50 protein-coding genes (1 of these 50 only partly in view) are annotated in these 57,247 nt (G+C 60.1%); 23 read left to right on the top strand and 27 right to left on the bottom strand.

All coding sequences use genetic code 11. The annotated features are described in order from the left end of the window. Positions 1-76: 76 nt before the first annotated feature. The 3 genes from I6L49_RS11735 to I6L49_RS11725 all read right to left on the bottom strand — a co-directional run bounded on the left by I6L49_RS11735 (position 77) and on the right by I6L49_RS11725 (position 2,199). A complete protein-coding gene (locus I6L49_RS11735; protein WP_033114101.1) occupies positions 77-265 on the bottom strand; it encodes a hypothetical protein in 189 nt (62 codons plus the stop codon). A gap of 204 nt (positions 266-469) precedes the next feature. Next, the gene (locus I6L49_RS11730; protein WP_216949599.1) at positions 470-1,075 is read right to left on the bottom strand and encodes a DUF2076 domain-containing protein; all 606 of its coding nucleotides are present in this window, start codon (positions 1,073-1,075) and stop codon (positions 470-472) included. Between the two features lie 110 nt (positions 1,076-1,185). Continuing rightward, positions 1,186-2,199 (bottom strand): NAD-dependent epimerase, encoded by a 1,014-nt coding sequence (locus tag I6L49_RS11725; RefSeq protein WP_216949598.1) that lies wholly within the window; start codon positions 2,197-2,199, stop codon positions 1,186-1,188. Positions 2,200-2,508: 309 nt separating this feature from the next. Here I6L49_RS11725 and I6L49_RS11720 point away from each other — a divergent pair, with 309 nt between their 5' ends. Next, the gene (locus tag I6L49_RS11720) at positions 2,509-3,120 is read left to right on the top strand and encodes a YitT family protein (protein WP_005349421.1); all 612 of its coding nucleotides are present in this window, start codon (positions 2,509-2,511) and stop codon (positions 3,118-3,120) included. Between the two features lie 101 nt (positions 3,121-3,221). Here I6L49_RS11720 and I6L49_RS11715 read toward each other — a convergent pair whose 3' ends face one another. From I6L49_RS11715 to I6L49_RS11695, 5 genes are all read right to left on the bottom strand, one after another. Next, the gene (locus I6L49_RS11715) at positions 3,222-4,268 is read right to left on the bottom strand and encodes an ABC transporter ATP-binding protein (protein ID WP_216949597.1); all 1,047 of its coding nucleotides are present in this window, start codon (positions 4,266-4,268) and stop codon (positions 3,222-3,224) included. After that, a complete protein-coding gene (locus tag I6L49_RS11710; RefSeq protein WP_204481123.1) occupies positions 4,265-5,323 on the bottom strand; it encodes an ABC transporter ATP-binding protein in 1,059 nt (352 codons plus the stop codon). Before I6L49_RS11710 ends, I6L49_RS11715 begins: the two co-directional genes overlap by 4 nt. Positions 5,324-5,354: 31 nt before the next feature. Then, positions 5,355-7,172 (bottom strand): extracellular solute-binding protein, encoded by a 1,818-nt coding sequence (locus I6L49_RS11705; RefSeq protein WP_164536165.1) that lies wholly within the window; start codon positions 7,170-7,172, stop codon positions 5,355-5,357. A gap of 149 nt (positions 7,173-7,321) precedes the next feature. Beyond that, the gene (locus tag I6L49_RS11700; RefSeq protein ID WP_216949596.1) at positions 7,322-8,365 is read right to left on the bottom strand and encodes an ABC transporter permease; all 1,044 of its coding nucleotides are present in this window, start codon (positions 8,363-8,365) and stop codon (positions 7,322-7,324) included. A 109-nt stretch (positions 8,366-8,474) separates the two neighbouring features. Beyond that, entirely contained in the window at positions 8,475-9,500 is a 1,026-nt protein-coding gene (locus I6L49_RS11695) for an ABC transporter permease subunit (RefSeq protein WP_031227629.1), read from the bottom strand. A 739-nt stretch (positions 9,501-10,239) separates the two neighbouring features. Here I6L49_RS11695 and I6L49_RS11690 point away from each other — a divergent pair. From I6L49_RS11690 to I6L49_RS11655, 8 genes are all read left to right on the top strand, one after another. Continuing rightward, positions 10,240-12,795 (top strand): TonB-dependent receptor, encoded by a 2,556-nt coding sequence (locus tag I6L49_RS11690; protein WP_100646683.1) that lies wholly within the window; start codon positions 10,240-10,242, stop codon positions 12,793-12,795. Between the two features lie 108 nt (positions 12,796-12,903). Beyond that, a complete protein-coding gene (locus I6L49_RS11685; RefSeq protein WP_139434845.1) occupies positions 12,904-13,668 on the top strand; it encodes a DUF3450 domain-containing protein in 765 nt (254 codons plus the stop codon). Beyond that, positions 13,665-15,038 carry a MotA/TolQ/ExbB proton channel family protein gene (locus tag I6L49_RS11680; protein WP_216949595.1) on the top strand — a complete coding sequence of 458 codons (1,374 nt, stop codon included), beginning with the start codon at positions 13,665-13,667 and terminating at the stop codon, positions 15,036-15,038. The genes I6L49_RS11685 and I6L49_RS11680 overlap by 4 nt, the downstream gene beginning before the upstream one ends. A gap of 10 nt (positions 15,039-15,048) precedes the next feature. Continuing rightward, positions 15,049-15,576 carry a MotA/TolQ/ExbB proton channel family protein gene (locus I6L49_RS11675; protein WP_005338936.1) on the top strand — a complete coding sequence of 176 codons (528 nt, stop codon included), beginning with the start codon at positions 15,049-15,051 and terminating at the stop codon, positions 15,574-15,576. A 67-nt stretch (positions 15,577-15,643) separates the two neighbouring features. Further along, entirely contained in the window at positions 15,644-16,051 is a 408-nt protein-coding gene (locus tag I6L49_RS11670) for a biopolymer transporter ExbD (protein WP_005338933.1), read from the top strand. Positions 16,052-16,067: 16 nt separating this feature from the next. Further along, on the top strand, positions 16,068-16,703 hold the full coding sequence (locus tag I6L49_RS11665) for an energy transducer TonB (protein WP_064337222.1): 636 nt from the start codon (positions 16,068-16,070) through the stop codon (positions 16,701-16,703). 11 nt (positions 16,704-16,714) lie between these two features. After that, on the top strand, positions 16,715-17,956 hold the full coding sequence (locus I6L49_RS11660) for a lipopolysaccharide assembly protein LapB (protein ID WP_216949594.1): 1,242 nt from the start codon (positions 16,715-16,717) through the stop codon (positions 17,954-17,956). Positions 17,957-18,467: 511 nt separating this feature from the next. Then, positions 18,468-19,388 (top strand): L,D-transpeptidase family protein, encoded by a 921-nt coding sequence (locus tag I6L49_RS11655; RefSeq protein WP_005338927.1) that lies wholly within the window; start codon positions 18,468-18,470, stop codon positions 19,386-19,388. 92 nt (positions 19,389-19,480) lie between these two features. On the opposite strand, the gene sppA is transcribed toward I6L49_RS11655, so the two are convergent. Next, positions 19,481-21,325, bottom strand: coding sequence for a signal peptide peptidase SppA (gene sppA / locus I6L49_RS11650; protein WP_216949593.1), 1,845 nt, complete (start codon positions 21,323-21,325; stop codon positions 19,481-19,483). A 208-nt stretch (positions 21,326-21,533) separates the two neighbouring features. Between sppA and I6L49_RS11645 the strand changes: the two genes are divergently transcribed. Further along, the gene (locus tag I6L49_RS11645) at positions 21,534-23,573 is read left to right on the top strand and encodes an NADPH-dependent 2,4-dienoyl-CoA reductase (protein WP_216949592.1); all 2,040 of its coding nucleotides are present in this window, start codon (positions 21,534-21,536) and stop codon (positions 23,571-23,573) included. Positions 23,574-23,687: 114 nt separating this feature from the next. Beyond that, positions 23,688-24,236, top strand: coding sequence for an NAD(P)H nitroreductase (locus I6L49_RS11640; protein ID WP_005338924.1), 549 nt, complete (start codon positions 23,688-23,690; stop codon positions 24,234-24,236). A 382-nt stretch (positions 24,237-24,618) separates the two neighbouring features. Here the strand turns inward: I6L49_RS11640 and I6L49_RS11635 are convergent, their stop codons facing one another. From I6L49_RS11635 to I6L49_RS11625, 3 genes are all read right to left on the bottom strand, one after another. Beyond that, positions 24,619-25,173 (bottom strand): sugar O-acetyltransferase, encoded by a 555-nt coding sequence (locus tag I6L49_RS11635; protein ID WP_216949591.1) that lies wholly within the window; start codon positions 25,171-25,173, stop codon positions 24,619-24,621. Between the two features lie 163 nt (positions 25,174-25,336). After that, positions 25,337-26,215, bottom strand: coding sequence for a 50S ribosomal protein L11 methyltransferase (gene prmA, locus I6L49_RS11630; RefSeq protein ID WP_005338919.1), 879 nt, complete (start codon positions 26,213-26,215; stop codon positions 25,337-25,339). A gap of 537 nt (positions 26,216-26,752) precedes the next feature. After that, a complete protein-coding gene (locus tag I6L49_RS11625; protein WP_216949590.1) occupies positions 26,753-27,769 on the bottom strand; it encodes a zinc-binding alcohol dehydrogenase family protein in 1,017 nt (338 codons plus the stop codon). 100 nt (positions 27,770-27,869) lie between these two features. On the opposite strand from I6L49_RS11625, the gene I6L49_RS11620 reads away from it, so the two are divergent. Next, positions 27,870-28,742 carry a LysR family transcriptional regulator gene (locus I6L49_RS11620; protein ID WP_184234344.1) on the top strand — a complete coding sequence of 291 codons (873 nt, stop codon included), beginning with the start codon at positions 27,870-27,872 and terminating at the stop codon, positions 28,740-28,742. A gap of 1 nt (position 28,743) precedes the next feature. Here I6L49_RS11620 and I6L49_RS11615 read toward each other — a convergent pair whose 3' ends face one another. The 7 genes from I6L49_RS11615 to acs all read right to left on the bottom strand — a co-directional run bounded on the left by I6L49_RS11615 (position 28,744) and on the right by acs (position 36,670). After that, a complete protein-coding gene (locus tag I6L49_RS11615) occupies positions 28,744-30,171 on the bottom strand; it encodes a PTS transporter subunit EIIC (protein WP_042080616.1) in 1,428 nt (475 codons plus the stop codon). Positions 30,172-30,260: 89 nt separating this feature from the next. Then, on the bottom strand, positions 30,261-31,718 hold the full coding sequence (panF, locus tag I6L49_RS11610) for a sodium/pantothenate symporter (RefSeq protein WP_216949589.1): 1,458 nt from the start codon (positions 31,716-31,718) through the stop codon (positions 30,261-30,263). Next, positions 31,708-31,971, bottom strand: a complete 264-nt coding sequence (locus I6L49_RS11605) for a YhdT family protein (RefSeq protein ID WP_216949588.1) — start codon at positions 31,969-31,971, stop codon at positions 31,708-31,710. Before I6L49_RS11605 ends, panF begins: the two co-directional genes overlap by 11 nt. Positions 31,972-32,134: 163 nt before the next feature. Continuing rightward, positions 32,135-33,475 carry an acetyl-CoA carboxylase biotin carboxylase subunit gene (accC, locus tag I6L49_RS11600; protein ID WP_005338910.1) on the bottom strand — a complete coding sequence of 447 codons (1,341 nt, stop codon included), beginning with the start codon at positions 33,473-33,475 and terminating at the stop codon, positions 32,135-32,137. 15 nt (positions 33,476-33,490) lie between these two features. Continuing rightward, positions 33,491-33,949: an acetyl-CoA carboxylase biotin carboxyl carrier protein gene (accB, locus tag I6L49_RS11595; protein ID WP_216949587.1), complete on the bottom strand. Its 459-nt coding sequence runs from the start codon at positions 33,947-33,949 to the stop codon at positions 33,491-33,493. A gap of 36 nt (positions 33,950-33,985) precedes the next feature. Beyond that, on the bottom strand, positions 33,986-34,435 hold the full coding sequence (gene aroQ / locus I6L49_RS11590; protein WP_005338907.1) for a type II 3-dehydroquinate dehydratase: 450 nt from the start codon (positions 34,433-34,435) through the stop codon (positions 33,986-33,988). 288 nt (positions 34,436-34,723) lie between these two features. After that, positions 34,724-36,670 carry an acetate--CoA ligase gene (acs, locus tag I6L49_RS11585; RefSeq protein ID WP_139405692.1) on the bottom strand — a complete coding sequence of 649 codons (1,947 nt, stop codon included), beginning with the start codon at positions 36,668-36,670 and terminating at the stop codon, positions 34,724-34,726. A gap of 169 nt (positions 36,671-36,839) precedes the next feature. Here acs and I6L49_RS11580 point away from each other — a divergent pair, with 169 nt between their 5' ends. Beyond that, a complete protein-coding gene (locus tag I6L49_RS11580) occupies positions 36,840-37,118 on the top strand; it encodes a hypothetical protein (protein ID WP_031227628.1) in 279 nt (92 codons plus the stop codon). A 30-nt stretch (positions 37,119-37,148) separates the two neighbouring features. Here the strand turns inward: I6L49_RS11580 and I6L49_RS11575 are convergent, their stop codons facing one another. The 5 genes from I6L49_RS11575 to torC all read right to left on the bottom strand — a co-directional run bounded on the left by I6L49_RS11575 (position 37,149) and on the right by torC (position 44,580). Beyond that, positions 37,149-39,560, bottom strand: coding sequence for an EAL domain-containing protein (locus I6L49_RS11575; RefSeq protein WP_254127610.1), 2,412 nt, complete (start codon positions 39,558-39,560; stop codon positions 37,149-37,151). Between the two features lie 189 nt (positions 39,561-39,749). After that, positions 39,750-40,118: a hypothetical protein gene (locus tag I6L49_RS11570; RefSeq protein ID WP_042080620.1), complete on the bottom strand. Its 369-nt coding sequence runs from the start codon at positions 40,116-40,118 to the stop codon at positions 39,750-39,752. A gap of 7 nt (positions 40,119-40,125) precedes the next feature. Beyond that, positions 40,126-40,794, bottom strand: a complete 669-nt coding sequence (torD, locus tag I6L49_RS11565; protein WP_139405696.1) for a molecular chaperone TorD — start codon at positions 40,792-40,794, stop codon at positions 40,126-40,128. 99 nt (positions 40,795-40,893) lie between these two features. After that, positions 40,894-43,386, bottom strand: coding sequence for a trimethylamine-N-oxide reductase TorA (gene torA, locus I6L49_RS11560; RefSeq protein ID WP_216949586.1), 2,493 nt, complete (start codon positions 43,384-43,386; stop codon positions 40,894-40,896). A gap of 27 nt (positions 43,387-43,413) precedes the next feature. Next, complete coding sequence (gene torC / locus I6L49_RS11555) at positions 43,414-44,580, bottom strand: pentaheme c-type cytochrome TorC (RefSeq protein ID WP_216949585.1); 1,167 nt, start codon at positions 44,578-44,580, stop codon at positions 43,414-43,416. A 145-nt stretch (positions 44,581-44,725) separates the two neighbouring features. Here torC and torR point away from each other — a divergent pair, with 145 nt between their 5' ends. Then, positions 44,726-45,439: a two-component system response regulator TorR gene (torR, locus tag I6L49_RS11550; protein WP_042080622.1), complete on the top strand. Its 714-nt coding sequence runs from the start codon at positions 44,726-44,728 to the stop codon at positions 45,437-45,439. A gap of 36 nt (positions 45,440-45,475) precedes the next feature. Here the strand turns inward: torR and I6L49_RS11545 are convergent, their stop codons facing one another. Continuing rightward, complete coding sequence (locus I6L49_RS11545) at positions 45,476-45,880, bottom strand: GFA family protein (protein ID WP_139472017.1); 405 nt, start codon at positions 45,878-45,880, stop codon at positions 45,476-45,478. Positions 45,881-45,917: 37 nt separating this feature from the next. Beyond that, positions 45,918-46,964, bottom strand: coding sequence for a TMAO reductase system periplasmic protein TorT (gene torT / locus I6L49_RS11540; RefSeq protein WP_216949584.1), 1,047 nt, complete (start codon positions 46,962-46,964; stop codon positions 45,918-45,920). Positions 46,965-47,034: 70 nt separating this feature from the next. Between torT and torS the strand changes: the two genes are divergently transcribed. Next, positions 47,035-49,860, top strand: a complete 2,826-nt coding sequence (torS, locus tag I6L49_RS11535) for a TMAO reductase system sensor histidine kinase/response regulator TorS (RefSeq protein WP_216949583.1) — start codon at positions 47,035-47,037, stop codon at positions 49,858-49,860. A 48-nt stretch (positions 49,861-49,908) separates the two neighbouring features. Here torS and I6L49_RS11530 read toward each other — a convergent pair whose 3' ends face one another. Then, positions 49,909-50,193, bottom strand: a complete 285-nt coding sequence (locus I6L49_RS11530; protein WP_043822853.1) for a hypothetical protein — start codon at positions 50,191-50,193, stop codon at positions 49,909-49,911. A 324-nt stretch (positions 50,194-50,517) separates the two neighbouring features. Here I6L49_RS11530 and glyA point away from each other — a divergent pair, with 324 nt between their 5' ends. From glyA to thiL, 8 genes are all read left to right on the top strand, one after another. After that, entirely contained in the window at positions 50,518-51,771 is a 1,254-nt protein-coding gene (glyA, locus tag I6L49_RS11525) for a serine hydroxymethyltransferase (RefSeq protein ID WP_005338884.1), read from the top strand. 150 nt (positions 51,772-51,921) lie between these two features. Beyond that, a complete protein-coding gene (gene nrdR, locus I6L49_RS11520) occupies positions 51,922-52,371 on the top strand; it encodes a transcriptional regulator NrdR (protein ID WP_005338880.1) in 450 nt (149 codons plus the stop codon). A gap of 97 nt (positions 52,372-52,468) precedes the next feature. Continuing rightward, positions 52,469-53,578 carry a bifunctional diaminohydroxyphosphoribosylaminopyrimidine deaminase/5-amino-6-(5-phosphoribosylamino)uracil reductase RibD gene (gene ribD / locus I6L49_RS11515; protein ID WP_216949582.1) on the top strand — a complete coding sequence of 370 codons (1,110 nt, stop codon included), beginning with the start codon at positions 52,469-52,471 and terminating at the stop codon, positions 53,576-53,578. Between the two features lie 56 nt (positions 53,579-53,634). Continuing rightward, entirely contained in the window at positions 53,635-54,288 is a 654-nt protein-coding gene (locus tag I6L49_RS11510) for a riboflavin synthase (RefSeq protein WP_216949581.1), read from the top strand. 149 nt (positions 54,289-54,437) lie between these two features. After that, positions 54,438-55,547: a bifunctional 3,4-dihydroxy-2-butanone-4-phosphate synthase/GTP cyclohydrolase II gene (gene ribBA / locus I6L49_RS11505; protein WP_201902227.1), complete on the top strand. Its 1,110-nt coding sequence runs from the start codon at positions 54,438-54,440 to the stop codon at positions 55,545-55,547. 281 nt (positions 55,548-55,828) lie between these two features. Further along, positions 55,829-56,299, top strand: coding sequence for a 6,7-dimethyl-8-ribityllumazine synthase (ribE, locus tag I6L49_RS11500; RefSeq protein ID WP_019445931.1), 471 nt, complete (start codon positions 55,829-55,831; stop codon positions 56,297-56,299). A 14-nt stretch (positions 56,300-56,313) separates the two neighbouring features. Further along, positions 56,314-56,727 carry a transcription antitermination factor NusB gene (nusB, locus tag I6L49_RS11495; RefSeq protein ID WP_005343514.1) on the top strand — a complete coding sequence of 138 codons (414 nt, stop codon included), beginning with the start codon at positions 56,314-56,316 and terminating at the stop codon, positions 56,725-56,727. A gap of 57 nt (positions 56,728-56,784) precedes the next feature. After that, positions 56,785-57,247, top strand: partial view of a thiamine-phosphate kinase gene (thiL, locus tag I6L49_RS11490; protein ID WP_216949580.1) — the 5' end (the start) only. The gene runs 497 nt beyond the window's last position; only the first 463 of its 960 coding nucleotides appear in the window; its start codon is at positions 56,785-56,787; its stop codon lies beyond the right edge, outside the window.

Genomic DNA, 57,247 nt, shown 5'->3' with positions numbered 1-57,247 from the left:
TAGCGGGGGGATTTCAGAGAGCAAAATGGTATGGAACTAACGGCATTGCGAGAGCTTCATACCATTTTTCATCGGGTTAGAAGTCGTGGTGATACTCATGCTCATCCAGGTCGGCGGGAGGAAGCGCGCGATAGAAGCTGCCAATTTCGCTGACAACCCAGAGCGAAAGCAGGATCAACATGCTGATAAGGGGAAGCAGGGTGTGGTTCTGGGTCAGGGCATAGGCCGCGATGGCGGCGCCAATCAGGAGAAGGGTTCGGATCATGAGGTGGCTCCTTGTCGTCATGGGGGTGTTGCGTGGCCACGGACAGAGCGCCTGGGGTCGGGAGTTGTTCCCGGGTGGCACGAAGCGAAGTGATTATATCGCGTCATGCCGCTGCCGATCCGTGGTGTCATCACACTTTCCATAGTCATGGGTTTCGTATCGAGTTGGGCCCCGCCAGATACGGGGCCAGTAATGGTTTGACGGTCAGAAGAAACCGCCGTTGTTATCGTCACTGTCGGCCCAGCCGCCACTCAGGTTATCGTCGTCGAGAAAACTGCTGCCAACATCGGGAGGTGAATCCCAGCCGTCCCAGCGTACCGGTTCCGCATCGACCGGATTGGCGATGGGCGCTGGCTCTATGATGTCGATGATCTCCTCGGGCCGGTTGCTGTGAAACAGTCCGCCGATCATGTCGGCCAGCATCACGCCACCGGCAACCCCGGCTGCGGTTTGCAGGGCGCCCCCTAAAAAGGAGCTGGCACGGGACGCGGGCTGGGCAGGCGCGGTTGCCGGTGGCGGCGTAAAGCGCGGGGGCATGCTGCTCTCGCTACCAAACAGGCCGGAGAGAAAACTGCCGCCGCTCGAACTGTTCTGGCTGGCCTCCAGCTCCTTGACTCGATCGTTGAGGCGGGTAAGGGCTGCCTGCTGGATCAGCAGCGCCTGGGCCATGTAGTAGGGGGCATCGGGCTGCTCTGCCAGATGCTGGCGGATCAGCTGATCCGCTTGTGGGTCTCGTTTGCTATCCCTGGCTTGCGCTTGCTTGAGGCGGTCGAACAGTCCATCGATCAGACCCTGTTCCTGTGATTGCATCTCAAATCCTCGCTATGGTGCGCAGACAGTGCGTTCAGCCATCCTAAAACCCGCGGGGCATCAGTGGTATCTGATTAACTCATCAATGACCGAGAGGCTGCCCGTGCTCGTCAGCGGACGGGCCGGTAGTAGTTGAGATACCAGCGGACAAACTCGGCAACACCTTGCTTGAGGGGCGTGGCGGGGCGCAGGCCGGTGAGGGTGTGCAGCGGCTCGCTGTCGGCCCAGGTGGCGTGCATGTCGCCTGCCTGCATCGGCTGCATCCGCTTGATGGCGGGCTTGCCGATGGCCTCTTCCAGCGCCTCGATAAAATCGAGCAGCCGCACCGGCTGGCCGTTGCCGATATTGAGGATGCGGTAGGGGGCGGCGCTCTCGGCCGCGCTCTGCTCGCTGGCATGCCAATCGGGATTGGGGCGGGGCGGCTGGTCGGCCACGGTGAGGATCCCCGCGACGATGTCGTCTATGTAGGTGAAGTCGCGGCTGAGATCGCCGTGGTTGTATACGTCGATAGGCTCGCCCGCGAGGATGGCGCGGGTGAACTTGATGATGGCCATGTCAGGCCGGCCCCAGGGGCCGTAGACGGTAAAGAAGCGCAGCCCTGTGGTGGGCAGGCCATAGAGCGCCGAATAGGCGTGGGCCATCAGCTCGCCGCTCTTTTTGGTCGCAGCGTAGAGGGAGACCGGGTGATCCACCTGCTGCGCGGTGGAGTAGGGCATCTGATCCCCCATGCCATAGACCGAGCTGGAGGAGGCGTAGATGAGGTGCTGAATCCCGTGGTGACGACACCCCTCCAGCACCGTCAGCATGCCGGTGAGGTTGCTGTCGGCGTAGGCAAACGGATTCTCCAGCGAGTAGCGTACCCCCGCCTGAGCCCCCAGATGGATCACGCGCTCGAAACCATGACGGGAAAAGAGAGTAGCCATCGCTTCGCGATCCGCCAGATCGACCCGTTCGAAGTGGAAATGGGGATAACTGGCCAATTGTGCCAGCCGCGCCTCTTTCAGACTCACCTCGTAGTAGTCGTTAAGGTTGTCGATGCCCACCACCTGATGACCCGCCGCGCAGAGCCGGCTGGCCACATGAAAACCGATAAAGCCGGCAACACCGGTGACCAGATAGGTCATGGTTGGGGTCCTGTGCAGATCATGGGGCTCCTGACAGTGATGAGAAAAGGGGGTTGCGCGCTTTGTAGCAGAGCCGGCGCGTTTGCGCCATGGCAAACCGCCTCTGTCGGCGCGGCATGCTGCATCTTGGTGCAGCGGGTGTCAATGCCAGATGACAGGCACCAGAATGGGGCGTTCAAGCCGACTGTTGTGATCCTTTTCACAAAAAATAGACTGGACTCCATAACGAAGCCCTGTGGACAGGGCTCGCAGCCCGCCCGCAACGGCAGGCGACAGACACTCTCTCTTTACTTCGCTTGGATACAGGTTATGGACAACACCTCGATTCGCACTGCCCATCCTATTTATGAGGATGTGCTGGCCCTGCTGACGGCGGCCGGCTTTGTTTCCCTCGGCATCTTTCTGTTTCATCAGGTTGGCCTGCTCACTGGCGGTACTGCTGGGCTGGCGCTGCTGCTGCAAAAGGTGACCGGTATCAGCTTCGGCCTGCTGTTTTTCGGCATCAACCTGCCCTTCTATGCGCTGGCATGGCTGCGGATGGGGCCACGTTTTACCTTCAACACCTTTGTCTCGGTGGCGGCGGTCTCCTACATGACCGATCACCTCAACGGGGTGTTGCAGATCGGCAAGATAGAGCCTCTCTATGCGGCGCTGATCGGCGGTACCCTGATTGGCATGGGTCTGCTCATCATGTTCCGTCACAAGTCGAGTCTGGGGGGCTTCAACATTCTGGCGCTCTTTATTCAGGATCGCTTTGGCATCCGGGCGGGCAAGCTGCAGATGGGGCTCGATTGCGCCATTGTTGTTGCCTCGTTTTTCGTGGTGCAGCCCTGGATCCTGGCGCTATCCATCGTGGCGGCGGTTATCTGTAATCTGGTGTTGACACTCAACCACAAGCCCGGCCGTTACCAGATTGCCTGACAAGCTGCGGCAGTGGCTCGATAAGACAAGCGTGACCCGATAGCACGAGGCGGCTTGATGGCCGCCTCGTCTGTTTCTACCCTGGCGTTTGTTCGCTGCGCCTAGCTCGCCTGTTCCAGCCTGCTGTCGCTGCTCATGGCGTTACCACTAATGGCGCTGCCGTCGATGGCGTGACCACCGACGGCGAGCGGGGTGTGACAGGCCACCTGATGATGGGCCTCATCACACGCCTCAAGCCTTGGCGCCTTGCTTTTGCACAACTCGGTCGCATGGGGGCAGCGCTGGTGGAAGTGGCAGCCGCTTGGCGGCGAGATGGGGGAGGGCACATCGCCGGTCAGCAGAATGCGCTGGCTGCGCCTGCGCGGGTCCGGTACCGGAATGGCGGAGATCAGCGCCTGGGTATAGGGATGGCGCGGCGCCAGATAGAGCGACTGGGCATCCGCCAGTTCGACGATCCGTCCCAGATACATCACTGCAATCCGATCCGAGATGTGTTTGACCACCGACAGATCGTGGGCGATGAAAATGATGGAGAGGTTCATCTCCCGCTGCAGGCTGAGCAGCAGGTTGACGATCTGTGACTGCACCGAGACATCGAGGGCCGAGACCGCCTCGTCGCACACCAGCAGCTTGGGCTTGAGGGCGATGGCGCGGGCGATGCCGATCCGCTGGCGCTGACCGCCGGAAAACTCGTGGGGGTAGCGATCCACCGCGCTGCCCGGCAGGCCCACTTTTGCCAGCAACTCCTGCACCCAGGCGCGGCGCTGCTCAGTGTTGCCTTTACCGTGGATGATAAAGGGCTCCTCCAGGATCTGACCCACGGTGTGGCGGCTGTTGAGGGATTCTGCAGGATCCTGAAACACCATCTGCATCTCCTGACGCAGGGAGCGCATCTCCTTCGGGCTGAGGGCGGTGATATCGCGCCCCTCGAAGGTGATGGTGCCCGCGGTCGGCTCGAACAGCTTGAGCAGGCTGCGCCCGAGGGTGGACTTGCCGCAGCCCGACTCACCCACCAGCCCCAGCGTTTCCCCCTGTTTCAGGTCGAAGCTGATGCCATCCACCGCGTGAACCGTATATTGCTTGCGCAGGAAACCGCCTCCCAGCCGGAAATGCTGTTTTAGATCCCTGACCGATAACAGAGTGCTCATACGGTCAACTCCTTCCAGTAGTGACAGGCGACATGGTGGCGCGGATTGAGTTGCTCCACCGCCGGAATGGCGCTGATGCAGAGATCGGTCGCGTGGGGACAGCGGTTGGAGAAACGGCAGCCAGCGGGCATCTCGTGCAGGGCCGGTACCTGTCCCTTGATGGTCTTGAGCAGGCTCTTGGGCTCATCCTCCAGGCGCGGGATCGAGCTCATCAGGCCGTGGGTATAGGGGTGACGGGGATGGTCAAACAGCTCGAACACGTCGGCCTGCTCTACCGCCCGCCCGGCATACATCACCACCACTTCGTCGCACAGCTCCGCCACCACCCCCAGATCGTGGGTAATAAAGATGATGGCCATGCCGGTCTGGGCCTGCAGCTCTTTCATCAGTTCGAGGATCTGGGCCTGAATGGTGACATCCAGCGCCGTGGTCGGCTCGTCGCAGATAAGCAGGTCTGGCTCGCAGGAGAGCGCCATGGCGATCATCACCCGTTGGCGCATACCGCCGGAGAGGTTGTGGGGATAGACCGCAAAGCGCTGGGCCGGTTCCGGGATCCCCACCTTCTGCAGCATGGCGATGGCCGCGGCTTTGCGCTGGGCCTTGTCATACTCCGGGCGGTGGAGGCGAAACACCTCCATCAGCTGCTCCCCCACCGTCTGCACCGGGTTGAGGGCCGTCATCGGCTCCTGAAAGATCATCGAGATGCGGTTGCCACGCACCTTGTACATCTGATCCGGCGCAAGTGACAGCAGCTCCTCCCCCTGAAAGCGGATGGAACCGGCGACTACCTGACCGTGGGGTTTGGGCAAGAGCCCCATGATGGCGAGCGAGGTAACGCTCTTGCCACAGCCAGACTCGCCGACGATCCCAAGGGTCTGACCCGGGGCCACCTTGAAGCTGACCCCGTCGAGTACCTTGATCTTGCCGTCATCGACGGCGAACTCCACCTCGAGATCGCGTACTTCGAGGATTGGGGCCAGGTGCTGGCCGTTATCAACGGCGAACTCCCCCCCGTTATCCGGTACGTCAAGAATGGGGGCCTGAGTGTTGGGCATAACGGCTGCTCCCTTCGCAATGGCCTGAATATCAATGACGTGCATAGGTCTTGTCGAGCAGGTTGATGGGCGCCAGCGCCTCCCCTGCCTCCTTGGCGTTGCGGGTCTCTTCCTTCACCTTGGGATCAAGCCAGAGCAGACCGCCACTACTGTGAGGATAACCGTCCATCGGCCAGTAGAGCAGATCCGGCGTGTTCTTGGTGGCAGGCACTTCCGGCAGCATCACATAACGCCAGCTGCTGGCCCGCACATAGTTGAGCTGCACCCCGGGCACGAAGATGGCGAGATCATAGATGCGCTGCTGGATCTGCTGGGAGAGCTTGGCCCGCTTGGCCATGTCGAATTCGACGTTGTAGGCATCGATCAGCGCGTCCAGATCCTTGTCCGCTACGTTGAACAGGTTGTTGGTCTGCGGCTTGTTGGCGTTGGCGGAGTGGAAAAACTCCCAATATTGCGGATAGAGACCGCCGCCGCCCCAACCGAGCCAGGCCGCCTCGTGTTTCTTCTCCAGCATCACCTTGAAGCCGGTGGCGCCATCCACCAGATTGAGCTCCAGATCCAGACCCGCCTTCTTGGCCTCCTCTTTCAGCACGGTCAGGCGCTTGGAGTGCTCCTGACTGGTGTAGGTGAGCGCCAGCGTCAGCCGCTCACCCTTCTCATTTTGCAGGATGCCGTCCGGCCCCGGCTTGTTGTAGCCGCCCTTGGCAAAGTACTCCCGCGCCTTGCCAATGTCATAAGCCCGCTCCGGCAGCGTGATGTCAGTGAACTCGCCAAAGCCCGAGTCGAAGGTGGTGGCTCTGTCGTAATCGCCGCGCAGCACGGTCTCGATCATCTTGTCTATGTTGAAGGCGTGCTGGATGCCGAGGCGCACGTTTACGTCCGCCAGCTTGGGGTTGGCCACATTGAGGTGAACCCCCTGACCGCCCTGTTTGGTATCGGTCATGGCCATTACCTTTTGCACGTAGCCTTTTTTGTACTCCGGGGTGACCGCTTTTTCATGCCACCAGTTGGGCAGGATCATCTCGAAGGTATCGATCTCCCCTTTCAGGAAGTGGCGGAAGGCGATGTTGTGGTCGCGGATCACCTGCACCTTGATAGTGTCGATGTTGAATCTGTGCTGGTTGTAGCGATCGTCTTTTGCCCACCAATCCTTCTGCTTGCTGAAGGTGACCGACTTGCCCTTCTTGACGTCGCTGATCACGTAGGGGCCTGTGGTGGGCACCACGGCCCAGTTGTACTGCTTCACCCAGTTGGGGGTCAGCTTGTAGTAGTGCTTGGGCTGGGGCCACAGCTCGGTGGTGTTGAGCAGGTCCATCTTGGCCTTGCGGTTGCCCGCTTTGACCATAATGGTGTGGTCGTCGATCTTCTCTACCGCGACCACTTCAGTGGTGTAGTAGTTGTTGAACCAGGGCCCCTTGATGTGTTTGGAGCGCATCATCTCGTAGCCGAAGGTGTAGTCATCGGCATTGACCGGCTTGCCATCCGACCATTTGGCGCGCGGATCCAGCTTGAAGTAGACGGTCTGGCTGTCTGGCGCGATGGCCCAGTGGGTCGCCAGCGAGGGGATGGGGTTGCCGGTATTGGGGTGGAAGCTGATGAGTCGCAACTGGTTATCGAGAATAAAGGAACGGAACGATCCGTTGGAGTCAGGCCCCACGGTGCGGAACGTCAGCGGAAAGCTCTCCACAAACATATTGAGGCTGCCGCCCGACAGCGCCTTGGGGGAGGCGAACACAGGATCCGTGTCGTTGGTCTCCCATTTGAGATCCGCGGGCAGGCTGGCCGCCCAGACCCAGGATCCGTTTACCAGCACAAAGAGAGCACCTATCCATTTGATTTTATTTTTCATGTTTGACTTCCAGGTCTGGCCCCTGCACTGGGGGTCTTGATTGATAACGGGATTATCCCTTGCTCCCGGGACCGCCGATGGCGGCGGCCCGTCCTTCATTAATCACTGTTCGTTACCCTGCGCCTGCCGATGCGCTGGCATCGGCTGGCTTATTGGTAACGGGTAAATTTGCGCGGATCGAACGCCTCGCGGATCGCCTCACCAATAAAGGAGACCATGATCAGCACCAGACTCACCGCTGCCACCACCGAGCTGACGATCCAGATGGCATCCAGATTGTTGATGCCCTGGGAGAGCAGCTCCCCCCAGCTCGGGGTCGGCGGCGCAAGGCCAAAGCCCAGATAGTCGAGCGCCGTAAGGGTCGAGATATTGCCCACCACGGCGAATGGCGCCAGGGTGACGATCATCATCAGGGTGTTGGGCAGGATATGGTTGAAGATGATCCGCCCGGTGGTCGCCCCTTGCGCTCGCGCCGCCATCACATAGTCCCGCGCCCGCTCCTTGTAGGTGAGGGTGCGCATATACCAGGTGATCCCCATCCAGCCGAACAGCACGTTGATGGCGACAAACAGGCCGAAGTTGGGCTTGGCCAGCGACACCAGGATCATGATGACGTAGAGAAATGGCACCTGGGACCAGATCTCGATAAAGCGTTGCAGGATGAGGTCAAAGCGGCCGCCGAGAAAGCCCATCAGACAGCCGATGGTGACCCCGATGGCGTAACTGGCAGCCAGTGCGATAAAGGCAAAGCCGATGGCGATGCGAAAGCCGTAAACCAGCCGTGCCAGCACATCGCGACCGCTGGTGTCGGTGCCGAGGAAGTGGCGCTCGGCCGCGCTGGGGGCGTAAGGCGGGTAGGCATCCTCCTTGAAATCCTGCTCGTAGGGATTCCAGGGGACTAGCGGCAGCAGCACCCAGTCGCCCTGGCCCTCTGCGGCAAACTTGGCCTTGAGCTGGCGGTAGTTGGTTTCGTACTCGTAATCGAGCCCGAACTGCTGACCGGGGATCACATCGCCATAGGTGGGGAAGTGCAGCTGGCCCTGATAGCTCACCATCAGTGCCCGGCTGTTGACCAGCAGCTCCGCCAGCATGGAGAGCAGCACCAGGGTGGTGAAGATGATGAAGGAGTAGTAACCGCGCTTGATCGACTTGAAGCGCTTGAGTTTTTTCAAGGTAACCGGATTGAGCTTCATGGTCAGTCTCCAAACCGCACGCGGGGGTCAACAGAAGGTGCAACGCAGATATCGGAGACGATATGGCGTGATATCAGCATCGGCATGGCAATAGAGGTCTGGTTCATGGTCAATCTCCAAACCGCACGCGGGGATCAACGAGGGCAACGCAGATATCGGAGACGATATTGCCAATCAGCATCAGCATGGAGGTGATGGCCAGAATGCCCATGACGGTGGGGTAATCCCGCTCGACGATAGCCTCGTAACCGAGCAGGCCGATGCCGTCGATGTTGAAGATGGTCTCGATGAGGAAGGAGCCGCCAAAGAAAACGGTGAGCACAGACCCCAGGTGACTGGCGATGGGGATCAGGCTGTTGCGCATGGCGTGGTCGGTGACCGCCTTGCGAAACGGCAGTCCCTTGGCCACGGCGGTACGCACATAATCGGCCGACAGGTTCTCCATCAGGCTGTTTTTCATGGTCATGGTGAGGATGGCGAAATCGCCGATGGCGTAGGCGATAAGCGGCAGCAGGGCGTGGGCAAAGACAGTGCGGATCTGATCCCAGCTGCTCTCCATGTATTCAAAGTCGTCTCCCGGAAAACCGCCCATCGGCAGCCACTCCAGATGGAAGGCGAAGACGGTGATGAGGAAGATCCCCACCACGTAGGCGGGCAGGGCATAGGCCATGTAGATAAGCATGGAGCTTAACGAGTCGAAGCGGCTGTTGTGCCTGAGCGCCTTGGCCACTCCGAGCGGAATGGAGACCGCATAGCTCAGCAGAAAGGTTGCCAGTCCGAAGAAGGCGGTAACGGGGAGCCGCTCCTTGATGAGATCCCACACCGGCTCGTAGTAGCGGGTCGATTCGCCCAGATCCAGCACCGCCAGCTTCTGCAGCCACTCCCAGTAGGCGACCAGCATGGGCTTGTCGAGCCCATAGAAGGCCTTGAGCTCCTCGATCTGTTCATCGGAGAGGGCCTGCGCCCCCTTGCTGCCACTGGAGCGGCCGGATTCATTCTGGGAAACCTGGGCTTGCAGCAGCATGCGTTCGACCGGACCGCCCGGCACGAAACGGGTGATGGTGAAGACGAGCAGGGTGATACCGAGAAACGTCGGGATGATCAAAAGCATCCGGCGTAGGAAATACGACAGCATGGTGGAACCTCGTCCTTGTTGTTCTTTTTTGCGGCCAGTCAAATCCGGTGACGGGCCTGTCCTTCCTGGCATTACGCGCTGGATTGGTTGCCAAACAGCAGACAATCCGCTTGGCCACTGTAAAAGCTCTGCAACAAAAATCAAGTACAAGGAAATGGAAAACTGGGACAAATGACCCGCTGAGACCAAAAGCACCGAAAAATGACGTTTTTTATCTGAAAAGTGAAAATCAAAACAAAACGCTACTGCTCAACATTATTTTAAAAAATATAAACAGCTGTTTGTTTGAGTTTTTAGTGTTTTTAAGTTGTTGATTTTCAATGTTTTTGTTTGGGTGGTGAAATTGAAGGAAAACGATATCATCTCGACGATTTTAACTGTTATCCCCATGGGAGCGGTCAGGTTCAACCCTCATGAAGTTAGTGTTTTATTCTTATTAAGGCCGATAAATCAAAATAAGATATAAACGGACAGCATGTTAACTAATAAGTTCATCAAATTTTAATTCAGCGCCATTTACGCCATTTAACAATGTTTTTACATTGTGCGGGTTGTTTTTGGCAGAATTATTCACTAATTATGTCGGTCAAAATTAATACACTCCGCTTATTCTACGCCTGACCTCGCCACACCCCTGCGCCATTGACGTCGCTAGTCAAAGATTGATAAGCCTTACACATCGCTCCAAAGAGGGCGGTATCAGGAAGCAAACAATAAACAACCAGGAAGGATATAAGCGATGCTTAGGAAGAGCAGAATCTCTGCTGCGATTGCGTTCGCCTTGGCGAGCCTTGCGGCGGCCCCATCCGTATCTGCCGAAGAAGGGCAGAACGTCGAAAAACTGCAGAAAATCAAAGTCACTGGCTCCCGTATCTCCCGTGTTGATGTTGAGGGGGCAACTCCGGTTGTCTCTGTCAGCAAGGCCCAAATTGAACAGTCTGGTCAGCAGACTGTGGCCGATTATCTGAAACAGGCCTCCTACAACTCCTTCGGTGGTTTCTCCCCATCCTCCGGTAGTTCTGCCCAGTCACAAGCCACAGTAGGGCTGCGCGGTCTTGGTGAAGATCGCACGCTGGTGCTGCTTAATGGCAAGCGTATCGCCGGTTCTCCCTCCATGGGCGGCACTGCCATCAACCTCAACACCATCCCCATGGCGGCGGTTGAGCGGGTGGAAGTGAACCTGGATGGTGGCTCCGCCCTGTATGGCTCTGATGCCATCGGCGGCGTTATCAACGTGATCCTCAAAGAGGGTTTCGAAGGGCTGACTTTCCAGGGACGTATTGGTTCACCGACCGAAGAGGGTGGTGACGAGCAGAGTGGCTCCATCGTTAGCGGCATCTCGGGTGAGAAAGGCTCCCTGATGATGGTCTACGAGCACGATGTGAAAGACGAGATCTATTACAAGGATCGCGACTATCTGGCGAAAGAGGGGGCAACTGCTCCGAGTCTCTATGGCCGCAATATCAAGGGAGTGGATGCCACTACCGGCAAGACGGTTACCCGTACCCTGAAGGGAGTTGACTGTGAAGGTACCGGCACCGGTTTCGTCACCAAGGGCACGGCTTGCCGCTTCGACTTTGCCCAGGTCGCTGCCAAGACTGCCTCTCGTACCCGCGACACCGTCTACCTCAACGGTCGCTACCATATCAACGACAATGTGGATTTCGTGCCACAGATGATTGGTTCTCGCGTCACCAGTTTTGGTCGTTTCGCGCCAGCTGCCGGTGCCTTCACCGTAGATGGTTCCACCCCTGAAAGCGCAGCAGTTCTGTCTGCCAACAACTTCAGCACCGCCAAGGCTGCGACCGTTTACTACCGCTTCAACAACGTCGGTCCCCGTGACAACGATGTGACTGACTTGACCGGTACCCTGAACCTGGGTTTTGAAGGGGTGGTGCCGACCGAAGCAGTAGGCGATCTGGAATGGAATGCTGGTTACATGTATTCCAAAACAGATAACCAGAGCACCGGCAATGGTTATGTCTTGGCTCCCGCTGTGGAAACTCAGGTCAATACCGGCAAGTTTGTTAATGGCAGCTTCTCTGATGCGGCGACCAAGGATCTCTCCTATACCACCAGCCGCAATTCCAAGATGGACTTCTTCCAGTGGTACGGCGGTGTAGGTTGGGATATGGGCGAACTGCCCGCTGGCCCGGTCAGCTGGTATCTTGGGGCCGAGTATAACGATTGGGTTTACTCCGATACCTATGACAGCCAGTCCGAAGCGGGTAACGTACTGGGTTCATCCGGTAACTCCGGTGGTGGTGTACGCGATGTGTTTGCCACCTACATCGAGAGCCTGATCCCCATCACCGAGCAGATCGAACTGAACCTGGCGGGTCGTTATGACAAGTACAGCGATTTTGGCAGCGCCTTCTCGCCCAAAGCGAGTCTGCGTTATCAACCGCTCGACCAGCTGATGTTCCGTACCTCCTGGTCCCAGTCTTTCCGCGCGCCGGGTCTGAACGATCTCTACGCGGCTGATGCCCAGTCAGCGGACTTTGCCAAGGACTATGTCTACTGCCAGGCCAATGGCATTGCCAACTGTTCCGAAGCGCAGTACGAGACAACACGTCAATCCAACAAGAACCTGAAGGAAGAGACGGCTGACACCTTTACCATCGGTGCTGCTTACAACCCGCTGGACAACCTAAACCTGTCGCTCGATTACTACTACATCAAGATTGATGACGTGATCCAGCTGGCTACCACCCAGACCCAGTTCTATCAGGAGCTCAATACCGGCAGCAACCCGAACGTCATCCGTGATGCCAACGGCGATGTAGAGAAGGTCTATGCCGGCATGGTCAACCTGGGGCAGCTTAAGACCAGTGGTATCGACTTCAAGGCGGACTACAAGTACGACTTCAACTCCTTCACCCTGCGTTACGACTTTGGCAGCAGCTACATCCTGAAATATGAGGAAGGTCTGTTTGCTGGTGGCCCAATGGTCGACAAGAAGGGCTGGAATGGCAAACCCGACTTCCGCTTCAACTCCGGGATCGGTGCCAACTTCCCGCAGCTGTGGAATCTGGATACCTACCTGAGCACCAACTATATCGACTCCCAGAGCCAGGACTATGTGGATGACAAGGAAGAGGGCCATATTGCTTCCAACACCATCTGGAACCTGAACGTCGCGGTCGATACCAGCTGGAATGCCAAGATCCAGACCGGCGTGAAGAACATGTTCAACCGCGGGCCTTCCCTGTCCAACGATGGTTTCACTTACGATGAATACCTCTACGGCATCGACGGTCGCGTCTACTACATCGACTACACCCAGAAGTTCTAATCAACCCTGTTGATATACAACCTCAGCCGGCCCGGTCGGGCCGGCTGTGCCCAACGTCCAAGGAAGTTACGGAGATAGGGTAATCCTATGAAGACAAGGACCATTACAATGAAGAAAGCGCTCCTTGGCAGCCTGGTTTCGGCCGCCTTGTTGACCAGCTTCAATCTGAGTGCCGCCACTGCCGGTCAGGCCGTGGACGCTCAAGCCGCCACCGACAACGCATCCAAAGTTTCCCAGCAGAAGATCGACAGCTATGCCGAATCTGCCGAATCCGCATTGGCCCAGTACAAGGCCGCCCTGCGTCAGGTCGACAGTCTGCGCACCTACAACGAGCAGGTGAGCAAGATGGTCGAGTCCCAGAGTGCCGAGCTGGCGTCGATGCAAAAGCAGATCGCCCAGATCGACCAGACCAGCACCGAAGTGGTGCCCTTGATGCTCAAGATGATCGACTCCCTCGAGCAGTTTGTGTCACTGGATCTGCCGTTCCAGAAGGTCGAGCGCGAGGACCGCGTGGCGGCCCTGACCGACCTGATGAACCGGGCCGATGTCACCATCTCCGAGAAGTACCGCAAGATCCTGGAGGCCTACCAGATCGAGGAGGGCTTCAGCCGCACCATCGAATCCTACAAGGCGAGCCTGGACAAGGATGGCAGCGAGAAGACCTACGAGTTCCTGCGGGTTGGCCGCATCGCGCTGCTTTATCAATCCCCGGATGGCAATGAAACCGGGATGTGGAACAAGAAGACTCGCCAGTGGGAAGAGTTGCCCCAGGAGTATCGCAGTGCGGTTGAACAGGGCCTTCGCATCGCCAAGAAGCAGGCGCCTCCCGCGCTGATCAAGCTGCCGGTTCAAACTGCGGAGAAAGCATCATGAAAGGAATCAAACTTGCGATTGCCTCCCTGATTGCGGGAGCAACCCTGGTCACCCTGCCGGTGACCGCCGCCGAAAAACCGGTGGATCTCAATGCGCTGCTGAACCAGGTCAAGGCCTCCAGCCTGAGCGAATCCCAACTCAACAAGGAGCGGGAAGCCCGCTTCCTGGCTGACAAGAACGAGCAGGGGGCGCTGCTGGCCAAGGCCAAGGCCGAGCTGGCTGCCGAAACCGCCAAGGGCGAGCAGCTCAAGGCGACCTTCGATGCCAATGACAAGCAGCTGACCGAGCTGGCTGAAACCCTGCGCCAGCGTTCCGGCAACATGGGCGAGATGTTCGGCGTACTGCGTCAGTTTGCCGGTGAGTTCAAGGGGATCTTCAACGCCTCCGCCCGTCGGGTCGAGCATCCGGAACAGACAGCGCTGCTGACCCGTCTGGCCGAGAGTAAAGAGCTCCCCTCAAGCGACGATCTGGAAGCGTTCTGGACCACCACCCTCAGCCGTATGGTGGACGGTGGCAAGGTGAGCCAGATCCCGGCGACCGTGGTTTACGGTGAGGGCAACCAGGCCGAGAAGACCGTCACCCAGATCGGCGAGTTCAACACTGTCTCCGAAGGCAAGTACCTCACCTTCGTGCCGGAGACCGGCAAGTTCGAGCAGCTCTCCCGTCAACCGGAGAAGAGCGTGCTTGCTCCCATCGCCGAGTTTGAACAGGGCGGTGACGGGGTCAAACCCATCTTTATCGACCCGTCTCGCGGCGTGATCCTCTCCCTGCTGGTGCAGTCACCGACTCTCAAGGAGCGAATCGATCAGGGTGGTGAAGTGGGTTACGTCATCATGGTGCTCGGTGTGCTCGGTACCCTGCTGGCCATCTTCTGCGGTATCCGCCTGTCGCTGATCGGCTCGTCCATGCGCAAGCAGCTGAAATCCGATCAGATCATCAAGGGCAACCCCATTGGTGACATGCTGGGAGCCTACCAGAGCCATCGCGGTGACAACATCGAGGATCTGGAGTCCAAGCTCGACGAGATCATCCTGCGCAACGTGCCCAAGTTCGAGAAGGGTATCAGCATCATCAAGCTGATCGCCTCGGTCGCGCCGCTGCTGGGCCTGCTCGGTACCGTAGTGGGGATGATTGCCACCTTCCAGGCCATCACATTGTTCGGTACCGGCGATCCCAAGCTGATGGCGGGCGGTATCTCGGAGGCGCTGGTGACCACTATGCAGGGGCTGGTCGTCGCCGTGCCCATGTTGTTCCTCTACACCATAGTGCAGACCCAGAGCCGTCGTCTGATCCAGGTGCTGGAAGAGCAGAGCGCCGGTTTCGTCGCCCGTTATCAGGAACGTCTGCACGCCTCCAAAGCCGCAGCGTAAGGAGTCACCCATGTGGTTCTGGTTGATTGAAGAAGTCGAGTCGGTCCGCCGGTTTTTGGGATTGGGGGGCGATGTACTGGTCGCCCTGTTCTTCCTGACCCTGATGATGTGGGCCCTGTTGCTGGAGCGCTGGTTCTACTTCATGGCGGTCTACCCCAAGCAGGTGAAGCAGACCAAGGCCACCTGGCTGGCCCGTACCGATCATCTCTCCTGGTCTGCCAAGCAGATCCGCCGCGAGCTGGTCTCACGGGTTGCCATGGCGGTGGACAAGGGGATGCCGGTCATCAAGGTGCTGATCGCTCTCTGCCCGTTGATGGGGCTGCTCGGTACCGTGGTGGGGATGGTGCAGGTGTTTGACACTTTGGCCATCACCGGCACCGGTTCGCCGCGGGCGATGGCATCGGGGATCTCCAAGGCAACGGTACCGACCATGGCGGGCATGATCGCCGCCCTTTCCGGCCTGTTTTTTGTCAACCAGCTCGATCACAAGGCCAAACTGGCGGTGCAAAAGCTGGAAGACAACCTGAAACACGGTTGATGCAGGATGCATACCCCCGGCGAGGCATGGCCTGCCGGGGGCACAGAACAAGCAAGGAGTTTCTGCTATGAGAAAACGTTACAGCGACAGCGGTGCTGACGAGGCGGCTATCGATTTGACCCCCATGCTGGACATAGTGTTCATCATGCTGATCTTCTTCATCGTCACCACCTCCTTCGTCAAGGAGTCCGGTGTCGAGATCAACCGTCCCAGTGCCAGCACGGCCGAGACGGTGAAGAAGGGCAATATCATGGTCGCGGTGCGCGAAAACGGTCAGGTCTGGGTCGACAAGCGGGTGGTCGAGGTGGGGGCGGTACGCGCCAACATCGAGCGGCTGCGGGCCGAAAACCCGGAGAGCGCCGTGGTGATCCAGGCCGATAACGAATCCCGTTCCGGTCTGGTGGTGCAGGTCATGGATCAGATCCGCATGGCCGGTGTCCAGAACATCTCCATCGCGGCAGACAAGAGCAGCTGATGCCGGAGAGAGACCTATGAGATACCTGATATCGTTGGCGGTCTCCTGTGTGGTGGTGTTCTTTCTGTTTCTGGGAATGAACAAGCTGATCACACCGGATCACCGGGAGCTGGTGGAGAAGGAGGACGTCAGCATGACCGATTTCATCCGCCTCAAGCCCCAGGAGACCCTGCAAGAGAAACAGCGGGAGCTGCCCAAACCGCCGCCGCCCAAGCGTCCGCCGCCGCCTCCCGAGATGGAGGTGGCCAGCACGGATAGGCCGAAGATGGAGAGCGCGCCGATGGACATGCCCAAGCTCGACATCCCGGTCAATATCGGTGGTGGCAACGCGCTGGGTGCCTACAGCACCGGCGGCGGTGGTGGCGGCGTCGGTGGCAACAATGGTGCCATTCCGCTGGCGACCTTCGAGCCCATGATGCCCCGCAAGGCGGCACTGGCGGGGCTGGCTTCCGGCAAGGTGCTGGTGGAGTTCACCGTCACCGAGCGCGGCACCGTCAGCAACGTGCGGATTGTCAAGGAAGAGCCGCGCAGTTATGACCTCGGCAAAGAGGCGCGCAAAACCATCGCCAAGTGGACGTTCAAACCGGCCATGGTAGATGGCAAGCCGCAGGCGAGCCGGATGCAGCAAGAAATCGAGTTTGCGGTCAACTAAGGAAGGTGGCGATGAACAAGTTACACAAGATGATCCTCGCCCCGGTCGCCATGGCGGTGCTGCTTAGCACCGCCAGTTGGGCCGCCGAGCAGCCGACCCTGTCGGATCGGGCCTATCGGGCGGTCAACAAGGCGCAGGAGCTGATCACTGAGAAGAAATACGGCGAGGCCAATGCCAAGCTGCAAGATGCCCTCTCCGGCGCGGGTGAGCGGGTCTACGACAAGGGGGTCATATTGCAGACCCTCGGTTTCGTGGCCGCCCAGCAGGAGAAATACGGTCAGGCGACCAAGTACTTTGCCGATGCCATCGCGACAGGCGGCTTGCCGCCACCGGTGGCCCAGCAGGTGCGCTACAACCTGGCCCAGCTCTATATGGCGGAGGGCAATTACCAGGGGTCGATCAAGACCATGAAGGAGTGGTTTGCCAACCAGGGCAAGGATGACAAGCCCAACTCCCATGCCTATATCACGCTGGCCAACGCCCACGTGCAGCTCAAGCAGTACCGTGACGCGATCCCGGCGGTGGATCAGGCGATCAAGCTGTCGGCAGGTAAAGCGCCGGAGTCCTGGTATCTGCTGAAGATGGGCGCTCACTACGAGCTGAAACAGTACAAACCGGCGACCGAGGTACTGACCTCTCTGGTTAACATGTTCCCGGAGAAGAAGAAGTACTGGACCCAGCTGTCGGCCATGCATATGCAGGCAGGCAACGATGCCAAGGCGCTGGCGGCGCTGGAGTCGGCCTACAACCTCGGCATGTTGACCGAGGCCGCCGAGCTGCAGCGCCTCGCCAACTACCTCGCCTTCACCGGCATTCCCCATCGCGCCGCACGGGTGATGGAGAAGGGGATGAAGGATGGGGTGATTGAGCAGAGCGCCAGCAACTATAAGACCCTGGCCAACTACTGGCATCAGGCCAAGGAGCTGGATCCGGCCATCGACACCCTGGCCAAATCCTACCAGCTGGCCCCGAGCGCCGAATTGCAGCTGAAAATGGCGCGCATGATGATCCAGAGCAAGCGCTATCAGGATCTGGTGGCGCTGGCCGCCAAACCGGCCGCCAATGCCAATGGTGAACAGCGTGCGGATCTCAAGTTCCTGACCGGGGTCGCCTATTTTGAGCAACAAAAGCCGAAGGAGGCCCTCAACGCCTTCACCCAGGCGGCTCAGAATGGCAACGTCAGTGGTCGGGCATCTCCGTGGATCAGCTTCCTCAAAGAGCAGAGTGGCACCGGAGAGGCTGCCGTCCAGTAATTCCAATGACAACTACCTGTAGTCCCTTTTATGGTTGCCTGGTGGCTCCATTAACCGCTCTTCGGAGCGGTTTTTTTATGGTGGCTGCCAGCACCGGCGGGTAGCCGACGCACGGTTTTATCCCTCTTCATGCCAATAAAGAGCCTCCCTCGACATTGGTCTATCTCTCCCGGTGTGACAAACGTTTTGGCTAGGGCTGCAACCGTGACACAAGGTGGCGCAGCATTGTGGTTGACGGGGGCTTGGGTGGCTCGCTGCCAGGCGGGCCGTGCCATTCATCTTTCTCTTTGCTGCGACTTGCCAGTGTGGCTTTTGCCCTGTTGATAAGCGTCACATCGAAAACGGCTACTTTTAACAAGAAAAGCAACATATGGAAGTTGAAATTTTGGCCGACTCAGGAAAGAATGCGCGCTCGGTTATTGGCGTCGTGGGGCAGGTTGACCCGCCACCGGCAGACCGAGGATGAGACGGCCCCCGGCCCATTTGGTACAGGAAACCACACAGGAATTTTATGAATCCCCTTCGCACTGCCGCTTCGGCCCTTTTATGCACATTTGCGCTGGTCAGCCAGCAGGCTGCCGCCGTCGAGTACCGTCTGCCTGCGGCCAACAGCCGCCTGATCGGTGAAAACCAGGAATACGTGGTGCCTGCGGACAACCGTCCGCTGGAGCAGATCGCTGCTGACTTCCAGCTGGGTCTGACTAACATCATGGAAGCCAACCCGGGCGTTGATCCCTATCTGCCGAAAGCGGGTAGCACCCTGATCATTCCCCACCAGCTGATCCTGCCCAACGCGCCCCGCGAAGGGATCGTCATCAACGTTGCCGAGATGCGTCTCTACTACTACCCGAAAGGGAAGAACGTGGTGGAAGTACTGCCCATCGGCATCGGTCAGCTGGGGGTAAACACCCCGGAGAACTGGATCACCAAGGTAGAGCGCAAACGCGCCAACCCGACCTGGACCCCGACCGAGAACATCCGTCGTCGCTATGCCGCCCAGGGCAAGACTCTGCCGGCAGTATGGCCAGCCGGTCCGGATAACCCCATGGGTCTGCACGCCCTCTACATCGGCAACCTCTATGCCATCCACGGCACCAATGCCACCTTCGGTATCGGTCTGCGGGTGAGCAGCGGTTGCGTGCGTCTGCGCGCTGACGACATCAAGTATCTGTTCGACAACGTGCCGGTCGGCACCCGCGTCCAGTTCGTCAACCAGCCGGTCAAGACCACGGTCGAGCCGGATGGCGGTCGCTACATGGAAGTACACGAGCCGCTGTCGCGCACCGAGGAGGAGTTCAACTCCACCGCCTCCGTGCCGCTCCCGATGACACCGGCTATCACCCGCTTCATCGCTCACGCCGAGTCTGACTCCAACGTGGTCAAGCAGGTGCTGGAACAGCGTACCGGTATGCCGACCCGCCTCAATCCCTGATTGAGCAAGTTGGCGGTGCCGCGCGCACTGGCTGAATAAAGAAAACGGCGACCAGATGGTCGCCGTTTTTTTATTGGGGAGTTACCGCTTGCTTACTGCACGCAGACGGGGCAAAAGGCGTAGGTGCCTTGCGGATCGTTGAAGCGGGTGAGCGGGTCGAGACTGCGGTTCACTTCCACCAATGCCTTGCCAAATCCAGCCGGCAGCCAGCTTTGCAACTGGGGAGCTAACATTTGGGCACTGCTGTCAAACAGCTGGCGCAGGAACTTGTCCTTGGTGGACTCTTCCTGCTCGATGGGGGTCACCTGCCACTCCTTGAGGTTGGCCAGTTCGGCGGCTGCCTTGATGGCGTCATCCAGATTGCCGAACTCGTCCACCAGACCCAGGGCCTTGGCATCCTCACCGGTCCAGACCCGACCTTCGGCCGCTTTCTCGGCCTCTTCCGGGCTCAGACCGCGGCCCTTGCTGACCAGACCGACGAAGCGCTGGTAGGTATCTTCCACGCTCAGCTGGATGGCCTGACCGACGTGATCCGGCAAGGCGCGGGTCGGGCCGACGCCGACGTAATCTGTGGTGCCAACCCCGTCGGTATGCACCCCGAACTGGGCCAACGCCTTGTCGATGGTGGCAAACATGCCGAACACCCCGATGGAACCGGTGAGGGTGGTCGGGGAGGCGAAGATCTTGTCCGCATCGGCGGAGATCCAGTAGCCACCGGAGGCGGCATAGCTGCCCATGGAGACCACTACCGGCTTACCAGCCTGTTTCAGGGCCAGCAGCTCGGCGCGGATCTGCTCGGCGGCGAAGGCGCTGCCGCCCGGACTGTCGACCCGCAGGACCACGGCTTTAACCTTGTCATCGCGACGGGCATCTGCCAGCAGGTCGGAGAGGCTATCACCGCCTATGGTACCGGTAGGCTGTACGCCATCCATGATGGCGCCGCTGGCGACCACCAGACCCACCTCATCCTTGCCACTCTGGGGATACTGTTCGGGCACTGCGGCCAGATACTCTTTCAGGCCGACCCCTTTCCAGCCGTGGTCGTCAGCTTCACCCACCTCTTTAATGACCGCCTGGGTCATCTCGTCGCGGGTGGCCAGCTGATCCACCAGACCGTTGTCGAGGGCGTAGTTGGCGGCATTGCCACCGGCCTTGCGCAGCAGCTCGAGGAAGCGCTCCTTGCCCGGTGCGACCGCATCGGGTTCGATCTCCCGCTGCTCGGCTACGTCAGCCACATAGGATTGCCACAGCTGATCCAGCCAGCGCTGGTTCGCCTCCTTGCTCTCGGGGGACATCTCGTCGCGGGTATAGGGTTCGACGAAGGATTTGTAGGTGCCGACCTTGAATACATGCGGAGTGATGTTGAGCTTCTCCAGCGCCGACTTGAAGTAGGTCTGGTAGACCCCAAGCCCCTCGATCACCACGGCGCCGCTCTGGTTGAGCAGCACGTGATCGGCGTGGGCCGCCAGCAGGTATTGCCCCTGAGTGTAGAAGTCGGCCATGGCGATCACCGGTTTGCCGCTCTCCTTGAACTGGTCGATGGCGCTCGCCACCTCCTGCAGTTTGGTGAAGTTGGCTCCCTGCAGCCCTTGTGGCTTGATCACCAGCGCCTTGATGCGCTCGTCATCCTTGGCACTCTTGATGGCCCACAGCAGGTCGGAGAGGACGATCTCGCTCGGCTGCTCGTCGCTGCTGTCCATCTGGCGCAGCAGTTGTACGGTGGGATCTGTCTGGGAGCGTTGCTCCACCAGCACGCCGTTGAGATTGAGGGTTAGCGCCCCTTCGATGGGCGCCCTGGGGGCCTCTTTCTGGCTGACGCTGAAGACGATGACCAGCACTACGATGAGAAACAGCAGATTGACCAGCATCAGCCGGGTGAAATTGAGCAGGCGCCACAGGCTGCGGAACAACCAACCCAGACCTTTGAAAATAGACATAGTCGCGTTATCGCCCTGTTAATGGGTAGAGAAGAGCCATTATTAACCAGTTGCGGGCGAAATTGCCATTTCCGACTGGCGGATCCCGTCTATCTTCGTTCAGGGCACGGCTGTTCGCTGAAAATTTGTCCAAACATTTGTTTGAAAAAGAATTTTCGATTCTTTACTCTAGCCTCAGTTTGATAACAAAAAATTAACTGGAGGCATCGTGAGCCGCTATCCGACCCTGCTGACCCCGCTCGACCTTGGTTTTACCCAGCTGCGCAACCGTGTGTTGATGGGCTCCATGCATACCGGCCTCGAAGAGGAGAAGGGCGGTTTTGACAAGCTGGCCGCCTTTTATGCCGAGCGCGCCCGTGGTGGCGTTGGCCTTATCGTCACCGGCGGCATTGCCCCCAATCTGCGCGGTCGGCTGGTGCCTCACGGCTCCCAGCTGAGCTTTCCCTGGCAGGTGAGCAAGCACAAGAAGGTGACCAGTGCCGTGCATCAGGAGGGGGGCAAGATAGCGCTGCAGATCCTCCATGCCGGTCGCTACGCCTATCATCCCTTCAGTCTGGCCCCGAGCGCCCTCAAGGCCCCCATCTCCCCGTTCAAACCGCGCGCCATGAGCGAGCGGCAGATCCGCGGCACCATTCGCGACTTCGCGGCTACAGCAGCGTTGGCCAAGGCGGCCGGTTATGACGGCGTCGAGGTGATGGGCTCGGAAGGCTATCTCATCAACCAGTTCATCTGCGAGCGAACCAACAAACGCACCGATGGCTGGGGCGGCAGCAGCGAAAAGCGGATGCGCTTTCCGGTGGAGATTGTCCGCGCCATTCGCGAGCGGGTCGGCACCGACTTCATCATTATCTTCCGCCTCTCCATGCTGGATCTGGTGGAGCAGGGCTCGACCCTGGAAGAGGTGATCGCCCTTGGCAAAGCGCTGGAAGCGGTGGGGGTGACCCTCATCAACACCGGCATCGGTTGGCACGAAGCACGTATTCCCACCATCGCCACCAGCGTGCCACGCGGCGCCTTCAGCTGGGTGACCGCCGAGCTGAAAAAACACCTCAAGGTGCCCCTCATTACCACCAACCGTATCAACACCCCAGAGGTGGCCGAACGCATTCTGGCGGGTGGCGAGGCGGATATGGTCTCCATGGCGCGCCCCTTCCTGGCGGATCCCGAATTTGTCATCAAGGCGGCCGAGAATCGGGCGGACGAGATCAACACCTGCATCGCCTGCAACCAGGCTTGCCTCGACCATGTGTTCAAGCAGAAGCGAGCCTCCTGTCTGGTCAATCCCCGCGCCTGCTTCGAGACCGAGCTGACCTTTGGCCGCGTGCCTCAGCCCAAGAAGCTGGCGGTGGTGGGGGCGGGCCCCGCCGGGCTGGCGTTTGCCTGCTACGCTGCCGAGCGCGGTCATCAGGTGAGCCTGTTCGATCAGGCCAGCGAAATCGGCGGCCAGTTCAACTTCGCCAAGCAGATCCCGGGTAAGGAGGAGTTTCACGAGACTCTGCGCTATTTCGCCAAACGGCTGGAGAAGTGCGGTGTCGAGCTTTACCTTGGTCAGCGCCAGAGTGCCGAGAGCCTGCTCAGCGGCGGTTTTGACGAGGTGATCCTTGCTACCGGTATCCGTCCGCGCACTCCCAATATCCCGGGGATCGAACATCCCAAGGTGATGAGTTATCTCGATGTATTGCGGGATCACAAACCGGTCGGACAGAAGGTGGCGGTGATCGGTGCCGGCGGCATCGGCTTCGATGTGGCCGAATTCCTTGTGGAGAAAAGGGTCGAGAAGAAGGTGGAGACGGATGCCGATGGGCACCGTGATCACTGGCTCAAGGAGTGGGGCATCGACAAACAGCTTGGCGAGCGCGGTGGCCTGACTACTCCTGAAGTCGATGCCCCCGAGCGCCAGATCTGGCTGCTGCAGCGCAAGGAGAGCAAGGTGGGTGACGGCCTTGGCAAAACCACTGGCTGGATCCACCGTACCGTGCTCAAGAACCGCAAGGTGCAGATGCTCTCCGGGGTGCAATATCTGGGGATCGATGACGAGGGCTTGCACATTCAGGTGGGCGAGACCAAGCAGTGTCTGCCGGTGGATCAGGTGATCGTCTGCGCTGGGCAGGAGCCCCTTAAAGAACTGCAGGCCGGGTTGCAGGCGGCAGGCAAACCGGTGCATATCATCGGCGGAGCCGACGTGGCTGCCGAGCTGGATGCCAAGCGCGCCATCAGGCAAGGGGCCGAGCTGGCTGCGATCATCTAGCCAGCTGTGCCATCCTGCCCTTTATAGTGCGATAAACCCCTGAGCCTCAGGGGTTTTCTTCATTCGGTGCTGTGCTAAGGTAGCGCCATCATTGCCCCAGAGAAGGAATTGCCCATGGATGCCCTCACCCTGTTGCTCAATCGCCACTCCTGTGGCCGTCTCGCCGATCCCGCCCCGAGCGGTGAGGTGCTCGACAATATCCTCAAGGCGGGTCTGCGCGCGCCGGATCACGGTACCCTGACCCCCTGGCAGTTCATTCTGTTTGAAGGAGAGGGGCGCGAGCGGCTGGGCAAACTGCTGGCCGAGGCGGCCCGTGCCCGCGGTGAAGATGAAGAGAGCATCAAGAAGTGCAGCGAAGCGCCACTGCGGGCGCCCTTGGTCGTCGCCGTGGCAACCCGTTATCAGGATCACCCCAAGGTGCCGAAACTGGAGCAGGAGCTCTCTGCCGGTTGTGCCCTGATGGCGATGCAGATGGCGGCGCAGGCGCAGGGCTTCAACGGTATCTGGCGCTCCGGCTGGTTTATCTTCGATGAGCAGATCAACAAGGGATTGGGACTGGCGGCAGAGGATCAGCTGGTGGGTTTCCTCTACCTCGGCACCCCCATGCTGGAAGCGCGTAAACTGCGCGAGCTGCCGCTCGATGAGTTTGTCCGCCGTTTCTGACTTTTCGGCCACGTTGCGGTTGAGAGAAGCAAAGCCTCGAGAAATCGGGGCTTTTCTGTTTAACCGTGAATAGTAACCAGAGAAATTGGGGAAAATAAATGGCTCAAAGAGGCTTCGCGCGCCATAGCAGGTAATTATTTAAATAGTGCGATGTACCTCGCAATCCTGTGGTATTTCACTATGTAAAACGTTTGCGCATTCGCTAATATCTCCCTGCCAGTTTAGAAGGGCACTCCTTCTAATTTTTCTGCGATGAGAGTCGCAATTCCGTAGCACCTTTTAACAGCCCAACGTCTTCGTGACATTGGGCTTTATTTTTTTATGGGGTGTCGGGGCTGTTGTGAGTTGATGGCGGTATCGGCATACAACCCGGTTGGCTGCCTTATGCTCTGTTTTTGGCTGGCAGGATCCGGGCCGGGTTGCCGACTACCCGAGCTCCGGCCGGTACATCTCTGGTGACTACGGCGCCCGCGCCGACGATCGCCTCCCGCCCTATGGTGACGCCGGGCAGTAAGATGGCGCCGCCACCAATCCAGACCTTGTCTTCAATGGTGACCGGCAGTGCCGTCTCTGTGCCCTGAATCCGCTCGTCGGCTTCCAGCGCATGGGCTGCGGTATAGATCTGCACATTTGGCCCAATCATCACATGGGTGCCGATGCGAATGGGGGCATTGTCCAGCAGGGTCGCACCCATGTTGATGTAGCTGTTTTTGCCAAGGTAGATGTGACGGCCATAGGTACAGTAGAAGGGCGGGCAGATAAAGGCATTCTCAGCCAGTTCGCCAATCAGCTCCGCCAGTAGTGCCCGCTGCTCTGTCTCCTCTTCCGCCTGATTGAAACGGCGATAGCGCCGTGCCGCCTCCCGGCGCAACTGGGCCAGCTCGGGTGCCATGCAGTTGTACGGTTGGCTGCTAATCATCTTCTGGTATTCGATCATGGCAGGGTCCCAATGATGTGGAAGAACGATGTTAATCCCTCATTGGCCAGAGAAGCGTGAACCGTCCCCCAGAGTGGGAAAGGGGGAGAAACAACAAGAGCACCCGTGGGTGCTCTTGTTTGATAAAGATGCTGATTTTCCGCCTTGAGAGCGGGAGCTATGTTTAGCCGTGTTTGCGGCCAGAGAGGCGGCACCACTCCTCCTTGACGGCGGTCGGGTCCATCTCGAACCACTGGCCGTAGATAGTTTCCAGTTCCGGGGCCTGGCTCTCCAGCACGCCGGAGAGGGCCATCAGGCTGCCCGCTTTGCCGTGACCGGCGATAAGTGGAGCCAGTTCGCGCAGCGGGCCGGCCAGGATGTTGGCGACCACCACGTCCGCTTCGACATCTTGCGGCTGGTCGGCTGGCAGATAGAGCTCAATCTGGTCGGCGACGCCGTTGCGCGCGGCGTTGTCGCGGCTGGCCTGAATGGCTTGCGGGTCGATGTCGATGCCGATGACGCGGGCGGCACCCAGTTTCAGGGCGGCGATGCCGAGAATGCCGGAGCCACAGCCAAAATCGACCACAGTTTTACCGGTCAGATCCAGCCCGTCCAGCCACTGCAGGCAAAGTGCCGTGGTGGGGTGGGTACCGGTACCGAAGGCCAGGCCCGGATCCAGCATCACGTTAACTGCATCGGGGTTCGGCACATCGCGCCAGCTCGGGCAGATCCAGAGGCGCTCGCCAAACTGCATGGGGTGGAAGTGATCCATCCACTCGCGCACCCAGTCCTTGTCTTCCAGCTGCTCGACCTTGTAGCCGACATTTTCGCCGAAGATCTGCTGGAAAAAGGCGATGGTGGGAGCCGGGTCGGTTTCGGCATCGAACAGCCCCATCACTTCGGTCTCGCCCCAGAGCGGGGTTTCACCGGGCATGGGTTCGTAGACGGGCACATCCTTGGCATCCATAAAGGTCACCGCCTGGGCTCCACGCCCCAGCAGCATGTTGCTCACCTTGTCTGCGGTCTTGGCAGTGGCGTTGATTCGAATTTGTATCCAGGGCATGGCGTCGACTCTTCATAAATGTGAAACCGCGAGATTCTACCATCATGGGGCAGTGCTGTCGTGGTTTGCCCATGACGTGGAGGGATACGGGGGCTTTTGCCGGATTGGCACGGTTCCTGTATTGCACTATGCAGGCGAAGACGACCGGTTTTCGCTGAACGCTTTGCTCAAGTTCCGTCATCTTTCACTGCCACCCTCGGGTGGCATTTTTTTATCTGCACTTCTTTGCTTGGTAAACAGTCTGCCAGACAAAAAAAGAGCAAGGTCGGCACCTTGCTCAAGGATGGGCTGACGCCGTTTTGGCGCATTCATGCTGCTGTTGGCACGCCAGATGCAGAGACTAATATGTCCTGCATAAGGATATGTGTGTGATTGTTACCCCAATGTTCAGGTATTCAGGCCATTTCTCGCGAAATGGCCTCTTTTTTGGCTGATTGTCGGACGTTGGTCTGCCACAGGCTGTCATGAGTGCCGTTGGTTGTGCCCGTTTGGGGCATCTCCTTGGTGAACTTATCCCATCATGGTGCGTTGGAGGGCTTAGTTGGCAAAGCCGCTCATGTCGATCACCAGCTTGCCAACCATGCGGCCCGCCTCGACCTCGGCATGGGCCTGAGCCAGCGTGACCGGGGTCAGCGACGGGATGGTTCTGGTCAGGGTGGTCTGCAATACCCCTTCATCGACCAGTGCCGCCACCCGGCCGAGCAGGCGGTGCTGTTCGATCATGTCCGGCGTCTGGAACAGGGAGCGGGTGAACATGAATTCCTGGCTGAAGGTGACGCTCTTGCTCTTGAGCAGAGAGAGATCCCACGGCTCGCTCGATTCGGCGATGGTGCAGATATGGCCGAACGGACGGATCAGCCCGGCCATGGTGGCCCAGTGTTCGGCGGTGGCGTTGGTGCAGAAGATGGCATCGACCTGGGTGATGCCAAGGGCGGTCAGCTCCTCCTGCAACTTGTGGTGGTTTACGACCTGATGGGCGCCCATCTCGAGGCACCACTCGCGGCTCTCGGGGCGAGAGGCGGTAGCAATCACCTCCATACCGGTGAGCTGATGGGCCAGCTGGATGGCGATGGAGCCCACGCCACCGGCGCCGCCGATGATCAGCAGTTTGCCACGGCTCTCGCGGGTGAGGGCAAAGCGCTCGAACAGGGTCTCCCAGGCGGTGATGGCGGTCAGCGGCAGGGCGGCGGCCTCCACATCGCTCAAGCTGGTGGGGGCGATGGCGGCGATGCGCTCATCCACCAGTTGCAGGGCGCTGTTGCTGCCCGGGCGGCTGATATCACCGGCATACCAGACTCGGTCGCCCGCCTTGAACAGGGTCACTTCGCTGCCGGTGGCGATCACTTCCCCCACCGCATCCCAGCCCAGCACCCGGGGCGAGCTTTCAATTTTGGCCTTGGGGGAGCGCACCTTGGTATCTACCGGATTGACGGAGGTGGCGGTGACCCGCACCAGCAGATCCCGCGGGCCCGGAACCGGATCGGGCAGGTTGGCGGCGATGAAGCAGTCGGGGTGGTCGCTTGGCAGATAGTGAGTCAGGGCAATGGCTTTCATGGTTTTTCCTTTCAAATCGCTGTGTTCGGGATTGCCACTCACTCTAGTCTGGTTGATTATCAAGATTAAGATGGGTAATCGGTAAAGACTGTTTGAATATATGAACAATGTCGATCTGGAGTTGATGGGGTTGTTTGCCACCGTGGTGGAGCAGGGGAGTTTTACCCGGGCTGCCGAGCTGCTCGGTATGCCCAAGTCATCGGTGAGCCAGAAGATCTCGCGGCTCGAATCCCAGCTCGGGGTACGGCTGTTGCAGCGCACCACCCGCAGGTTGAGCCTGACCCCGCAGGGGGAGCTCTATGTGGAGCACTGTCAGGGGCTGCTGGCACTGGCCCGCAGTGCCAATCTGGCGATGGCACGGCTGCGCTCGGCCCCGGCGGGGCGGGTGCGGATCACAGCCCCCGAGGCGACCGGTACTCTATTGCTTGGCCGGATCCTCGCCGAGTTTCGCGCTCTCTATCCCGAAGTGGTGCTGGAGTTGACCCTGAGCGATGAACAGCTCGATCTGGTGGGGGAGGGTTACGATCTGGCGCTGCGGGCGGCGCCGCTAAAAGACTCCAGCCTCATCTGTCGGCGCATCGGTCAGGTGGCGCGCCATCTGGTGGCGGCACCCGCCTATCTGGCGGCCCACGGCATGCCGCAACAGCTGAGCGAGCTGGGTCGTTATGCCTGTCTGGTGCACTCGGCCATGCCGGTGTGGCCATTGCAGGATGGGGGCTGGCGGCCACAGGGGGCCTGTGTCAGCAACAGCTTGCTGGCGCTGAGGGAGATGGCACTCCATGACGGGGGGATTGCACTGTTGCCCCACCATGTCTGTGAAGGGGATTTGGCGGCGGGGCGGCTGCAGAAAGTGTTGCCAGATCAGCCCATTCCGGCCAACCCGTTTTACCTAATCTATCCGAGCCGGGAGCATCTAGCCCCCGCCCTGCGCACCCTGATGGATTTCGTGGCCGAGCGCTTGCCGTTTGCCTGAGTTACCAACTGCTCTGGCTGGCCGACTCCTGATTAGGTTTGAGGCCGAGGGGGACCGACTGGCGCTCCGCCAGCATGCGGATCTGCCCTTCAATCAGGCTGGCGCTGGGGCCCAGCACCAGCACCAGCTGGTGGTCGTTGAGCTGGATCCAGGAGAGGCAGCCCAGGCCCAGCAGGCGAGATTCGTCCACCAGTGAAATATCGCGCACCCGCAGGCTGAGGCGGGTGATACAGACACTCATCGCCACCAGATTGTCCATCCCGCCCAGCACCTTGAGGTACTGGATCGCCAGCATCTGCGGGTCTGAGGGGGCAACGCTGGCAAGGCGCGGATGCTCCACCGCGATGGGCTTGCTCGGCATGCTGAGGGGGGCACGCTCCAGCAGTTGATAGAACAGCAGGGTGTAGGCGACGAAGAACAGGATACCGACCGGAATGAGCCAGAAGCTGTGCTCCCCAGCCTGATAGCTCAGCACCAGATCCAGCAGACCGGCGGAGAAGTAACTGCCCACCTTGATCCCCAGCCCGCTACAGACCGCCAGTGACAGTCCGGTCAGCAGGGCGTGGGCGAGAAACAGCCAGGGGGCGGTAAAGGCGAACAGAAATTCGATAGGCTCTGTGATACCCACCAGTGCCGAGGTGAGCGCCAGGGTTAGCAGCAGCCCGCCCTGTGGTAGCCGCTGCATCCGCTGGCGGTGCAGCCAGATGGCAAAACAGGCGCCCGGCAGGCCGAACATGATGATGGGGTAGAGACCGGCCACATACCCTTCATGAAGGGGTTGGGCGGTGGCCAGCGCCTGCAGGTTGCTCTCGCCAAGACCGATGACGCTGCCCAGCACCTGATGGAGCCCAAGCGGGATCAGCAAGCGGTTGAGGGTGCCGTAGCAGAAGGCGCCAAACGGCGTGGTAAGCAGCTCGGAGGTGAGCAGGGTCAGCCCGCGCTCCAGTGGCGGCCACAGCAGCGAGAGGGGGATGGCGATCAGCAGGCAGGCCAAGGCCGACACCAGCAGGCTGGGAAACTCGCCCCTGGCGATCTGCAGCCAGCGGGGCAGCGTTTGCTGGTGTACCCAGGGGTAGATGATGGCGGTGGTGAGCCCCGCCAACAGGCCGCAGATCATGTCGGCGTGCAGGTTGGGGGCCAGCGTATTGAAGGCGGTGCTGAGCAGCAGGAAGTTGACCGCACCCGCCAGCGTCTGTCCGCCCAGCTCCTGCCGACTCAGGCCAAAGGCGATCGCCACCGCATAGATAAGCGGCATCTGGCTGAAGATCGCCTGACCAGTGAGGGAGAGCACCGCCAAATCGAGCACGTCGGGTTGCCCAAGCCGGTAGATCAACGCCGCCATCGGCAGGATGGAGACGGGCAGCAGCAGGGCATAACCGAGCCGCTGCAGGGCTTGAGTAACGACTTGTCGAGTGGCTTTAACGGGCATACAGCGGCTACGTTCTGTGACTTGGCGCACAGTTTAACCGGAAAACACCTATTTGGGGATAGTTTTGGAACCCCTAATTTATATTTTTATTATTTCTGCCCGAAAAGCTCGCGCACTTCCCGCGAGGGCGGTGCCGTCAGCAGGCTCACCGTGATAAAGACCACCAGCGCCAGCGTGAGGCTTGGCACGATGGCGTGCAGGCCAGCCAGCTTGATCCCCCACTGACTGAGTACCCCATAGCTGACGATGCCGCTGACCATGCTGGCCAGTGCGCCCGGGCCGTTGGCCCGTGACCAGTAGAGACCGAGCACCAGCGGCCAGAGGAACACCGCCTGCAGACCGCCAAAGGCGAGCAGGTTGAGCCAGATGATCATCTCGGGGGGCTGCAACGCCGCCAGCAGCACCAGAGTGCCCAAGATCAGGGTGCAGAGCAGGGAGAGGCGGGGGATGCGCACCTCCAGCTTCTCCTGTTTCGGACTCAAATAGTTGAGATAGAGATCCTTCACCAGAGTGGCGGAAGCCTGAATCAGCTGGGAGTCGATGGTGGACATGATGGCCGCCATCGGCGCCGCCAGAAAGACCCCGGCCAGCCAGGGTGGCAGCACTTCCATCATCAAGGAGGGCATGATCTTGTCCGGGCTGTCCATGCCCGGCAGGATGGCGCGGCCGAGGGCGCCCGCCAGATGCATGCCGAACATCAGCAGGGCGCTGACCACGGTGCCGATCAGAATGCCGCGATGGAGCGCCTTGCTGTCGCGATAGCCAAAGCAGCGCAGCGCCGAGTGGGGCAGCCCTACCACTCCGACACAGACCAGGATCCAGAAGCTCAGCATAAAGGGCTGGGTCAGCATGTCGCCGGCCCCCTGCGGGCTCACCAGCTTGGGATCGATCTCCCTGAGCTGGTGGATGAGGTTTGGCAAGCCGTCACCGGCGACCAGAATGCCCGCCAGCAGGGCACCGGTGCCGATCAGCATGATGATCCCCTGCAGAGCATCGGTCATTACCACGGCGCGGAAGCCGCCGATGATGGTGTAGAGCAGTACGCAGCTGGCAAACAGCATCAATCCCTGCTGGTAGGAGAGGCCGGTGGCGGTCTCCAGCAGGCGGGCGCCGCCGATAAACTGCACCACCATGGTCGCGATAAAGGCGAGGATGATAGTAACGGAGCCGAGGATCACCACCGCCTTGCTCTGGTAGCGGGCCCACAGCATATCGTTGATGGTCACCGCATTGACCCGGCGGGCGATGATGGCGAACTTCTTGCCCAGTACCCCCAGAGTGAGCCAGACGGTGGGCAGCTGGATCATCGCCAGCAACACCCAGCCCAGACCGATCTTGTAGGCCGCACCTGGCCCACCGATAAAGGAGGAGGCCGAGGTGTAGGTGGCCACTAGCGTCATCGCCAGCACCAGCCCGCCCATGCTGCGGTTGCCGATGAAGTACTCCTGCACGAAGTTGCCTTCTGCGCGATGGCGGCTGGCCCAGAAACCCACCCCCAGCACCAGCACCAGATAGATGACGAGCGGCAGCATCAACTCAAGATTCATGGAATGACTCCTTGCCGGAAAGGGAGTGGGTATCGAGGGGGATCTCCACAAACAGCCGGTTCACCATCAGGGCGCAGAGCAGAATGAACAGCAGCGGCATCACCATGCAGCTGAGCAGGAACCACAACGGCAGCCCCCACAACTCCAGCTGGAGCGGGATAAAATAGGCGGTGCCATACCAGGCAAAGAAGTAGAACAGGGTCAGCAGCAGGCAGAAAGCTGCTTCCCGGCGGGCGAGAGCAAAACGGTTCACCTTGGCCTCCGACAAATTTGAGGGGCGCAAGGATAACAAAAAAGGGCCATGTCGCCATGGCCCTTTTTCAGCAGAGGCTCCTTGCGAAGCCGCCTCCCGGTTGGATTGCGGATAAGCAGCGGGCTGCTATCCGGCCGGAAGTGATTGTTCTGCCTGCGAGATCTTACAGACCCAACTTCTTGTGCAGATAGTGGATATTGGTGCCACCGTGCTGGAAGTTTTCGTCTTTCATGATCTCTTTTTGCAGCGGTACGTTGGTCTTGATCCCTTCCACCACCAGCTCGTCCAGCGCATGACGCATGCGGGCGATGGCAATGTCACGATTCTCGCCGTAGCAGATCAGCTTGCCGATCATCGAATCGTAGTGGGGCGGTACCTTGTAACCGGCATAGATGTGGGAGTCCCAACGCACGCCCAGACCACCCGGCGCGTGGAAGCGCTGCACCAGACCCGGAGAGGGCATGAAGGTGGCCGGATCTTCGGCGTTGATCCGGCACTCGATGGCATGGCCACGGATGCGGATATCCTGCTGGGTGATTGACAGGGGCTGGCCGGCGGCGATGCGCAGCTGCTCCTTGATCAGATCGATACCGGTGACCATCTCGGTGACCGGATGCTCAACCTGAATACGGGTGTTCATTTCGATGAAATAGAACTCGCCGTTCTCGTACAGGAACTCGAAAGTACCCGCACCGCGGTAGCCGATCTCGATACAGGCACGCACACAGCGCTCACCGATGAACTTGCGCATTTCGGCGGTGATGCCCGGTGCCGGCGCCTCTTCCACCACTTTCTGGTGGCGACGCTGCATGGAGCAGTCACGCTCGCCCAGATAGAGGGCGTTGCCCTGGCCGTCTGCCAACACCTGAATTTCGATGTGGCGCGGGTTTTCCAGGTACTTCTCCATGTAGACCATGTCGTTCTTGAAGAACTGGCCTGCTTCGGATTTGGTCAGCGCGATGGCGCCCGCCAGTTCCGCTTCATTGCGCACCACGCGCATACCGCGACCACCACCGCCACCGGCGGCCTTGATGATCACCGGATAGCCGATGCGCTTGGCAATGGCGGCGTTGTGCTTGGCGTCGTTGTCGACGGGGCCGTCAGAGCCCGGTACACACGGTACGCCCGCTTTCTTCATCGCTTCGATGGCGGAGACCTTGTCACCCATCAGGCGAATGGTCTCGGCGCGCGGGCCGATGAAGATGAAGCCGGATTTTTCGACCACTTCGGCGAAATCGGCGTTCTCGGAGAGGAAGCCGTAACCCGGGTGGATGGCCACGGCACCGGTTACCTCGGCGGCGGCGATGATCGCCGGGACGTTGAGGTAGGATTCAGTACTGGCCGGTCTGCCGATACAGATGGATTCGTCGGCCAGCAGCACATGTTTGAGCTCTCGGTCGGCGGTGGAGTGAACGGCCACTGTCTTGATCCCGAGCTCTTTACAGGCGCGCAGGATCCGCAGGGCGATTTCACCGCGGTTGGCGATGACTACTTTGTCCAACATGGGTGGCGATTTCCCTTATTCGATGATGAACAGCGGCTCGTCAAATTCGACGGCCTGACCATTTTCAACCAGGATCGCTTTGATCACACCGGCCTTGTCAGACTCGATTTGGTTCATCATTTTCATGGCTTCGACGATGCACAGGGTGTCGCCGACATTGACTTGCTGACCCACTTCCGCGAACGGCTTGGCATCCGGGCTGGAGGAGCGGTAGAAGGAGCCAACCATCGGGGAGCGCATCAGGTGACCGCTCGGGGCGGCATCTCCGGCCGGTGCGGCGGCAACCGGGGCGGCAGCGGCAGGTGCGGCAACCGGAGCAGCTTGCTGCATCATCATCTGCGGCATGGCGGTGGTCACCTGACCGGAGAAGTTGCGGCTGATGCGAACGGACTCTTCACCTTCGGAGATCTCCAGTTCGGCGATGCCGGACTCTTCAACCAGTTCAATCAGCTTCTTGATTTTGCGGATATCCATTAGCATTCTCTTTCTTCTTTATCTGATCAGTGATTATCAAGCCGCGCGCAGATGGTGCACGGCCGCGGTTAAAGCGAATTGGTAGCCATCGGCCCCCAGACCACAAATGACCCCTTTTGCGACATCAGACAGATAGGAGTGATGACGGAACGGCTCCCTGGCATGGACATTTGACAGGTGAACCTCGATAAAAGGGATGGCAACGCCCAGCAGCGCATCGCGAATGGCGACGCTGGTGTGGGTGAAGGCGGCCGGATTGATGATGATAAAATCCACCTGGCCCATGGCCTGATGGATGCGGCCGACCAACTCATGTTCGGCGTTGGATTGCAGATGTTCCAGAGTGACACCGAGTTCGCTGGCGTTAAGCTTCAGATCGGCGACGATCTCATCAAGCGTCTTGCTGCCGTAGATACCCGGTTCCCGTTTGCCCAGCAGATTCAGGTTTGGTCCGTTGAGCAGGAGAATTCGGTGATTTTGCGACATATTGAGTACATCCTCGATGATAATGCTGCTATCTATCAGCTATCTTGTGGACTACCAGAAATCTAGCCATTTTCTGCGCAAATCGGTGTGCACTGGCACACAGATTTCGCAATTATATTGATTTCGTGAAAATTAGCAGCATTTTACTGGTCTAATCTCTACATCTGGCTATTTATTGCACGTTTCGACCTGAGATACTTTGTCGCTGCCACCTTGCTGTTTGCTGGCGGATAAGAAACGATAAAGCCGGCACAGGGCCGGCTTTATTGAGCAACAAACGAAGCGGGATCAGGCAGCTTCCGACTTCTCGCGAATGAGTTTGTCTACTACGCCCGGATCCGCGAGGGTGGAGATATCCCCCAAGCTGTCGGTTTCGCCAGTGGCGATCTTGCGCAAGATGCGGCGCATGATCTTGCCGGAACGGGTCTTCGGCAACCCCTCCGCCCAGTGAATGACATCCGGCGTGGCGATGGCACCGATCTCCTTGCGCACCCACTCCTTCACCTCTTTGTGCAGCTCACGGCTCGGCTCTTCTCCGGCGATCAGGGTGACGTAGGCATAGATACCCTGACCCTTGATCTCGTGAGGAACCCCCACCACCGCGGCTTCAGCGATCTTGGGATGGGCCACCAGCGCCGATTCAATTTCGGCGGTACCCATGCGGTGGCCAGAGACGTTCAGTACATCATCCACCCGACCGGTGATCCAGTAGTAGCCGTCCTCGTCGCGACGGGCACCGTCGCCGGTGAAGTAGCGGCCCGGGAAGGTGGAGAAGTAGGTCTGCTCGAACCGCTCGTGATCGCCGAATACGGTGCGCATCTGACCCGGCCAGGAGTCGGTGATCACCAAGTTGCCCTCGGTGGCACCTTCCAGCGGTTCGCCCATGTTGTCGACCAGTGCCGGTTGTACCCCGAAGAAGGGACGAGTCGCCGAGCCCGGTTTCAGGTCGGTGACGCCGGGCAGCGGCGTAATCAGGATGCCGCCGGTTTCGGTTTGCCACCAGGTATCGACAATGGGGCAGCGCTCGTCACCAATGGTGCGGTAGTACCACTCCCAGGCTTCCGGGTTGATGGGTTCACCCACCGAACCCATGATGCGCAGGCTCTGGCGCGAGGTGCCGGTGACCGCTTCGTTGCCTTTGGCCATCAGGGCGCGGATGGCAGTGGGGGCGGTATAGAGAATGGTGACCTGGTGCTTGTCCACCACCTGACTCATGCGGTTGGTGGCCGGGTAGTTGGGCACCCCTTCGAACATGATGGTGGTAGCACCGTTGGCAAGCGGCCCGTAGACCAGATAGGAGTGACCGGTGACCCAGCCCACATCGGCGGTACACCAGTAGATATCCTCTTCGTGGTAGTCGAACACATATTTGAAGGTGAGGGTGGCATAGACCAGATAGCCGCCGGTGGTGTGCAGCACCCCCTTGGGTTTGCCGGTGGAGCCGGAGGTATAGAGGATAAAGAGCGGATCTTCGGCGTTCATCGCCTCGGGCGGGCAGTCGCTGCTGACGGCGGCGGTCGCTTCATGCCACCAGATGTCGCGGTGGTTGTGCCAGGCGACATTGCCGCCGGTGCGCTTGAGCACGATCACCTTGTTGACCTGGGTATCCGGGTTGGTGAGTGCCTCATCCACATTCTTCTTGAGCGGCACCGGACGGCCACCACGCAGCCCCTCGTCGGCGGTGATCACGATGCGCGAGCCCGAGTCGATGATGCGACCAGCCAGCGCTTCTGGCGAGAAGCCGCCGAATACGATGCTGTGTACCGCGCCGATGCGGGTACAGGCCAGCATGGCGATGGCGGCTTCGGGCACCATGGGCATGTAGAGGCAGACCACGTCGCCGCGGTGAACCCCTTGTGCTTTCAAGACGTTGGCAAACTTGCACACTTCGCTGTGCAACTCGCGGTAGGTGAGTTTGCGATCTTCGGCGGGGTTGTCCCCTTCCCAGATGATGGCGACCTTGTCGCCACGCTCGGCGAGATGGCGATCGAGACAGTTGGCCGAGACGTTGAGCTGGCCATCTTCAAACCATTTGATGGAGACATGGCCCGGATCGTAGGAGGTGTTCTTGACCTTGCTATAGGGTTTCATCCAGTCGAGAATTTTTCCCTGCTCTCCCCAGAAGGTATCGGGATCCTCGACGGAGGCCTGATACATGGCGGCGTAGTCGCCCTTGTCTAGCAGTGCATTGCTGCTGATGTGGGGTTTGACCGGGTAGACCTTGCTCTCGCTCATCACTCACTCCTTTGAATACATACTTTTAATAATTAAGTAACAACTTATACCTTTGGCTGATGGGGGCAATTAGACTTTTGGATAGACAGCAACATTTGGTTACAGGGTTATGGGTGACACTCACGCAGTGAGTCGGTAAAAAGGAGGACTTCGATGGATGGAGGTAGTTATGTTTTCTCTATTGCTCTGTGCATCTCTGTGGCAGTTTGATACGACTGTTCTTGCAGACAAGCCTCCCAAAGAGTTTGCGATTACACACCAGGAGCCTTCACAGACTGTGCGGGAGCGGGTTGCTGATCAGCTTGGTCATGCATGGCAGGACAAAAAGTCGGGAACCAAGTTTTCCCTCAGTGAGCCAGGATCCCGTTACTCTGGCGACTCACCGCTCACTCGCATGGCCAATGACCGGGATAATGGCGGTGTTCCTACCCTGACGTTTGGAAAATAGTTTGATTGGCCGTTTGTTTCCTTGGTATCGCTAATGTTGAACGTTTTGGCAATCCAAGCGTTCGTGCATCTGTTCTACATGCAGTGGTTTGCTGAACAGATAGCCCTGTCCTTCGCCGCAGTTGAGTGATTGCAAGAAGGCGTGTTGTGCCTTGGTTTCAATCCCTTCGGCGGTGACCTCCATATCCAGACTGTCGGCCAGATTGATGATGGTGCGGCAGAGCTCCCGACTGTTCTTGTCTTCCGGTAATGCCTGCACAAACGCCCGGTCGATCTTGATGCGATCGATCGGCAGGGTCTTGAGCAGACTCAGTGACGAGAAGCCGGTGCCAAAGTCATCGATGGCAATCTGCACGCCGAGATTTTTCAGGCGGGTAAAGAGATCCAGACTCTGTTCGACCCGCTGGATGATGCTCTCCGTCACCTCGATCTCGAGTCGTTCTGGCGGAAATCCGGTCTCGGCCAGGATGGCGGCGACTCGTTCAACGTAGCCTGGGGAGCGCATCTCCCGCACCGACACATTGACCGACAAGCGGGGCACCGGCAGTCCGGCGGCCAGCCAGTTTTGTCCCTGCTCACAGGCGTTGCGCATCACCCACTCGCCAATTTTCTCGATCAGGCCGCACTCCTCCGCCACCGGAATAAAACGGGTCGGCGCTATCATCCCCTCATTGGGATGCTGCCAGCGCAGCAGGGCTTCCAGTCCGCTCAGGTGGCCGTTGGCCAGATTGGTCATGGGTTGATAGAAAATGCAGAGCTGTTCGAGCTCCAGGGCCTTGAGCAGACCCTGCTCAATCTGCATTCGCTCGCGGGCTCGAGCCGCCATGCAGGGGGTATAGAACTGGAATCCGTTGCGCCCCTGACTTTTCGCCTCGTACATGGCGCTGTCGGCGGCGCTGACCAGGGTTTCCGGGCTGTCAGCATGATCCGGATAGATGGCGATACCGATACTTGCCGAGATTGCCACCAGCTCATGGGCCAGCTCAACCGGTTCACGCAATACGGTCAGCAGGGTATTGGCAAGGGTTGCCAGCTCGTCAGGCTCCTCCAGATAGGGGATCAGCACCAGAAACTCGTCTCCCCCGAGGCGGGTCGCCAAATCGTTGTGTTGCAGGCAGCCGCGGATCCGCTCTGCCAGCCGCTTGAGCAGCTCATCGCCAACCCCGTGGCCCAGGCTGTCGTTGATCAGCTTGAAGCCATCCAGATCGATAAAGAGCAGCCCCAACCGTTTGCGATTGAGCTGCGAGGTTTTCAGCTCAAGTGCCAGCCGCTCCTGCAACAAATGACGATTGCCCAGCTCGGTCAGGGGATCGTGATAGGCAAGGTGATTCAGCTCGGCCTCCACCTTGCGAATGGCGCTGATGTCGGAAAGGGCGATCACATAGTGAGTGGTGTTGTTGAAGTTGTCATAGACAGCGCTGATCTGCTGCCAGGAGGAGAAGTAGCTGCCATCCTTGCGCAGACAAACCATCTCGCCATGCCAGGCGTTGTTGCCGGGGCGCAGGTGATACCAGGGATAGTCGAGGTCAGTGTAGCGCCTGGGATGCATGATGATATCCGGGGTACGGCCTATCACCTCCTCGGCATTGTATTGGGTCAGCATGGTGAAGGCCGGGTTGACCGACAGAATATGGTGTTCGCTGTCGAGGATGATGATCCCCTCGGCAGTGGTATCGAATACCACGTTGGCCTGATGGAGTCGCTCCTCCTGACGGCGGCGGGCGGTGGCATTGTGAATGACCCCCATGACCCGGTGGCCGACCGACTCGGTGGCGGGGACATGGTCGGCATGAATATCGACCCAGTGGCGCTCGTTGAGAGTGGTGAGGTAGCTCAGGGTGAGATGGATGGGGTCATGACTTTGCAGGGCTGCCTTGAGCTGGCTGCCGGATTCCGGTTCAAAACAGTCGACGAACGCTTGCAGCCCGCCGTGGAACTGGTTGGCCTCGATACCCAGCAGCGGCTCAATCTGGCCGTCGAACAGCAATCTGTCATCCGCCACGTGCCACTCCCATACACCGATTTGGGCCGCTCGCATTGCCAGTTGCAGCCGTTGTTCGGTTTCGTACTGCTCGGTGATGTCCCGTACGATGGCGAGGATGCCGTTCAGTTCTCCCTTCTCATCACGCATCGGGCTGTAGGTGGCTTGGAAGCGGCGGGAGCTGCTGTCGTACGCCGCGGTTTGGCCCGTGATGGCGATATCCACGTAGGGCATGCCGCTGCGCATGATCTGCTGAAACATGGGCTCCAGGGTCGGGGCCAGCTTGGGAACCACCTCTCTGAGGTGCTTGCCCTGATGCTCCTCGATGCTTTTGCCATTGATGTCGGCCAGCACCTGATTGACTTTACGGTAGCGAAATTCGCAGTCAAAGACGCCGATGCCCAGAGGGGCATTATCCATCAGCTGTTCCAGGACGGTGTGATCTGACAGCTGGGTCAACATTGCCTCGGTGTCGGCGTTGAAAAGCTTCCCATCCATGATGACCTCGGCATTGATTGTTTTATCACTTGCATCAGTTGTCAGTATGGCACGAACTGTTTGGCCGGGAGTCAAGCGGAGTTATCTGGTTGTTTTGACGGCAAGAATAGGCAGAAAAACCTGATAAAAAGGATGGAAAAAGGGGGCGAGTGGTTATCCCTTCTGGCGACCAAACGCCTGAATACCGCGCACAAATACCAGCCAGCCGAGCAGATGGAAGGGGAGGGCGAGCAGATAGAGCAGCAGGAAGTGCGACTCGCTGCCACTGCTGTTGATGAAGTCGATCCAGGCGGCCAGCAGCGCCAGCATGCCGGCAATCTGGAAGCGGCGGCGCAACACCACCTCGACGCCGAGATTGGCAAGGTAGAGGGTGAGCAGGATGCCGGCAAATCCGGTGAGCTGGGCGGTGCCGTAGAGCTCGCGATCCGGGTTGAACAGCAGCGCAATCAGGGGAGTAATGCCCTGATCCAGCGGGATCAGGGCCAGCAGCCAGCATGCAATCAGAAGCAGGGCTGTCTTCATCGCGGGCTCAGTCGGCGGACGGTGCCGGTTTGACCAGAGAGAGGTAGTTGGCATCCATCTTGAGGAAGACCCCCAGCAGACGGGCACTGGCGCCGTAGAAGCCAAACCGGTCGGCGGCGCGACAGGCGCTTTCGAACTTGTCAAACCAGCCCAGCAGATGACCGTGCAGCAGCGCTTCCTGCTCGTCGAGCCAGCGTTCCCGCTCGGCTGCGCCCTTGGCTTCCGCCGCACGGATGATGAGATTGCCCATCAGATCCAGCTCAATGGCTAGATGATCCGCAGGCTCTTTGTATTTATCGCTGACATTGATACCGAGGCGATCGAGGCGGGCCTGCATCTCGGCCATCGGGGCCTGCATCAGCAGCTTGGCCTCGCCGCGGTAGAGCGATTCGTAGGGCAGGGCGCCCTGTTTGGGATCCACCAGAAACAGGCCGGCGAAGTCGGCGGCCAGTTCCAGCTGGCGATCCGGGCGCACCAGCAGGCGGGCGATGGCATCGTTGAGCTCGGCCACGGCTTCGCGCATCGGATCCAGGGTGGAGAGGCTTTTCAGGAAGCTTCGCACGTCATAGGTGTCATATTCGGCGATCTGCTCATCACTGAGTTCGGCGGCGAACAGGGTGGAGAACCACCAGTAGAGTTCGGCCCGGCGTTCGCTGGTAGCCATAAATTCCTGCATTTTTCCTCCGTGGATGGCAATCGGGAGCCTTGATGGCTCCCGATTCTAACGACTTTAAAAATAAAGGAAACTCAAGGGGGCGCTTTCGTCCCCCCGGGGTCAGAGTGCCGGGAACATGGGGTCGATGCCCTTGGCCGATTCCGGCGCGCCGAAGGCAGTGACGGCGGGTGCCTGCCCGCGGAACTTCTCGATCTCCACCAGCGCGGTATGGGCCGTGGTGGCCTGCGCCAGGCTGGAGGAGCCGATGTCGGCGGTCAGCACGTTGGGATCGCCGTAGGTACAGAGCGTACCCACCTTGCCGCCCTCTTGCGGGCCATACCAGGCACCTTCCTGTATCCGGACTACGCCAGGGGCGTAATCATCGCTCACCACCAGACCAGCCAATACCTGACCGCGACCGTTGAACACCCGCACCAGATCGCCGTCCTTGAGGCCGCGGGATTTGGCATCCTGCGGATTCATATAGACAGGTTCGCGACCCTGCACCATATAGGTGGCTCGGTAGTTGTCGGACGAGCAGAGCTGGCTGTGCAGCCGCTTGTCCGGGTGGCAAGATTGCAGGTGCAGCGGGTACTGTTTGCTGCCCGGTCCGCCGTGGGAGCGCTCGTAGGGCTCGATCCAGACCGGATGGCCCGGGCAATCCCCATAGCCGTAGTCGGCGATGGTCTTGGAGTAGATCTCGATAAGGCCAGACGGGGTACCGAGGGGTTCCAGATCCGGCTCCTGACGGAACGACTCGTGGCGCACCCAGGGCTGGCCCGCCGGGAAGGTGACGAAGCCCTCGCCGTGCCAGAACTGGCTGAAACGGGGCAGACGAATGCCGATGCCGCGGCCCTGCAGGCGGGCGTCGTCATAGATGCTCTGGATCCACTCCAGCTTGCTCTTGCCGCCGGTGAACTCGGCCTCGCGACCGAAGCGACGGCAGAGATCGGCGAAGATGTCGTAGTCATCGCGCGCCTCGAACAGCGGCTCTACCACCTTGTACATGGCCAGAATGCCCGCGTTGGAGTGGGAGCCCCACTGCTCGATGTCATCGCGCTCATAGGTGGTGGTGGCGGGCAGCACGATATCGGCGAAGCGGCAGCTGGCGGTCCACTGGTGATCGATGCTGACCACGGTTTCCAGCTTGCGCCAGGCCGCGACCATCTTGTTGCGATCCTGCTGGTGGTGGAACGGGTTGTTGCCGCAGAACACCGCCATCTTCATGTGGGGGTAGGTGATGGTCTGGCCGTTGAAGGCGATCTGCTTGCCCGGATTGAGGATGCAGTCGACGAAACGGGCTACCGGAATGTACTTGGAGTAGCCCTTCCAGTCGCCGTCATGGAGCGGCTTGACCCCGGGAATTACCGAGCTGAAACCGGACATGATGGGGCCGCTGGAGGTGATGGTGCCCGCTCCGTTGTAGTGCCAGCCAAAGCCGTAACCGCCCCCCGGCAGGCCGATCTGGCCAATCATCGAGGCCAGTACCACCAGCATCCAGGCGTACTGCTCGCCGTGGTGCATGCGTTGCACACACCAGCCGCCGATAAGCTGGGTACGACCACTGCTCATGGCGCGGGCCAGCTCGCGGATGGTCTCGGCTGGTACGCCACAGATGGCCGCGGCCCACTCGGCATCCTTCACCTGACCATCGCTGGTGCCCAGCAGATAGGGCAGAAACTTGTCAAAGCCGGTGGTGTAGTTCTTCAGGAACGCCTCGTCGTGGCGCTTCTCGCTGTAGAGGGTGTGGGCGATGCCCAGCATCAGCGGCACGTCGGTTTGTGGATTCAGGGTCACCTGATCGCAATTGAGGTACTTCTGGGTCTTGGATTTGACCGGATCGACACTGATCACCCGGATCTCGCCCTTGGCTACCTTCTCTTTCAGCTGTGCCCAGTAGTCGTAGACGCTGTGATCCGGCACCAGCCAGCCCACCTGCAGATTCTTGATGGGATCTGAGCCCCAGATGACGATGGTCTTGCTGTGTTCCAGCACCAGCGGCCAGGAGGTCTGCTGTTCATACACCTCCATGGCGCCGGCCACGTGGGGCAGGATCACCTGGGCGGCACCGGTGGAGTAGTCACCGGCCTTGGCCAGATAGGTGCCGTGCAGGTTCATGGCGCGTCCGAGCATGGCACCAGCGGAGTGCAGTTTGCCCACCGACTGCCAGCCGGAGTGACCGGCATAGAGGGCGCTCGGACCATAGGTTTTCTGCACCCGCTCCAGCTCGTGATAGAAAAAATCGAGCGCCTGGGACCAGGTGACCCGCACGAAGCGGTTCTGGCCGCGTTCGCTGGTGTCGGACTGGTGGCCCTTGCGCAGCCAGTCCAGCCGCACCATGGGGTAGCGGATGCGGGAGGGGTTGTAGACCACCTCACTCAAGGCCTTGAGCATGTCGGTGGGGTGCTTGTCGTGCTCGAACGGCAGGGTCTCGACCCAGCGGCCATCGACCACCCGGGCACGGAAGGCGCCCCAGTGGGAGCCGGACTGCACCAGCTTGTCGCCGGACTCGGCGGCCATCACGGCGCGACCGAGCAGGGAGGGGCCGATCAGGGCAGAGGCACCGCTGGCCAGCAAACCACCCAGAAAACCACGACGGGAAATATTGATCATCTTGTTATTCCTCTTTCGAATCCGGACTTAGTGGCTGCCCTGACCACCGGTATCGGCGGCATGGTTTTGCAGGTATTTGAGCAGGGTGCGCTCCTCTTCCTTGCTCAGACGGTAATAGGCAGACATCGCCTTGAGCCCCGAGATCCAGCCGTTGGCGGTGAAGTGAGCGGGATCCGGCGCGCCGTGGCAGGAGTTGCAGGTGGATTTGTACATCTCGCCAGCGTAATCCCAGATCGGCTTGAGCGAGGACTCAAAGCCCTTGCCATCGACCCAGGCCTGAACCTGAACCTGCTCCCACTTGATATGGGTGGCGCTGTCGGTCTCCTGTTTGAGCACTTTCTCGCTCGCTTTCAGTTCGTCACGGATGGTGGCGACGAAGACCCGCTTGCCCATGTATTCGCTCAGTACCCGGCCTTTGCCGTCACTCTCGCGCCACCCTTCGATGGTCACCTTGAGGCGATCGCCGCTGCGGTCTACGACGTCGATGCGGGAGGCGGGCAGCAGTTTGCCGACCGGGTCGGTGCTCTGTTCGCTGGTATAGAGATCTTTTTCACCCAGGTTGTAGAGGGTCTCGGCGGCTGGCGCCTCTTGCGCGTCGTTGACCAGGGTGGCGTAAGTAGCCCGGAAGCCCCCCGCCATGTTGGGCAGTTCGTGGGCGATGCCCTTGTGGCACTCGATGCAGTTCATGTTCTTCGCCGCCGCATCTTTCATCGCCAGCGCTGCCGCCGGGGACTGCTTGGCGTGATCCATGTTGTCGTAGCTGTGGCAGGACTTGCAGGTCTTGGAGTTCTGGCTGCTCATCCGCGCCCACACCTTCTCGGCCAGATGCAGGCGCCGGTCCTCGAACTTCTCCTGGGTGTCGATGCTGTGGCCTATGTACTCCTGATAGAGGTCGTTGGCCGCCTCCATCTTGCGGGCCACCTTGCCGACAAAGTCCTTCGGCTGGTGACAGTCGGTACAGACCGCCTGTACCCCGGAGGCATTCTTGAAGTGGATGGACTCCTTGTACTCCGGATAGACGGTGTCTTTCATGGAGTGGCAGGAGATACAGAATTCGAGGCTGCTGGTTTTCTCAAAGCCATAGTGCAGGCCGACGGTGCCCGCTAGGGTGACGCCGACGCCCATCAGAAGCAGCGCCAGTACCGACCAGCGACGGCTGGGGGTGCGCAGGAAGTGCCACAGTTTTTTCATCATGCTCTCTCACATCACTTTTTTGATGGGAGCCATGATAGGGAGGCGTTGTGAACAGGGCTGCCGCCACAAATTAATGAAATAGGGGTATTTATGACAAAATGTGAATAGAATAATCCTCCCTTGTCGACCATCGTGAACCCTGCCCATGAGCTACCACATTCTGGTTGTTGAAGATGATGCGGTTACCCGCGAGAAGCTGACCGGCTATTTCGAGCGGGAGGGCTATCGGGTGACGGCGGTCGAAAATGGCCAGGAGATGCGCGCCGTGCTGGCGGAACAGACGGTCGATCTGGTGATGCTGGATATCAACCTGCCGGGGGAAGATGGTCTGCTGCTGACCCGTGAACTGCGGGCGCGCAGCACGGTGGGGATCATTCTGGTCACCGGCCGCAGCGATGCGGTGGATCGGATTGTCGGCCTCGAGATGGGGGCCGACGACTATGTCACCAAGCCGTTCGAGCTGCGGGAGTTGCTGGTGCGGGTCAAGAATCTGCTGTGGCGGATCTCGCTGGCGGCCGCCGCGCCGAGCGAGCCTGCGGTGGCTGACGATGCGGTGCGCTTTGGCCCCTGGCGTTTTGATATTCCCCGCCGCCAGCTCAGCAAGGACGGAGTGCCGGTGCGTCTGACCAAGGCCGAATATGAAGTGCTGGTGGCCTTTGTCGCCCATGCCGGGCGGGTGCTCAGCCGGGAGCGGATCCTGACCCTTATCAGCCATCGCGGCGATGGCCCGAGCGATCGCACCATAGACGTGTTGATCCGGCGGCTGCGCGGCAAGATGGAAGCGGATCCGCGGGATCCCCAGCTGTTTGTCACCGTCCATGGTGAAGGCTATCTGTTTGCTGGCGAGATAGCCTCCTGAGCCCGTTACGGTGGCCTTGACCTGTTTGACCGGGTATCAGACCGGCGGGCGGGTATCAAATTGCGGGCAGTCGTCGCCAATCTGGTGCCAGGGTGCCTTGGAGCCGACAAAGATGTGAAACGCGGGCCGCTGGCTCGGCACGTCGTCCAGTACCCCCAACCGCAGATTGATCTTGCCGCTGCTGCTCTTCTGGCTGAACAGGCTGGAGCCGCAGTGACGACAGAAGGCCAGGGTGGTCTCTGCCGATTTCCGGTAGCGGCAGATGGCCTCTTCCCCCTTCACTATGGTGACCTTGTTGCCATCCAGTCCGCCGACCGAGGCATAATCTCCCCCTGAAAACTTGCGGCATTCGCTGCAGTGGCAGTTCCCCATATAGTCGAACTGATCCGGCAGGGTCAGGGCAACGGCGCCGCACAGGCAGCTGGCATGTAACTCTTTCATCTCTTCTCCTTGAGTGTGCTGATCGGACTTGGAACGGCTATTCGACCCGATAGACGGGACGAAAAGCGCCATCCGAGAGGGAATTTGCGGGGTCGGTCAGCGGTGCAGATAGCGTCAGAATGGGTGGCCCCATCACCCGCGGGCACTGCTCGGCACCGGCATCAGGGTGTTGCAGCAGGCAGACCGCCTGAGCGACCGCAAGGCGCCCCTGCAGCCGCATCTGATCGCTGTTGGCGGCCAGGATCTTGCCCCGGCGCAGGCCCCGCTGTACCCCGTGGCTGAAGTAGGTGCTCAGCACCCGGGGCCTGTCGAGATGGCGCTGCGCCAGCTCGTTGACCGCCACTTCGGCGGCGATGGCGCCTCCCACCAGATAGTCGAGCTCTGGATAGCGGGCCAGCGTCTGCTGCACCAGCGTGCGCTGGATTTCCCGGCTGTTGTCGCCGCGCTCTGTGGTGACCAGCTTGATGGCGCTCCCCTTGATGGCATCGGCAAAGCCCGGCTCGACGAAGTTGTTGCCACCACTTGCCTGCGGGCCAGGGAAGAGGGCGACCGAGACCGGCTTGCTGCCGGCGGGGTGGCGCTGCGCCAGCCAGTGGCCGATTTGCCAGCCCATCTGGTACCAGGATACTCCCACCTTCGCCTGCACCAGACCGCTGGGCAGATCGTTGACCAGTCCAAAGGCCGGCAGTTGCGTGGCTGTGATCGCTTCGCGTAAGCCCTGATAACTCACCGCGCCGAGCAAGATGGCGTCGCTCCCTTCCTGCACGCAGCGCTGCAACTGCTGGCGCTGCTCGGCGAGGGCGCCATAGCCCCCCGCTTCGTGGATCTGCAACTTGACTCCCAGCCGCTTCGCCTCGTCAACCATGCCCTGATTGACCGAAAGCCAGTAGGCGTCGCGCAGATGGGGGTAGAGGGCACAGAGGGCCAGCGGTTTGGTTGCGGCAGCGGGTTCCGGCCACTGCTGGCGCACCGGCTGGCCGCTGAATTCGCCGCCGGGCCAGATATCGACCGCAAAGGCGAGGGCGGCTCGGGGAAGCATTAGCAACCAGATCAGCAACAACGGGGAGAGATAGACGCTTCGCATGGTCAGGGGTTTTGTTAAAGTGTTGGGCCATATTATCCGGTCAAAGCCGACCACAACCAAGGGACTTCCCGTGAGAATCTTTTCCGGCCTGGGTGGCAAGTTGCTGCTGGCCTTCTCCCTGATGGCATTGCTGACACTGAGTGCCTCCCTGCTGGGCTGGGTGGGGCTTAGCCATCTGCGCCAGCTGGAACAAGGGGTGCAGCAGACCCTGGCCGATCAGGAGCTGGCGCGTACCCTCTCTCGTCTCAGCGGCGAGATCCAGAGCGCGTCACGGCTGCTGGCCACCGCAACCAGCGAGCAGGAGCGGGAGCATCAGGGACGCCTGCTCACCCTGCAGGGGCAACAGCTGCAACAGGTACTGGCGCAACTTGGTCGTGGGCAGGGTTCAACAAGCCTCGATCAGCTCAGTCAGAGCATCATCGGCAATCTGGGCCAGCAGGGCTGGCTGGTGGGGGAAAGATTGACCCTGATGGCGCAAGGGGAGGCGCAGCGGGCCCGTCTGGTGGCGGCGGCCGGGCAGATCGCCGAGCTGGCGCGCAGCCAGATGGAGAACGCCGAAACCGTGATGGTGGCGGGGTTGGGTTCCCTCTACCAACAACAAGGTGCGCAGGCGACTCGGACGCTGGACCGCCTGCTGGAGCAGGATCTCGACTGGCTGGAGCAGATGACCGAGCTGCGTCATCGCACCCTGATGCAGCAGCAGCGCATCGAGGAGATGTGGCGCAGCGAACGACAGGAACAGTTGCAAACGCTATTGCAAGAGGGGCAGCGGGAGCTGGCCATCTTGCAACTGCGGGCCGGGGCGGTGACCGACCCGGCACGCCGTCAGGCGGTGGAGCAGGCGCTGACCGTGCTTTCGCAGAGCGACAAGCTGGTGCAACTGCGCAGCGACTGGCTCGGCAAGGGGGAGGCGCTGCGGGTGCTGGCCAATGCCAATGAGGCCCTGATGAGCAGCCTCAACCAGCAGGTCGGAGAGCTGGTCAGCCGTGCCCGCGATTCGCTGGGGCAGAGCCAGCAGGCGCTAAGCCAGCGCCTCAGGCTGCTGGAGCAGGCGCTGATGGCCATTGGCCTGCTCACCCTGCTACTACTGATGCTGCTGATGTGGCGCATGGTCTATGGCCGGATCGTCTGGCCACTGCAACGGGCGGTGGCGGGGATGAGCCGGTTGGCGCGCGGGGATCTGGCCCCCCTTGAGCCGATCGCCAGTACCGGGCGCGATGAGCTGGCGGAGCTGGGGCGGGCCCTGCAGGTGTTTCGTGACAATGCGGTGGAGCTGGGCCGCTATCAGCGCGAGCTGGAGTCGCGGGTCGAGGAGCGCACTGGCCAGCTCAGCCACGCCAACGAGCGGCTCAATGAGGAGGTGGAGAAGCAGCGGCAGGCCCGCGCCGAGGCAGAGCAGGCCAACCGCGCCAAGTCTGTGTTTCTCGCCACCATGAGCCACGAGATCCGCACCCCCATGAACGGCATTCTGGGTGGCCTGACACTGCTGGAAGATACCCACCTGAGCGATACCCAGCAGCGCTATCTGGCCGCCATCGAACACAGTGGCGAATCCCTGCTGGAGATCCTCAACGACATTCTCGACTACTCCAAGATAGAAGCGGGCCATGTGGAGGCGCGCCGCGAACCCTTCCCCCTGTTCCAGCTGGTGGATGAGCTCAGCGCGTTGTTCCGGCCAAAGGCAGAGGCCAAGGGGGTCACTCTGGCGCTGGAATATGCGCCCGAGCTGGCGCCTGTGGTCGAGGGGGATCTGGGCAAACTGCGCCAGGTGCTCGGCAACTTGCTCGGCAATGCGGTCAAGTTTACCGCCCGTGGCCAGATTACCCTGACGGTAGCGCCTCTTGCCTGCCAAGGCCCTTGCGCCGAGCCCTGCATCCGCTTCGTGGTGCGCGATACCGGCCCCGGCATTCCGGCCGATGAGCAGGAGGCGGTGTTCGAGGCGTTTCGCCAGCGCAAGCGTGATATAGGCCATCAGGGCGGCACCGGGCTGGGTCTGGCGATTAGCCGCAAGCTGGTGGCCGCCATGGGGGGCGAGCTTATCCTTGCCAGCGAACCGGGCAAGGGGTGTGAATTCAGCTTCAGTTTGCCGTTGCAGCGTTCGAGCGCCCAGTTGCCTGCCGAGGCGCAACCGCTGCACCTTGGCCAGTCCCGTGACATCCTGCTGGTGGAGGATAACGAGATCAACCGGCTGGTGGCGCAAGGCATGCTGACCCGCCTCGGCCATCGCGTCACCCTGGCGGAGGATGGTCGCAGTGCGCTGGCGCTGGTGACTGAGCGCCCCTTCGAGCTGGCGCTGCTCGATATCAATCTGCCCGATATGGACGGGATGACCCTGCGCGAGGATCTGGCCGCCATCAGCGAGGAGATGCATGAGCGGCCGCTGCCCGCCATCGCCATCTCGGCCCAGATGTATCCGGAGGATATCCGCCACTGCCTTGCCGCCGGGTTTGTCGATTTTGTCGGCAAGCCGGTACGGCTGGCGGTGCTGGCGAACGCCATAGATCAACTATTTCGGCAAGAGGGCGCCGCTATCGAGCCACAGGTGCAGTTATCAGTAGCCGTGCCCCCAACTAACCACCCCGAGTGTGCCAATCCGGTGCTGGATGCCGATCTGCCCCTGCTCGGCATGGCGCGGATCCGTCAGCTGGTCGCGCTGTTTGAGTCGCAAGGGCGGGTGTTGCTGGATAAGTTGGCTCAGGGTGAGGGAAGTGAGCAACGTCAGCTGGCGCACAAGCTCAAGGGGAGTGCGCTGGCGCTGGGGTTGACCGAATTTGCCAGCCACTGTGCGGCTCTTGAGGCGGGAGGCGGGGAGCCTGCGGCAATCGGGGCGCAATTTGACGCGGCGGTGAGCGGGTTGCAGCAGTGGCTGGCGGCCAACAGGGATGCGCCGTTCTGATCCCTGCTGGCGATGCACAACGTTCAGAGGGGGCCAGCCCCTGCGCCGTTATTCGCTCTCGCGAAACAGCACCTGCTTGCACTTGGCACAGACCCATTCCCGGCGAAAATCGGTCAGGTGCACCATGCCCACCTCCAGCAACTCGTGGTGGCCGCAGTGATAACAGAAGATGATGTCGCCATCGACTGATTCAGGGTGGGCCGCCAGATATTCGGCTTTGGTGGGGAGTTGATCCCACGAGGTGGTGGGGAGATGTTTGCGTTGGCTGGTGTAGTAGACCCAGTAGAACAGAAAAAAGACAGCCAGGATCACGAATGTCAGCAGATGGTCCATCTTGAACTCCTCCGGTTAGGTGCAGCCCCTCGGATGCATGGCTGCAATCAGCTCCATCATCATTAAATTTGTTTCGAATGAATATGTTACAGGATGGATAAAGAGGGCGTTGTGATCCCCTTCGGGTTTTGCCTGCCCGCAGCGGGATGAAAAATGTGCCGTTTGGCGGAGCGGCCAGGGTATTGAACGGGGAGGGAATCTTGCTTTTTACAACATAAATTCAACATTTTTTTAGGTGGTTGGACTGTCTCTTTGATCCAGCTCACGTTACAATGCACGCGCCCACTTCACCTAACGCGCAAACGATTTTCAGGAGAGAAACGGATGTTGAAACGTGACATGACCATCGCCAATTATGATCCGCAATTGTGGCAGGCCATCACAGACGAAACCCGTCGTCAGGAAGAGCATATCGAGCTGATTGCGTCTGAGAACTACACCAGCCCCCGTGTCATGGAAGCCCAGGGCTCCCAGCTGACCAACAAGTACGCCGAAGGTTACCCCTCCAAGCGTTACTACGGTGGTTGCGAGTATGTGGATGTGGTCGAAACCCTGGCTATCGAGCGCGCCAAAGAGCTGTTCGGTGCCACCTACGCCAACGTGCAACCGCACTCCGGCTCCCAGGCCAACAGCGCCGTTTATATGGCTCTGCTGCAGCCGGGCGACACAGTACTGGGCATGAACCTGGCCCACGGCGGTCACCTGACCCACGGCTCTCCGGTCAACTTCTCCGGCAAGCTTTACAACATCGTGCCTTACGGTATCGATGAGTCCGGCAAGATCGACTACGACGACATGGAACGTCAGGCTGTCGAGCACAAGCCGAAGATGATGATCGGTGGCTTCTCCGCCTACTCCGGCATCGTTGACTGGGCCCGCATGCGCGAAATCGCCGACAAGGTCGGTGCCTACCTGTTCGTCGACATGGCTCACGTGGCGGGTCTGATTGCCGCTGGTGTCTACCCGAACCCGGTTCCCCACGCTCACGTGGTCACCTCCACCACCCACAAGACCCTGGCCGGTCCGCGCGGTGGTCTGATCCTCTCCGCCGCTGACGACGAGGAGCTCTACAAGAAGCTCAACTCTGCCGTCTTCCCGGGTGGTCAGGGTGGCCCGCTGATGCACGTCATCGCCGGTAAAGCCGTTGCCTTCAAAGAGGCGCTGGAGCCGGAGTTCAAGACCTATCAGGCTCAGGTCGTGAAAAACGCCAAGGCGATGGCTGCCACCTTTATCGAGCGCGGTTACAAGATCGTCTCCGGCGGTACCGACAACCATCTGATGCTGGTTGACCTGATCGGCCGCGAGCTGACCGGTAAGGATGCTGACGCTGCACTGGGCAAAGCCAACATCACAGTCAACAAGAACTCCGTGCCCAATGACCCGCGCTCCCCGTTCGTCACCTCCGGTGTGCGGATCGGTACCCCGGCCATCACCCGCCGTGGTTTCAAGGAAGCCGAGTCCATCGAGCTGACCCACTGGATCTGCGACGTACTGGACAACCACGACAACGATGCCGTGCTGGCCACCGTGCGTGAGAAGGTGCTGGATATCTGCCGCCGCTTCCCGGTTTATGGCTGATAAGCCAGACCGTTCGGTTTGAGACCAATGCCACCTGCGGGTGGCATTGTTTTTTCTGGCTTTTACCGGTTTTGGATGGCCGTGCTACACTGGCCGACCTAGATCCTGGCCCGCCGGGCCGGTCCCTGTTCCATTAACGCCGGAGGTCCGATGCATTGCCCATTCTGTAGTGCGGTTGATACCAAGGTGATCGATTCCCGTCTGGTGGCAGAAGGCCATCAGGTGCGCCGCCGTCGTGAGTGTCTGCTCTGTCACGAGCGTTTTACCACCTTCGAGATGGCCGAGCTGGTGATGCCCCGCGTCATCAAGTCCAACGGCTCCCGCGAGCCGTTCAATGAAGACAAGCTGCGTGCCGGCATCCTGCGGGCGCTGGAGAAGCGGCCGGTGAGCATGGAGGCCATCGAAAAGGCGGTCAACCATATCAAATCCCGTCTGCGTGCCACCGGCGAGCGTGAAGTCGCCTCCGAGTTGGTGGGCAATCTGGTGATGGATGAGCTCAAAAGTCTGGACAAGGTGGCCTATATTCGCTTTGCCTCCGTCTATCGCAGCTTCGAAGATATTCGCGAGTTTGGCGAAGAGATTGCCAAGCTGGAGAAGTAAACCGCCATTCTCACCCATGTTGCCGCGTCCGATTACGCTGCGCTAATCGAACCTACGATACTGCGTAAAGCCGAGATGTGTTGTCAAAGGAGCCCGAATGTTTAGTCAAGATGATTACCAATGGATGAGTCGGGCCCTCGAGCTGGCCCGCCGCGGCCGTTACACCACGGCCCCCAACCCCTGCGTCGGCGCCGTGCTGGTGAAAGATGGCGTGGTGGTTGGCGAAGGGTGGCATCAGAAGGCGGGCGAGCCCCATGCCGAGGTCTACGCCCTGCGCGCCGCCGGTGACAACGCCCGTGGCGCTACCGCCTATGTGACCCTCGAACCCTGCTCTCACCACGGTCGTACTCCTCCCTGCGCCGAAGCGCTGATCAACGCCGGGGTGGCCCGGGTGGTGGCGGCCATGGTTGATCCCAATCCCCAGGTGGGCGGGCGTGGCCTGCGCATGCTCTCCGAAGCGGGCATCAAGACCGATTTCGGCCTGCTGGCGAGCGAAGCGGAAGCGCTCAACCCGGGCTTTTTCAAGCGGATGCGGACCGCCTTCCCGCGAGTGACCGTCAAGCTGGGGGCCAGTCTCGATGGTCGTACCGCCATGGCGAGCGGCGAGAGCCAGTGGATCACCTCCCCGGATGCGCGCCGTGACGTGCAGCGACTGCGGGCCCGCCACGATGCGGTACTCTCCAGCGCCGAGACGGTGCTGGCCGATAACGCATCCCTGACCGTGCGCTGGGACGAGCTGCCCCCCTCGGTCAAGGCGAGTTATCCCAAAGAGACCCTGCTCCAGCCGCTGCGAGTCATCGTCGATTCGCAAAACCGGCTCACTCCCGACTTGCCGCTGTTCCAGAGCGAGAGCCCGGTGCTGCTGGCCCGTCACAAGGCGTCCGGCGAGTGGCCCGAGTGGGTGCAGCAGCTGGAGCTGCCGCTGCTGGATGGCAAGCTGGATCTGGTCAGCCTCTTCATGCTGCTGGCCAAGCAGAACGTCAACTCGGTACTGGTCGAGGCGGGCCCGCGGCTGTGCGGCGCTCTGCTGGAAAAAGGGCTGGTGGATGAGCTGGTGCTCTATCAGGCGCCCAAACTGATGGGCGACGAGGGGCGCGGCCTGTTCCATCTGCCCGGCCTGACCCGGCTGTTCCAGGCACCCAAGCTCGCCATCAAGGATGTGCGCATGGTGGGGCCAGATATTCGCATTACCGCCAAAATAGCCTGATCTTTCAATGTTCAAGGGGGGCAGCAGCTGCCCCCATCATCAGCAAGGTGATCTGCATGTTTACCGGAATTATCGAAGCGGTGGGGACCCTGGCCGAACTGCGTCGTCAGGGGGAGGACATGGCCCTCACCGTCCACGCTCCAGGCCTGGATTTTAGCGACGTCAAGCTGGGCGACTCCATCGCTACCAACGGCGTCTGCCTCACCGTCGTGGCGCTGGGCGACAAGAGCTATACCGCCGATGTGTCGCTGGAAACCCTCTCCCGTACCGGTTTTGCCGCCGCCAGAGTGGGCGATCGGGTCAACCTCGAGAAGGCGCTGATGCCCACCTCCCGCCTCGGCGGCCATCTGGTCTCCGGCCATGTGGATGGGGTAGGGGAGGTGAAAAGCGTCTCCAGCAGCGGCCGCGCCATCGAGTACTGGATCAAGGCGCCGGGCGAGCTCTCCCGGTATATCGCCGAGAAGGGCTCCATTGCGGTGGATGGCATCAGCCTCACCGTCAACGCGGTGCAGGGAGACCTTTTCCGCCTGACTATCGTGCCCCACACCGCGCAGGAGACCACCATCGCCAGCTGGAAGCCGGGCCACAAGGTCAACCTCGAGGTCGATCAGATCGCCCGTTATCTGGAGCGGTTGATGATAGGCAAGAGTCAGGAGAGCAGCGCCTCGACCCTGACCATGGAGACACTGGCCAAGGCCGGTTTTCTCTGACGGTGTGCGCTGAATCTGGCCACCAAAACGATTTTCTGTGATCCCGCTCTGATTGAAATGGAGCCGCTAGCCCCAATCTAGAGCAACATACACACGCATTTGCGTTGAGCCTGCGGGCTCAACCCCCAAGCACACTGATGGAGTAGCCCATGGCGCTGAGCACAACCCAGGAAATCATTGCCGATATCAAGGCTGGCAAGATGGTGATCCTGATGGATGACGAAGACAGGGAGAACGAAGGGGACCTCATCATGGCCGCCTCCTGCGTCCGTCCGGAGGATATCAACTTCATGGCCCGCTACGGCCGTGGCCTCATCTGCCTGACCCTGACCCGGGATCGCTGCAAGCAATTGGCGCTGCCGCTGATGGTGGATCGCAACAATGCCCAGTTCTCCACCGCCTTTACCGTCTCCATCGAGGCGGCGGAAGGGGTGACCACAGGTATCTCCGCCGCCGATCGTGCGGTGACCGTGCAGGCCGCTGTGGCGCCCAATGCCAAGGCGGCCGATCTGGTGCAGCCGGGCCACATCTTCCCGCTGATGGCGCAGGATGGCGGCGTGCTGACCCGTGCCGGTCACACCGAAGCGGGCTGCGATCTGGCCCGTCTGGCCGGTTTCGAGCCTGCCGCCGTTATCGTCGAGATCCTCAACGAAGATGGCACCATGGCGCGCCGTCCGGATCTGGAGGTGTTCGCCGAGGAGCACGGCATCAAGCTCGGCACCATCGCCGACCTTATCGAGTACCGCAACCAGCACGAGACCACGGTCGAGAAGGTGGCCGAGTGCAAGTTGCCGACCGAGTTTGGCGAATTCGACCTCATCACCTTCCGCGACACCATCGACAATCAGGTTCACTTCGCCCTGAAAAAGGGTGAGGTGCAGGCCGACCAGCCGACCCTGGTGCGCGTCCATCTGCACGATGTGCTGAGCGATCTGCTGCTGACCGACCGCCACGCCGCCCGCAGCTGGCCGCTGCCCAAATCCATGGCCCGCATCGCTGACGAAGGCGGGGTGCTGGTGATTTTGGGGGCGGAAGCCCACGGCGCCGAGCTGTTGGCCCGGGTCAAGGGTTTTGAAGCCGCCGACAAGGGACTGGCACCGGAAGGAGCCAAGTGGCAGGGCACCTCGCGCCGTGTTGGCGTGGGTTCCCAGATCCTCAAGGCGCTCGGCGTGAGCAAGATGCGTCTGCTGAGCTCGCCGAAGAAGTACCATGCCCTCGGTGGTTTCGGTCTGGAAGTGGTTGAGTACGTCGGCGAGTAAAGCTCCACCAGAGAAGTACCATCCCCTTCCGGGGGGGGGGGGGGCGGTCTGGAAGTGGTTGAGTACATCGGCGAGTAAAGTCCCACCAGAGAAGTAGCATCCCCTTCCGAGTGGTTTCGGTCTGGAAGTCGTGGAATGTACCGGCGAGTAAGCGCGCCGGACTGGTTAAATCGCGATCATGGCCGTCTATTGCGGCCATGGTTTTTGTCGTGGGTCTGTTGTGCTAGAATGTGCGCACTTTTGACTCCGGCCCTTTTGATTGCACAGATACAGGATTTCCAATGAAGGTTATCGAAGGAAATATCGCCGCTCCTGAGGCGCGCATTGCTATTGTTGTTGCCCGTTTCAACAGCTTCATCAACGACAGTCTGGTGAACGGCGCGGTGGACGTACTGAAGCGTCAAGGTCAAGTGCAGGACAGCAACCTGACACTGGTAAAAGTGCCGGGCGCGGTTGAAATGCCATTGGTCATCAAGAAGCTGGCCAAGAGTGGTCAATACGATGCCATCGTGGCGGTCGGTACTGTCATCCGTGGCGGCACCTACCACTTCGACCTGGTGGCAAACGAGAACAGCAAGGGCATGGCCCAGGTAATGATGGAATATGAAATTCCCGTTGCCTTCGGTGTGCTGACCACTGAAAACATTGAACAAGCCATCGAGCGTGCAGGTACCAAGGCGGGTAACAAGGGTGCAGAGGCTGCACTGGCAGCGCTCGAAATGATCAACGTCCTGAAAGAACTGGACGTGTAACGAGGAGAAGTACATTGAAACCGTCTGAGCGCCGTAAAGCCCGCCATTGCGCCACCCAGGCCATCTACCAGTGGCAGATGACCAAGGCTAACGTGGGTGACATCGAAGAGCAGTTCAAGATCGATCAGGACACCAAGGGTGTAGACCTGAACTATTTCCGCGATCTGCTGTTCGGGGTAGCCCTCCACTGCAGCGAGCTGGACAAGGTGTTTGCACCTTTCCTCTCCCGTCCGCTGGAAGAAGTGGACATGGTGGACAAGGCGATCCTGCGTCTGGCGACCTACGAGCTGACCCGTCGTGATGATGTACCGCCGCGCGTGGTTATCAACGAAGCGATCGAGCTGGCCAAAGCTTTTGCTGCCGATGACAGCCACAAGTTTGTCAACGGTGTACTGGACAAGGTGATCAAGTCGCTGAACAAGCGTTGATCCTGCTGTCCGTCAGCATCTAAGAGAGGAGCCAGCTTATTGCTGGCTTTTTACTGTATGGGTGAATTTGAGCTGATTGATAAGTACTTCAAGGTCCCCCACGCCCGCAAGGACGTGGTGATGGGCCCTGGAGATGACTGTGCCCTGCTGACCCTGCCCCCCGATACCCAGCTGGCGGTGAGCACCGACACTCTGGTGAGCGGCGTACACTTCTTTCCCGACATGGATCCGGTGGATCTCGGCTACAAGGCGCTGGCGGTCAATCTCTCCGATCTCGCCGCCATGGGAGCCGAGCCGCGCTGGGTCTCGCTGGCGCTGACGTTGCCGGCCATCAACGAGAGCTGGGTTGCCGGCTTTGCCGAAGGATTCCTGGAGCTCGCCGAGTACTACAACGTGGCGCTGGTGGGCGGGGACATGACCCGCGGGCCGCTCTCCATCACGGTGTCGGTCAAGGGGTCGGTGCCTGCCGGTCGCGCCCTGATGCGCAGTGGTGCCAAAGCCGGTGACGGCATCTATGTGA

The sequence above is a fragment of the Aeromonas sp. FDAARGOS 1419 genome (assembly GCF_019047045.1).
Lineage (GTDB): Bacteria > Pseudomonadota > Gammaproteobacteria > Enterobacterales > Aeromonadaceae > Aeromonas > Aeromonas veronii.
This window is presented reverse-complemented; position numbering and strand designations above follow the sequence as displayed.

Excerpts from the sequence above, each read along its gene's own strand:
- I6L49_RS11580 (WP_031227628.1), top strand. The coding sequence starts at position 36,840 with ATGTTTTCTCTATTGCTCTGTGCATCTCTGTGGCAGTTTGATACGACT.
- I6L49_RS11635 (WP_216949591.1), bottom strand. The coding sequence starts at position 25,173 with ATGATCGAATACCAGAAGATGATTAGCAGCCAACCGTACAACTGCATG.
- nrdR (WP_005338880.1), top strand. The coding sequence starts at position 51,922 with ATGCATTGCCCATTCTGTAGTGCGGTTGATACCAAGGTGATCGATTCC.
- I6L49_RS11545 (WP_139472017.1), bottom strand. The coding sequence starts at position 45,880 with ATGAAAGAGTTACATGCCAGCTGCCTGTGCGGCGCCGTTGCCCTGACC.
- torR (WP_042080622.1), top strand. The coding sequence starts at position 44,726 with ATGAGCTACCACATTCTGGTTGTTGAAGATGATGCGGTTACCCGCGAG.
- acs (WP_139405692.1), bottom strand. The coding sequence starts at position 36,670 with ATGAGCGAGAGCAAGGTCTACCCGGTCAAACCCCACATCAGCAGCAAT.
- I6L49_RS11695 (WP_031227629.1), bottom strand. The coding sequence starts at position 9,500 with ATGCTGTCGTATTTCCTACGCCGGATGCTTTTGATCATCCCGACGTTT.
- ribBA (WP_201902227.1), top strand. The coding sequence starts at position 54,438 with ATGGCGCTGAGCACAACCCAGGAAATCATTGCCGATATCAAGGCTGGC.
- I6L49_RS11530 (WP_043822853.1), bottom strand. The coding sequence starts at position 50,193 with ATGGACCATCTGCTGACATTCGTGATCCTGGCTGTCTTTTTTCTGTTC.
- I6L49_RS11700 (WP_216949596.1), bottom strand. The coding sequence starts at position 8,365 with ATGAAGCTCAATCCGGTTACCTTGAAAAAACTCAAGCGCTTCAAGTCG.
- I6L49_RS11615 (WP_042080616.1), bottom strand. The coding sequence starts at position 30,171 with ATGCCCGTTAAAGCCACTCGACAAGTCGTTACTCAAGCCCTGCAGCGG.
- accB (WP_216949587.1), bottom strand. The coding sequence starts at position 33,949 with ATGGATATCCGCAAAATCAAGAAGCTGATTGAACTGGTTGAAGAGTCC.
- I6L49_RS11625 (WP_216949590.1), bottom strand. The coding sequence starts at position 27,769 with ATGAAAGCCATTGCCCTGACTCACTATCTGCCAAGCGACCACCCCGAC.
- I6L49_RS11705 (WP_164536165.1), bottom strand. The coding sequence starts at position 7,172 with ATGAAAAATAAAATCAAATGGATAGGTGCTCTCTTTGTGCTGGTAAAC.
- I6L49_RS11715 (WP_216949597.1), bottom strand. The coding sequence starts at position 4,268 with ATGAGCACTCTGTTATCGGTCAGGGATCTAAAACAGCATTTCCGGCTG.
- I6L49_RS11660 (WP_216949594.1), top strand. The coding sequence starts at position 16,715 with ATGAACAAGTTACACAAGATGATCCTCGCCCCGGTCGCCATGGCGGTG.
- I6L49_RS11680 (WP_216949595.1), top strand. The coding sequence starts at position 13,665 with ATGAAAGGAATCAAACTTGCGATTGCCTCCCTGATTGCGGGAGCAACC.
- I6L49_RS11655 (WP_005338927.1), top strand. The coding sequence starts at position 18,468 with ATGAATCCCCTTCGCACTGCCGCTTCGGCCCTTTTATGCACATTTGCG.
- torA (WP_216949586.1), bottom strand. The coding sequence starts at position 43,386 with ATGATCAATATTTCCCGTCGTGGTTTTCTGGGTGGTTTGCTGGCCAGC.
- I6L49_RS11735 (WP_033114101.1), bottom strand. The coding sequence starts at position 265 with ATGATCCGAACCCTTCTCCTGATTGGCGCCGCCATCGCGGCCTATGCC.
- torD (WP_139405696.1), bottom strand. The coding sequence starts at position 40,794 with ATGCAGGAATTTATGGCTACCAGCGAACGCCGGGCCGAACTCTACTGG.
- I6L49_RS11510 (WP_216949581.1), top strand. The coding sequence starts at position 53,635 with ATGTTTACCGGAATTATCGAAGCGGTGGGGACCCTGGCCGAACTGCGT.
- I6L49_RS11710 (WP_204481123.1), bottom strand. The coding sequence starts at position 5,323 with ATGCCCAACACTCAGGCCCCCATTCTTGACGTACCGGATAACGGGGGG.
- I6L49_RS11690 (WP_100646683.1), top strand. The coding sequence starts at position 10,240 with ATGCTTAGGAAGAGCAGAATCTCTGCTGCGATTGCGTTCGCCTTGGCG.
- I6L49_RS11670 (WP_005338933.1), top strand. The coding sequence starts at position 15,644 with ATGAGAAAACGTTACAGCGACAGCGGTGCTGACGAGGCGGCTATCGAT.
- prmA (WP_005338919.1), bottom strand. The coding sequence starts at position 26,215 with ATGCCCTGGATACAAATTCGAATCAACGCCACTGCCAAGACCGCAGAC.
- I6L49_RS11620 (WP_184234344.1), top strand. The coding sequence starts at position 27,870 with ATGAACAATGTCGATCTGGAGTTGATGGGGTTGTTTGCCACCGTGGTG.
- I6L49_RS11720 (WP_005349421.1), top strand. The coding sequence starts at position 2,509 with ATGGACAACACCTCGATTCGCACTGCCCATCCTATTTATGAGGATGTG.
- ribD (WP_216949582.1), top strand. The coding sequence starts at position 52,469 with ATGTTTAGTCAAGATGATTACCAATGGATGAGTCGGGCCCTCGAGCTG.
- torC (WP_216949585.1), bottom strand. The coding sequence starts at position 44,580 with ATGATGAAAAAACTGTGGCACTTCCTGCGCACCCCCAGCCGTCGCTGG.
- I6L49_RS11725 (WP_216949598.1), bottom strand. The coding sequence starts at position 2,199 with ATGACCTATCTGGTCACCGGTGTTGCCGGCTTTATCGGTTTTCATGTG.
- sppA (WP_216949593.1), bottom strand. The coding sequence starts at position 21,325 with ATGTCTATTTTCAAAGGTCTGGGTTGGTTGTTCCGCAGCCTGTGGCGC.
- ribE (WP_019445931.1), top strand. The coding sequence starts at position 55,829 with ATGAAGGTTATCGAAGGAAATATCGCCGCTCCTGAGGCGCGCATTGCT.
- accC (WP_005338910.1), bottom strand. The coding sequence starts at position 33,475 with ATGTTGGACAAAGTAGTCATCGCCAACCGCGGTGAAATCGCCCTGCGG.
- I6L49_RS11570 (WP_042080620.1), bottom strand. The coding sequence starts at position 40,118 with ATGAAGACAGCCCTGCTTCTGATTGCATGCTGGCTGCTGGCCCTGATC.
- torT (WP_216949584.1), bottom strand. The coding sequence starts at position 46,964 with ATGCGAAGCGTCTATCTCTCCCCGTTGTTGCTGATCTGGTTGCTAATG.
- I6L49_RS11640 (WP_005338924.1), top strand. The coding sequence starts at position 23,688 with ATGGATGCCCTCACCCTGTTGCTCAATCGCCACTCCTGTGGCCGTCTC.
- I6L49_RS11685 (WP_139434845.1), top strand. The coding sequence starts at position 12,904 with ATGAAGAAAGCGCTCCTTGGCAGCCTGGTTTCGGCCGCCTTGTTGACC.
- glyA (WP_005338884.1), top strand. The coding sequence starts at position 50,518 with ATGTTGAAACGTGACATGACCATCGCCAATTATGATCCGCAATTGTGG.
- I6L49_RS11730 (WP_216949599.1), bottom strand. The coding sequence starts at position 1,075 with ATGCAATCACAGGAACAGGGTCTGATCGATGGACTGTTCGACCGCCTC.
- I6L49_RS11675 (WP_005338936.1), top strand. The coding sequence starts at position 15,049 with ATGTGGTTCTGGTTGATTGAAGAAGTCGAGTCGGTCCGCCGGTTTTTG.
- aroQ (WP_005338907.1), bottom strand. The coding sequence starts at position 34,435 with ATGTCGCAAAATCACCGAATTCTCCTGCTCAACGGACCAAACCTGAAT.
- panF (WP_216949589.1), bottom strand. The coding sequence starts at position 31,718 with ATGAATCTTGAGTTGATGCTGCCGCTCGTCATCTATCTGGTGCTGGTG.
- I6L49_RS11665 (WP_064337222.1), top strand. The coding sequence starts at position 16,068 with ATGAGATACCTGATATCGTTGGCGGTCTCCTGTGTGGTGGTGTTCTTT.
- I6L49_RS11575 (WP_254127610.1), bottom strand. The coding sequence starts at position 39,560 with ATGTTGACCCAGCTGTCAGATCACACCGTCCTGGAACAGCTGATGGAT.